At 44.1% G+C, this 57,671-nt stretch carries 46 protein-coding genes, 1 other RNA gene and 1 pseudogene (1 of these 48 running past the window's edge); 31 read left to right on the top strand and 17 right to left on the bottom strand.

Translation table 11 applies throughout. From position 1 onward, the window contains the following. Positions 1-495, bottom strand: the 5' portion of a protein-coding gene (locus tag QUA45_RS08740; protein ID WP_333220306.1) for a CHAT domain-containing protein. 1,035 nt of this gene lie to the left of the window's left edge; 495 of the gene's 1,530 nt are visible here — the first part of the coding sequence; it begins with the start codon at positions 493-495; its stop codon lies beyond the left edge, outside the window. 292 nt (positions 496-787) lie between these two features. On the opposite strand from QUA45_RS08740, the gene QUA45_RS08735 reads away from it, so the two are divergent. From QUA45_RS08735 to QUA45_RS08720, 4 genes are all read left to right on the top strand, one after another. After that, positions 788-970, top strand: coding sequence for a hypothetical protein (locus tag QUA45_RS08735; RefSeq protein WP_333099019.1), 183 nt, complete (start codon positions 788-790; stop codon positions 968-970). Positions 971-1,508: 538 nt separating this feature from the next. Next, positions 1,509-3,509: an FAD-dependent oxidoreductase gene (locus tag QUA45_RS08730; RefSeq protein WP_445305241.1), complete on the top strand. Its 2,001-nt coding sequence runs from the start codon at positions 1,509-1,511 to the stop codon at positions 3,507-3,509. Positions 3,510-3,801: 292 nt separating this feature from the next. Beyond that, on the top strand, positions 3,802-4,488 hold the full coding sequence (locus QUA45_RS08725; protein ID WP_333220304.1) for a methyltransferase domain-containing protein: 687 nt from the start codon (positions 3,802-3,804) through the stop codon (positions 4,486-4,488). Beyond that, positions 4,488-5,558, top strand: coding sequence for an aromatic ring-hydroxylating dioxygenase subunit alpha (locus QUA45_RS08720; protein WP_333099016.1), 1,071 nt, complete (start codon positions 4,488-4,490; stop codon positions 5,556-5,558). Before QUA45_RS08725 ends, QUA45_RS08720 begins: the two co-directional genes overlap by 1 nt. Positions 5,559-5,805: 247 nt before the next feature. Here QUA45_RS08720 and QUA45_RS08715 read toward each other — a convergent pair whose 3' ends face one another. After that, positions 5,806-6,279 (bottom strand): hypothetical protein, encoded by a 474-nt coding sequence (locus QUA45_RS08715; RefSeq protein WP_333099015.1) that lies wholly within the window; start codon positions 6,277-6,279, stop codon positions 5,806-5,808. A 151-nt stretch (positions 6,280-6,430) separates the two neighbouring features. Here QUA45_RS08715 and QUA45_RS08710 point away from each other — a divergent pair. Together QUA45_RS08710 and QUA45_RS08705 are read left to right on the top strand one after the other, a co-directional pair. Continuing rightward, a pseudogene (locus QUA45_RS08710) lies at positions 6,431-6,776 on the top strand (type II toxin-antitoxin system RelE/ParE family toxin). After that, the gene (locus tag QUA45_RS08705; RefSeq protein WP_333099013.1) at positions 6,763-7,143 is read left to right on the top strand and encodes a transcriptional regulator; all 381 of its coding nucleotides are present in this window, start codon (positions 6,763-6,765) and stop codon (positions 7,141-7,143) included. Before QUA45_RS08710 ends, QUA45_RS08705 begins: the two are co-directional and overlap by 14 nt. Positions 7,144-7,159: 16 nt before the next feature. On the opposite strand, the gene coaBC is transcribed toward QUA45_RS08705, so the two are convergent. The 5 genes from coaBC to QUA45_RS08680 all read right to left on the bottom strand — a co-directional run bounded on the left by coaBC (position 7,160) and on the right by QUA45_RS08680 (position 14,381). Further along, entirely contained in the window at positions 7,160-8,359 is a 1,200-nt protein-coding gene (coaBC, locus tag QUA45_RS08700; protein ID WP_333220303.1) for a bifunctional phosphopantothenoylcysteine decarboxylase/phosphopantothenate--cysteine ligase CoaBC, read from the bottom strand. A gap of 248 nt (positions 8,360-8,607) precedes the next feature. Next, on the bottom strand, positions 8,608-8,820 hold the full coding sequence (gene isiD, locus QUA45_RS08695) for a protein IsiD (RefSeq protein ID WP_006632739.1): 213 nt from the start codon (positions 8,818-8,820) through the stop codon (positions 8,608-8,610). A 45-nt stretch (positions 8,821-8,865) separates the two neighbouring features. Beyond that, positions 8,866-9,489 carry an alpha/beta hydrolase gene (locus QUA45_RS08690; protein ID WP_333075226.1) on the bottom strand — a complete coding sequence of 208 codons (624 nt, stop codon included), beginning with the start codon at positions 9,487-9,489 and terminating at the stop codon, positions 8,866-8,868. Positions 9,490-10,004: 515 nt separating this feature from the next. Then, entirely contained in the window at positions 10,005-12,095 is a 2,091-nt protein-coding gene (locus QUA45_RS08685; RefSeq protein WP_333099009.1) for a CHASE domain-containing protein, read from the bottom strand. Between the two features lie 375 nt (positions 12,096-12,470). Next, positions 12,471-14,381: an ATP-binding protein gene (locus QUA45_RS08680; RefSeq protein ID WP_333220301.1), complete on the bottom strand. Its 1,911-nt coding sequence runs from the start codon at positions 14,379-14,381 to the stop codon at positions 12,471-12,473. A 367-nt stretch (positions 14,382-14,748) separates the two neighbouring features. On the opposite strand from QUA45_RS08680, the gene QUA45_RS08675 reads away from it, so the two are divergent. Continuing rightward, positions 14,749-14,946, top strand: a complete 198-nt coding sequence (locus tag QUA45_RS08675) for a hypothetical protein (RefSeq protein WP_333070153.1) — start codon at positions 14,749-14,751, stop codon at positions 14,944-14,946. Positions 14,947-15,483: 537 nt separating this feature from the next. Further along, entirely contained in the window at positions 15,484-16,329 is an 846-nt protein-coding gene (locus tag QUA45_RS08670; protein WP_333099005.1) for a cyanophycinase, read from the top strand. A gap of 161 nt (positions 16,330-16,490) precedes the next feature. Here QUA45_RS08670 and QUA45_RS08665 read toward each other — a convergent pair whose 3' ends face one another. Further along, a complete protein-coding gene (locus tag QUA45_RS08665; RefSeq protein WP_333099002.1) occupies positions 16,491-16,739 on the bottom strand; it encodes a hypothetical protein in 249 nt (82 codons plus the stop codon). 809 nt (positions 16,740-17,548) lie between these two features. Here QUA45_RS08665 and QUA45_RS08660 point away from each other — a divergent pair. The 3 genes from QUA45_RS08660 to QUA45_RS08650 all read left to right on the top strand — a co-directional run bounded on the left by QUA45_RS08660 (position 17,549) and on the right by QUA45_RS08650 (position 20,399). Continuing rightward, positions 17,549-19,237: an alpha-amylase family glycosyl hydrolase gene (locus QUA45_RS08660; RefSeq protein WP_333220300.1), complete on the top strand. Its 1,689-nt coding sequence runs from the start codon at positions 17,549-17,551 to the stop codon at positions 19,235-19,237. Positions 19,238-19,514: 277 nt separating this feature from the next. After that, the gene (locus QUA45_RS08655; RefSeq protein ID WP_333098997.1) at positions 19,515-19,886 is read left to right on the top strand and encodes a BON domain-containing protein; all 372 of its coding nucleotides are present in this window, start codon (positions 19,515-19,517) and stop codon (positions 19,884-19,886) included. A gap of 96 nt (positions 19,887-19,982) precedes the next feature. After that, complete coding sequence (locus tag QUA45_RS08650) at positions 19,983-20,399, top strand: DUF2294 domain-containing protein (RefSeq protein WP_333098995.1); 417 nt, start codon at positions 19,983-19,985, stop codon at positions 20,397-20,399. Here QUA45_RS08650 and QUA45_RS08645 read toward each other — a convergent pair. Continuing rightward, on the bottom strand, positions 20,368-20,826 hold the full coding sequence (locus QUA45_RS08645; protein WP_333098993.1) for a response regulator: 459 nt from the start codon (positions 20,824-20,826) through the stop codon (positions 20,368-20,370). The genes QUA45_RS08650 and QUA45_RS08645 overlap by 32 nt on opposite strands. Positions 20,827-21,381: 555 nt before the next feature. On the opposite strand from QUA45_RS08645, the gene QUA45_RS08640 reads away from it, so the two are divergent. Together QUA45_RS08640 and QUA45_RS08635 are read left to right on the top strand one after the other, a co-directional pair. Beyond that, positions 21,382-22,185 carry a DUF2267 domain-containing protein gene (locus QUA45_RS08640; protein WP_333220298.1) on the top strand — a complete coding sequence of 268 codons (804 nt, stop codon included), beginning with the start codon at positions 21,382-21,384 and terminating at the stop codon, positions 22,183-22,185. Positions 22,186-22,546: 361 nt separating this feature from the next. After that, positions 22,547-25,180, top strand: a complete 2,634-nt coding sequence (locus QUA45_RS08635; RefSeq protein WP_333098991.1) for an EAL domain-containing protein — start codon at positions 22,547-22,549, stop codon at positions 25,178-25,180. Positions 25,181-25,283: 103 nt separating this feature from the next. Here the strand turns inward: QUA45_RS08635 and QUA45_RS08630 are convergent, their stop codons facing one another. Continuing rightward, on the bottom strand, positions 25,284-26,936 hold the full coding sequence (locus QUA45_RS08630) for an alpha-amylase family glycosyl hydrolase (RefSeq protein ID WP_333098990.1): 1,653 nt from the start codon (positions 26,934-26,936) through the stop codon (positions 25,284-25,286). A gap of 485 nt (positions 26,937-27,421) precedes the next feature. Continuing rightward, a complete protein-coding gene (locus tag QUA45_RS08625) occupies positions 27,422-28,141 on the bottom strand; it encodes a response regulator transcription factor (protein WP_333098987.1) in 720 nt (239 codons plus the stop codon). Between the two features lie 398 nt (positions 28,142-28,539). Here QUA45_RS08625 and QUA45_RS08620 point away from each other — a divergent pair, with 398 nt between their 5' ends. Next, on the top strand, positions 28,540-30,408 hold the full coding sequence (locus QUA45_RS08620; RefSeq protein ID WP_333220296.1) for a PAS domain-containing sensor histidine kinase: 1,869 nt from the start codon (positions 28,540-28,542) through the stop codon (positions 30,406-30,408). A gap of 252 nt (positions 30,409-30,660) precedes the next feature. On the opposite strand, the gene QUA45_RS08615 is transcribed toward QUA45_RS08620, so the two are convergent. Further along, positions 30,661-31,188, bottom strand: a complete 528-nt coding sequence (locus tag QUA45_RS08615) for an orange carotenoid protein N-terminal domain-containing protein (RefSeq protein WP_333098984.1) — start codon at positions 31,186-31,188, stop codon at positions 30,661-30,663. Between the two features lie 327 nt (positions 31,189-31,515). Here QUA45_RS08615 and QUA45_RS08610 point away from each other — a divergent pair, with 327 nt between their 5' ends. After that, positions 31,516-31,884, top strand: coding sequence for a hypothetical protein (locus QUA45_RS08610; RefSeq protein ID WP_333098983.1), 369 nt, complete (start codon positions 31,516-31,518; stop codon positions 31,882-31,884). Between the two features lie 208 nt (positions 31,885-32,092). Here the strand turns inward: QUA45_RS08610 and QUA45_RS08605 are convergent, their stop codons facing one another. Both QUA45_RS08605 and QUA45_RS08600 read right to left on the bottom strand, forming a co-directional pair. Further along, on the bottom strand, positions 32,093-33,253 hold the full coding sequence (locus QUA45_RS08605) for a glycerate kinase (protein WP_333220310.1): 1,161 nt from the start codon (positions 33,251-33,253) through the stop codon (positions 32,093-32,095). A gap of 96 nt (positions 33,254-33,349) precedes the next feature. Further along, complete coding sequence (locus QUA45_RS08600; protein ID WP_333098981.1) at positions 33,350-33,682, bottom strand: DUF565 domain-containing protein; 333 nt, start codon at positions 33,680-33,682, stop codon at positions 33,350-33,352. Between the two features lie 361 nt (positions 33,683-34,043). On the opposite strand from QUA45_RS08600, the gene QUA45_RS08595 reads away from it, so the two are divergent. The 13 genes from QUA45_RS08595 (at position 34,044) to nuoK (ending at position 44,692) form a co-directional block, all read left to right on the top strand. Then, positions 34,044-34,622 carry a hypothetical protein gene (locus tag QUA45_RS08595; RefSeq protein ID WP_333098979.1) on the top strand — a complete coding sequence of 193 codons (579 nt, stop codon included), beginning with the start codon at positions 34,044-34,046 and terminating at the stop codon, positions 34,620-34,622. Between the two features lie 281 nt (positions 34,623-34,903). Beyond that, positions 34,904-36,889 carry a glycosyltransferase family 39 protein gene (locus QUA45_RS08590; RefSeq protein WP_333220294.1) on the top strand — a complete coding sequence of 662 codons (1,986 nt, stop codon included), beginning with the start codon at positions 34,904-34,906 and terminating at the stop codon, positions 36,887-36,889. Between the two features lie 42 nt (positions 36,890-36,931). Further along, complete coding sequence (locus QUA45_RS08585; RefSeq protein WP_333098976.1) at positions 36,932-37,459, top strand: GNAT family N-acetyltransferase; 528 nt, start codon at positions 36,932-36,934, stop codon at positions 37,457-37,459. A 137-nt stretch (positions 37,460-37,596) separates the two neighbouring features. Beyond that, positions 37,597-38,040, top strand: a complete 444-nt coding sequence (locus QUA45_RS08580; RefSeq protein WP_333098974.1) for a hypothetical protein — start codon at positions 37,597-37,599, stop codon at positions 38,038-38,040. A 179-nt stretch (positions 38,041-38,219) separates the two neighbouring features. Beyond that, positions 38,220-38,438 (top strand): hypothetical protein, encoded by a 219-nt coding sequence (locus tag QUA45_RS08575; RefSeq protein ID WP_333220292.1) that lies wholly within the window; start codon positions 38,220-38,222, stop codon positions 38,436-38,438. After that, the gene (locus QUA45_RS08570) at positions 38,435-38,704 is read left to right on the top strand and encodes a ParE family toxin-like protein (protein WP_333098971.1); all 270 of its coding nucleotides are present in this window, start codon (positions 38,435-38,437) and stop codon (positions 38,702-38,704) included. The genes QUA45_RS08575 and QUA45_RS08570 overlap by 4 nt, the downstream gene beginning before the upstream one ends. 34 nt (positions 38,705-38,738) lie before the next feature. Beyond that, a complete protein-coding gene (locus tag QUA45_RS08565) occupies positions 38,739-39,002 on the top strand; it encodes a type II toxin-antitoxin system Phd/YefM family antitoxin (RefSeq protein ID WP_333220290.1) in 264 nt (87 codons plus the stop codon). Positions 39,003-39,063: 61 nt separating this feature from the next. After that, entirely contained in the window at positions 39,064-40,845 is a 1,782-nt protein-coding gene (locus tag QUA45_RS08560; RefSeq protein WP_333220288.1) for a serine/threonine-protein kinase, read from the top strand. A gap of 168 nt (positions 40,846-41,013) precedes the next feature. After that, positions 41,014-41,404, top strand: a transfer-messenger RNA (tmRNA) gene (gene ssrA / locus QUA45_RS08555). A 365-nt stretch (positions 41,405-41,769) separates the two neighbouring features. Further along, entirely contained in the window at positions 41,770-42,888 is a 1,119-nt protein-coding gene (gene nuoH / locus QUA45_RS08550) for an NADH-quinone oxidoreductase subunit NuoH (protein ID WP_333098966.1), read from the top strand. A gap of 103 nt (positions 42,889-42,991) precedes the next feature. Next, complete coding sequence (ndhI, locus tag QUA45_RS08545; protein WP_333098965.1) at positions 42,992-43,567, top strand: NAD(P)H-quinone oxidoreductase subunit I; 576 nt, start codon at positions 42,992-42,994, stop codon at positions 43,565-43,567. A gap of 116 nt (positions 43,568-43,683) precedes the next feature. Then, positions 43,684-44,307, top strand: a complete 624-nt coding sequence (locus tag QUA45_RS08540; RefSeq protein ID WP_333070831.1) for an NADH-quinone oxidoreductase subunit J — start codon at positions 43,684-43,686, stop codon at positions 44,305-44,307. Positions 44,308-44,386: 79 nt separating this feature from the next. Beyond that, positions 44,387-44,692, top strand: coding sequence for an NADH-quinone oxidoreductase subunit NuoK (gene nuoK / locus QUA45_RS08535; RefSeq protein ID WP_228042566.1), 306 nt, complete (start codon positions 44,387-44,389; stop codon positions 44,690-44,692). A gap of 105 nt (positions 44,693-44,797) precedes the next feature. On the opposite strand, the gene folB is transcribed toward nuoK, so the two are convergent. Further along, entirely contained in the window at positions 44,798-45,154 is a 357-nt protein-coding gene (gene folB / locus QUA45_RS08530) for a dihydroneopterin aldolase (protein WP_333098963.1), read from the bottom strand. A 153-nt stretch (positions 45,155-45,307) separates the two neighbouring features. Continuing rightward, the gene (locus QUA45_RS08525) at positions 45,308-46,675 is read right to left on the bottom strand and encodes a serine/threonine-protein kinase (protein WP_333220286.1); all 1,368 of its coding nucleotides are present in this window, start codon (positions 46,673-46,675) and stop codon (positions 45,308-45,310) included. Positions 46,676-47,657: 982 nt separating this feature from the next. Here QUA45_RS08525 and QUA45_RS08520 point away from each other — a divergent pair. Together QUA45_RS08520 and QUA45_RS08515 are read left to right on the top strand one after the other, a co-directional pair. Then, positions 47,658-50,552 (top strand): response regulator, encoded by a 2,895-nt coding sequence (locus QUA45_RS08520; protein ID WP_333098960.1) that lies wholly within the window; start codon positions 47,658-47,660, stop codon positions 50,550-50,552. Further along, positions 50,549-52,366 (top strand): EAL domain-containing protein, encoded by a 1,818-nt coding sequence (locus QUA45_RS08515; RefSeq protein ID WP_333220284.1) that lies wholly within the window; start codon positions 50,549-50,551, stop codon positions 52,364-52,366. The genes QUA45_RS08520 and QUA45_RS08515 overlap by 4 nt, the downstream gene beginning before the upstream one ends. A gap of 22 nt (positions 52,367-52,388) precedes the next feature. Here the strand turns inward: QUA45_RS08515 and QUA45_RS08510 are convergent, their stop codons facing one another. After that, positions 52,389-55,601: an ATP-binding protein gene (locus QUA45_RS08510; protein ID WP_333220282.1), complete on the bottom strand. Its 3,213-nt coding sequence runs from the start codon at positions 55,599-55,601 to the stop codon at positions 52,389-52,391. Positions 55,602-55,950: 349 nt separating this feature from the next. Here QUA45_RS08510 and QUA45_RS08505 point away from each other — a divergent pair, with 349 nt between their 5' ends. Continuing rightward, on the top strand, positions 55,951-57,336 hold the full coding sequence (locus QUA45_RS08505) for a response regulator (RefSeq protein ID WP_333220280.1): 1,386 nt from the start codon (positions 55,951-55,953) through the stop codon (positions 57,334-57,336). The last annotated feature ends 335 nt before the right edge of the window (positions 57,337-57,671 follow it).

Here is a 57,671-nt window from a genome sequence, read left to right as displayed (position 1 = left end):
TATTAAGATTAATTCTAGTTGGTCGGTGCGGGGGATAGCGTAAATTAAAGCAGGATTTTTCTTTGTTTGAACTGCTAGGCGAGAGAGAGTTTTTGATATTGCTTCGGCGGTTTTTGTACGGGTTCCAAAGTCTTGTTCAAAGTATGTTTGATAGTCTTCTTCCCAGCTTTCTTCGATTCTGGTTACGGCTTCGGTGAGGTTGCCCCGATCGAGTAAATTTCTCATTTCTTGCCCGTTAAGCCCGCCCTGACCTGTGTTTTGGGCAATTGTAGCGAGGTTCGCGGTACTCCAGAAGAAAAATATTGCTGTCAAACAGTAAAAAATAGCTTTTTTAATTTTTTTCTGAGTCGTGTGTTTTTGGCGTTGCTGCTGGGATTGGTAGTGCATGATTTTGGGGCGGTTAAGGGCGCCGTTGGCGGCAGCAGTTGGCAAAAGTTGGGATGTGGGTGGGAATTTTGACTGTGCTGGCGATCGCCGCACGATTATAGCATTCAAGACGAACCGCAAATATCTACCGTAGGGTGTGGACACCAGCACTAACTGAGTCCCCGCACCAAGAAATTCGCGATTTATGTAAAAGTTTGTAAATTATGCAGGGGTTTTGCATAAACAAGACTTACACAAAAACCCGGTTTCTTCAAATAAGTCCTGTTTTTTACCTAGCAGCCAGGTGCATTTAACTGAGATGTTACACCATTCTCAATAATTCTTTTACGAACAGACTTTCCGGCCTGTTCCACAAAAAATTGATCACTTGTGGAATGGGCCCCAGAGCCCGTTCTTAAGAATGGTGAAAGATGTGAGTTTAACCGACATTACCTCTACGGGCGTCTTTGACTTTTTGCGGCACATCCGCACTTCTCAAGTTGAATCGGGTTTGCTCTTGGTGTTGAATGAGGAATATCATGAACCGAGCGACCTTATATTGAGTGATTTCAGTAGATATATTCTCTGCATTTACTTGTTTTAAAATAGTTAAGTCTTTTCACGCCAACTTACTTAAACATCGACTGATTAATTGTTTACTCTCGGAGATATTTCCCGTTATTTCGTACAATTAGTCGAGACTGCCTTTTGCCTAAGATTTAGTCGGAAAATCTCCTAGTTTTTTAGCATCATTCGCGGCGGTTGCCAAGAGTTGAGCAACATAAATAAAAACACTTAATTATTTAGAGGATTTTACGCTCTGGGGTCGATCGCTTTTTCCTTTTTGATTATTGGTTCTCTGCTAGATAAATAAAGTCTGCCTCCTTCCACTATACATTGTGTGCGATCGCACTTGACCGAAAGCATCCAGGATACAAACCCCCGGATTCATCCGTCCATAAATAAAAACCTGTATCCGATGAAACTTGCCCCCCGAATTTATCCGTGAAGTCAAGACTTCAATTCTTTAATCTAAAATCTAAAATCTCAAATCTCAAATCGATTGACACGGTGCGATCGCGATCGGACTGAGGAATGTGTCTTAGTATTTCTTCACACATCCTGCTTTCAGTCTATGATATATGCCTTATGGCGTATTTGTGTTTAAAGCCCGTTACCGCGTACCGCTGATGAGTCAATCAACCAATTCACCGCTATCCCAACCAGTTTCTCGACGCACCGCCCTCAAATTCCTCGGAGTTGGTGCCGCTGGCGGGCTGCTGGGCTACTCTCGATTTTCCAAGCCAGAGCCCACCATTTTTGTGCAAGATTCTCTTGACTTGCCGCGAATGCTGAATAAGCGCAAAACCGTTGCAGTTGTGGGGGCAGGCTTGGCCGGGCTCGCCTGTGCTTACGAACTCTCCCAGCGAGGTTTCGCCGTAACATTGCTCGAAAAATCGCCCCAACTCGGTGGCAAAATTGCTAGTTGGCCTATTCAAGTCGGGAACGAAACTTTTATGATGGAACACGGTTTCCACGGTTTTTTTCCGCAATACTACAACCTCAAAAGTGTGGTTGAAGAACTAGAAATTACTGATAACTTTGTATCTTTAGAATCCTACGCCGTTCTGTTTCGAGACGGCAAATACAAACCCGAAATTTTTCGTCCCAACCATTCAGCTTTTCCCTGGAATATAGTTGACTTGGGGATATCTTCTCCCAATCGGCTTAAGTGGGGAATCAATCTGACAAAACCCGCTCACTGGCAAGTATTTCGGGAAATCGGCGGTTTTCAGACTCAAAAAAGTTTTGAGAGACTAGACAATATATCCGTTGCCGACTGGGTAAAAGGTGAATTCCCGCGCGGACTTTATGACTTGTATTTTCTGCCTTTTGCAAAATCCAGCCTCAACGCTCCCGACGAATTGAGCGCAGGAGAATTAATGCAATTTTTCCACTTTTACTTTTTCGGAAATCCAGAGGGTTTGGCTTTCAACGGCACGCGGCAAGATATGGGCACGAGTTTGGTGCAGCCTATTGCCAGAGCCATTGAAAGCAAAGGCGGCAAAGTATTGACAGATGTCGCAGTCAGTCAGATTCGCTGGGAAAAGGGTCAGATTGATTCTTTGACTTACCAATCGGGAGACGTGCAAAGTAAAATACCTTTTTGGGTAAAGCGAAATGCACTGTTAACTGACAGCAACTCTACCGAATATTTCGGCGCTGGGGACAGCGTATTTGCCGCCGCGCCGTCGGGAAAAGAGGCAATTTCTCTGAGCTGCACTCACCAAGGTTGCACTGTTCAGAAACAGAATGACGGTCAATTTCACTGTCCTTGTCACGGGGCTGTTTTTGATGCCGAAGGACGAGTTGTCAGCGGGCCTGCTCAGCGGGATTTGCCTCGATTTAAGGTAGTCGATGAAAAAGCAGATGAAATACAGTTAGCAGCAGCGGTTAACCAATCGCAGCCTCCAAATTTGGGAGAAACAGTGAAGGCTGATTACTATGTTTTTGCGGCTGATGTTCCGGGGATGCAGCATTTGTTTAGTTTGGCTAGCGGTGAAGTGAATCCGCAAGTGTACAGCCGGATCGAGAGCTTGAAAATAGCCGATCCGTTTGCGGTGGGCCGTTTTTGGTTCGATCGCGAATTTCCCTGGGAACACAGCAATTTCAGTTCGCTTTCCGGCTACAAACTGACTGACAGCATTACGCTTTACCACCGAATTCAGGATCAGTTCATCGAGTGGAATCAGAAAACTGGCGGTAGTGTAGTGGAACTGCACGCTTATTGTTACAAGGAGAAGGAGTTTCCGAACCAAGAAGTTTTACTGGCTACTTTTGAGCAAGAATTGTACGAAATTGTACCGGAATTAAAAGAGGCAAATATGCTGCACCGGGAATTGGTAAATCAAAAGAATTTCTCTGGATACCCGCCCGGTAGCTATGCAGAACGACCAGAAACTTGCTGCGCTGTTCCCAATCTTTTGTTTGCGGGAGATTGGGTAAAAATGCCGTTTCCTTGCGGTTTAATGGAAAGGGCAGTGAGCAGCGGTTTGTTGGCAGCTAATGCTATTTTATATCAGGAGGGTTTGCAGAGGCGATCGCTCTTGACGGTGAATCCCGAAGGCGTGTTAAAAATCTAAGGTTTGCAGCGGGGGCGGGTTTGATAAATCGTCAATTATCGGCTGCTCTTCTCGGTGAAAACCGCCCCCAACCATACGATTTTAGATTTTAGATTTTACGCAATGAGAATGAGTGATTTAATAAGGGCTTGGAGGTTTCCTACAGCTATATTCTTTTGTTAAAATGAGTTATGGTTTGTGGGTCTGGTTTACCTGAAGAGAAAAGGCAGAGCTTGCGAACAAAAAAATATCTGCGTTGAGGGGGGTGGATATACGGTTAAAATATTATTGAATGAGTATAAAGCAATAATAGATGCTGAAGAGTAACTGCAAAATTCGCAATAAATCTGTAATGTTTGATGCTTTTGCAACAGAATACGATTTCGTCGCCACCTTGCAAAGCCAGAACGATTTCTTTACTAAAAATCTATCGACAAGCAAAGGTGCAGTATTAGATATTGGCTGCGGTTCGGGAATTCTTGCTTTTGAATTAGCCCAGCATTACGATAATGTAGTGGCCGTCGATTTATCAGCAAAAATGCTGGACATCGCCCGTCAAAAACGCTCAGCACCCAATATCGAATACATCCAAATGGATGCCAGTCAATTAGCACTCGATCGCAAATTTGATTTAATAGTTAGTGCTACTACTTTTCACCACTTGCCAAACCTCCCTGCCTCCCTCGCTGCCATTAAAAAATTGTTAAATCCGCACGGAAAAATCGTTTTTTTAGATAATATATCGGAAGTCGAAACACCTGCGACACTAGGCTACATATTAGGTGCGGCGAGAGATTTTAGACCCGACTGTTCCACCTACGGATTTCGCAATGCTTTAAGATTATTAAGATTTAGACTGTCGCCAAGTTGGTTGAAACATTTAGCTAGCGACAGGTACTTGTCAGAACGGAGATTTAGAAAAATTTACGGTCGTTGCTTTCCGGGCTGTTATTTTGTAAAATTGGGTTGTTTTATGGGCGTAATTTGGGAACATTTGTAATGCAAAACAACGCGATAAAATCGGTATCTGCAAGGGGAGAAAAAACTCACATCCGCGAGTTGGGCATTAATCTCGACCGGTGGTATGCAATCGCGCGCAGCACCGAGGTGCACACACAGCCTGTCGCTGCGAAAATCTGGAATCGGGCGATCGTACTTTTCCGCGACAGTGCAGGTAAAATCAACGCTTTAGAAGATAGATGTCCGCACCGACAAGTTAAACTCAGCCACGGCAAAGTTAAAGGCGATTTGATCGAATGTGCTTACCACGGATGGCGGTTAAATGCAAGGGGAGAATGCGCCGAAGTCGATTATTTAGCAGAAAATCAAAAGCTACCTAACTGCCAAATTTGCTCTTACCCAATCCAGGAAAAAAACGGTTTTATCTGGCTGTTTCCCGGCGACGAAACCCAAGCAAAAAAAATAGACTTATTGGAGTTGCCAGAGTGGGAACATCTAAATTATATTGCCACAGTTTCAATCATTGACTGTCAGGCACACTATTCATTTTTAATTGAAAACTTGATGGATATGTACCACGGACACTTGCACAATGATTGGCAAGCTTGGGCAAATCCAGTGTTAGATAATTTAGAAGAAAACGAACATCAAGTAACTGCTCGCTATCAGGCACAAAGTTATTACAAAATAGATAAAATCTGGTCCATTTCTCAGTTGTTTTTTAAATCTCTGCGCCGACTGCACCCGGAACCGCTAGAGGTGAGTTATGTTTACCCGCACTGGGTTTCAACTTTGGGGAGCGACTTTAAGATTTACTGCTTGGTTTGTCCGGTGAGCGAGACAGCAACTCGGGCTTATTTAATTCACTTTACCTCATTAAATGCGTTTTGGCGGCTGCACAAATTGCCTGTATGGTTTCGCAAGTTTATCAAAGATAGCTGTTTCGGTGCTGCTCAAAAATTATTAGATGGTTTGGTGCGGCAGGATGTGTTAATGATTGAAGAAGAACAGCAGGCTTTTTTGCAGAATTCAGAAAGAAAGAATTATGAATTAAATCGGGCTTTAACCAGCGTGCAAAAGTTGATGAGAAGTCAGGCGGAAAATGGATAATTCAGGATCAGATTGAAACCTGCACAGGCTAATATGTATATTTCACAAAAATCAGGGAAGTAGAACCGAGGGGAATTCGGCTAGTCCTGAAAGCAGAAATTGTATTTGTTGGATGCGCTAGGATTTAGACTAAAAGTTAGTTTAAAAGAAGATGAATTGGCGATCGGATAATAAAAGCAATCGCAATTCATCTACGTTAATCTGCCCCTATCTGCGCTCAAAAAATCTAAATTCCCCAGCACAAACCTTACTTTTTAGGCCGCTGCTGCTGGTAAACGCTGATAACTTTATCGGCATAAGTAGCAGTTGCCCCACTTTTACAAGCTGCGGAATTCCCTGTCATCCACCAGCAAGCGGCGCGGCGTACAGCGGTTAATTCATTGTTGCTGCTAGCTTTGTATTCGTCGCGCAGCAAATCGCCCACGATACAGGTAACAATTGATTTGGCTTTTGTGGCGTCAGCCTCAAATTGTTGCGGTGTTAAATCTTGTTTGGTACAGAATTTTGCCCAGCGGGAAATATTGTTCGGTAAAACTTGCCACTGACTGTACATTCCGTCATTTGCTGCTTGTGGCGGGGCGGCTTGTCGCAGCGCTTCTACGAGGGCGGAAACTTGCGCGTCGGTGACTGCTTGCGCTGTGGCTGGAAGTGATTGCAATCCGAGGCTAATTATCAGGCTGCCGAATAGTAGATTGGTTTTTGCGATCGATTTAAAATTCATTCACAATCCCCTGTTTGATTTAAACTTTTGTTTCCTCAAACAAGGTTTACTATTTTGTGGCTAGAATACCTCTGTCTTAAGTATGATTTGCTTGTTGAATGGACTGTCGATCGCACTTACGATAGAAATTGTTAATCTGTACGATAAAATCATAGAAGTACAACCCAGGGAAATTCGACGTTACGCTACAGCAGAGGGTAGAGTACCATTCGGCGAGTGGCTTGATTCGCTCCGCGATCGGAATGTTAGAGTTAGAATCAAATCTAGGCTTGACCGAAGTTGAGCAAGGTAATCTCGGAGATTTCAAGTCAGTGGGACAAGGAGTTTTTGAACTCAGAATTAATTATGGCCCGGGCTACCGCCTCTACTTCGGACAAGTCGGCTTGACAATTGTGGTAATCCTCATAGCTGGGGATAAAAGCACCCAAGAACAGGACATTCGAGAAGCTATAGAATACTGGACAGATTATGAAAAACGTGAAAATGCCTACGAGTGACAGCTATCGCGAGTACCTAATTGAATCTCTCAGAGAGGCTGAAGAAGCTGCTGGTTTTATCGGGGCTATCTTGGAAGAAAAAGACCCTGAACCCGCACTTTTGAGAAATGCCATCAGAAAGGTAATTGAGGCTCGAATCAGGATGAATGCTCTTTCTGATTCAGCAAAAGAACATCACGAAAAACTCGATAAAATGCTGACTGAAAGCGGCGGTTCGGAAATTTACAGTTTGGTAGAATTGCTCGAAGCGTTAGGATTTAAACTAGAAATTGCTGTTGCAGATATTGATTTACCCCCTGACTCGAAATCAACGGATTTTGGGGAATCACAATTCTCGCCCGAACCAGTAGTAATTAATCCCAGTTAATGAGTAAATCGCGCCCTCACCCTTCCCTCACAAAATCAAACAATCTGTGAGCCATTTCTAGCTTGCTGCAAGATGCTATTCCTACTTGCTTGCCGGCGGCATTAATTAATATTGCTTGATTGGTATTGCTGCCGAAACCTGCACCTATTCGATCGATCGGGTTTGCGGCAATTACATCCAGTTTCTTCTCCCGCAATTTCTCCACAGCCGGCTTGACAATATCCCCAGTTTGTGCGGCAAAGCCGATTAATTTTTGGTGCGGCTGTTTCAAATTTCCCAACTCTGCCACAATATCCGCTACCGGTGCCAAAGGCAAACAATTCGGGAGCGATCGCTTCGGCAATTTCTCACTACTGTACTCAGCCGGCTTCACATCCGCTACCGCCGCCGCCATCACCGTCACATCCGCCTCGTGAAAGCATTGCAGCATCGCCTGCCGCATTTCTTCTGCACTCGCAACTGCGATCGCCTGCACACCTGAGAGCGGCAATTCGCCAGTTATACTGTGTACCAGCGTCACTGTCGCGCCGCGGTGCCTTGCAGCTTGCGCCAAAGCTATACCCATTTTGCCAGTGGAAGGATTGCCGATAAACCTCACCGGATCGAGGTGTTCCCGCGTTCCTCCCGCACTGATTAACACCCGAATGCCCGCTAAATCTCGATCGCCCTTCGCATACAACAGCGATTCAATATGAGGCAAAATCTCATAAGGTTCTGCCATGCGGCCGACACCGGCGCGATCGCACGCCAGCATTCCCGCCCCCGGATTCGCAGCATGATAGCGCCGATAACTCAACACTTCCCGCCAATTCCGCTGCACCGCCGGCTGTTCCCACATATCCGTATTCATCGCCGGTGCCAGCAAAATAGGGCAAGTAGAAGCTAAGACAGTATTAGTTAACAAATTATCAGCAAAACCCCCCGCCAACTTAGCCAAAGTATTAGCTGTCAGGGGAGCAATCACAAAAACTTCCGCCCATTCTCCCAATTGAATATGCAGGGGGCGGCCGTGACTTGGTTGCCAAAAATCTTTGTCCGTAAAAGCAGGATGGCGGCACAGAGTAGCAAAAGTCAAAGGCGTTACAAACTCCCCTGCCGCATTAGTAAGAATAACTTTAACTTCCGCTCCCGCTTTGGCTAAAGTGGAAACTACTTCGCAAACTTTGTAAGCCGCAATCCCGCCACTAACGCCGATTAAAATTCGTCTGCCTTTCATGTCATACCATTTTAGATTTTAGATTTTAGATTTTAAATGGGGAATGACTGATTAATACCAGGGTTGAGAGCTGGCCTACATTCACATTCTTTTTTGAAACGGGTGTCATTTTTTCATAAAAAAGAATCAAGAAAGAAATTAAGATAAAAACAGACTAAAATCCCTCACTCATCTGTTTAATCTGCAACAAAATATGCTGCTAACTTCTTTCTCAATTCCGTCGAAATTTTTGAGCTAGATTTTTAAGTCTATGCTTCGTCGTAGGCTTCCATATCCAGAAGGTGGAGATAAGGTTCAACCAGCTCCGGCCGCTGAAAAGCAAGCGATCGCAACAAATGCCAATCATTCAATCCCTCAAAAGGATCTGTATAATCGTCAACTTCCAAACGGACAGCCAATTCTGCCACGTCCTGAGAAGTAAGTACAGCAATATCGCGCGATGCTTTGGTTAAAGTTTTCATTTTTTTCCCCTGCCCGAGACTTCCGCCATACTATATACTAAACCTTTAATCAGATTTCGACACAGTTTCTACAACAAAACTTCGCATTACATCTATAACTTCCGGCAGAATCTCGTGTCCCATGTTAAATTCTTGATACTGCACCGCAGCTCCCCAAGCCGTCAAACTCTCGCGCGATCGCACAGCAGCACTAACGGGAACAATAGTATCTTGAGTACCGTGCACGATTAAAACAGGTGGCAAAGCACTCCCAGCAACTGGCGAAATCGGGTGTAAATAACCGCTCAGACAAATTAAACCGGCTACGGGCAAAGTCAATCCTACATCTAGAGTCATCGCTCCGCCTTGAGAAAAGCCACCTAAAATCGTGCGAGACAAAGGCACGCCCGTGCTGCTTTCCAAAGACAGCAAAAATTCCCTCAGCAATTGCCGGCTTTCTACCAATCCCTGAGCGTCTTTGCTTTGAAGGTTATACCACGCTTTGCCACTGCTTACTTGCGGATGGGGAAAGGGGGCATCGGGAAACACAAACTGATAATCCGGCAAATTGAAAGCCGGTGCTAAGGGAGTCAAATCCCGAGCATTAGCACCCCATCCATGCAAAGCGACAATTAAAGCGACAGGTTTGCGATCGGTTGTGGGCGGAATGCTAATAGATTGTAAAGACATCGTAGTTAATAATTGGTAATCTGGCCTTGCTACAATTATAAATTGTCACGACGGGTAAAACCCCAGATATTTGTTTTCGGCAATATTCCGCTGAAAATTAGCACGCGCTTGCCAATAACTATAACTGTTGACTGTTGACTGTTGACTGTTAACTGTTGAAAGGAGAGTGCGAAATCCGAAACCTTCCCAATTCTAGTGCGGATACTTCACCTTTTCTAAACAGGAATTAGGGAGCATCTCATATTTGTAAAAACACTTCTTCTGGCTCCTTCCGTCTTGCTATTTCCTATTTCCTCCTGCCTCGAAACTCTAATTTCTAGCTTGGCTGCAAAAGTGATATCGTTTCCGGTTGCATCGGAATAATAAAATCGAGTCAACAGTTAACACTCAACCATTGAGTTTTTCCACCCCTCCTTCTACAGTCAACAGTCAACAGTCAACAATCACGGACGGTGAAACCGGAATTGATATGAGATGCTCTCAGTAAGACTCAGCTAGAAGCGAGATTTCTCCCGCTAATTCCAAGTGGCACCTACCGCAGGCGAAACCTTAGAAACAGATTGCTTAGACTGTTGTCGCACAGGCACCTCAATCCAAAATTCAGTTCCCTCTCCCGGAGCCGATAGACACCTGAGCGAACCTTGATGTTTGTCCACTATTTGATAGCCGATCGACAATCCCAAGCCAGTACCTTTGCCTACAGGTTTGGTAGTAAAAAACGGATCGAACAAACATTTTTTTACATTGTCCGTCATGCCCGCTCCATTGTCAGCAATTCGCACGCATACACAATTAGAACTTAAAAGTTCAGTACGAATCCGAATCCTAGGTAAAAAAGCCGCATCATAGGAATTTTTACCATTTGGTAAAATGTGACTCCTTTCTTCATGTAAAACATCAATGGCATTGCTCAAAATATTCATAAATACCTGATTCAATTGTCCCGGCCAGCACTCCACTAAGGGCAAATTTCCGTATTCTGTGATGACTTGAATGCCCGGAAAACCAGGTTGGGGTTTCAGCCGACTATCCAAAATCATCAAGGTGCTGTCAATGCCTTGGTGAATGTCAACAGACTTCATTTCAGCTTCATCCAAGCGCGAAAAATTCCGCAGAGAAAGGACGATTTGGCGGATGCGTTCAGCTCCCATATTCATAGATTTTAGGATTTTAGGCAAGTCTTCACTGATAAACTCCAAATCGATCTCTTTTAGTTTGGCTTGCACTTCTGGTGTTGGGTTTGGATATTGCTGCTGGTATATTTCCACAAGTTCCAGCAAGCTTCGAGTATATTCGCCTGTATGGATCAGGTTGCCAGAGATGAAGTTGACAGGATTGTTAATTTCGTGGGCAACTCCAGCCACCAATTGCCCCAAGCTGGACATTTTTTCAGTTTGGATGAGTTGAAATTGAGTTTCCTGCAAATTTTTTAGTGCCGTTTCTAGTTCAGCGGTGCGCTGTTTTAGTTGAATTGTGCGATCGTACACTTGCTGTTCTACTTTTGCAGTACGTTCTAGAGACATCAACAGGTAAATCGTCAAGCTGCCAGTCATCAATAGCCCGATCGCGCCAATTGCCAGGGAACCCTGATGCGTCCTCAGACTGTTGTACCCCTTTCCGGGCAAAACTAGCAGCCTCCACTGGCGGTCTGCTACGTTAAATAAGCGAGTGCAAGCACTAGGATTTTGACAGATTTTTCCCCGCAAATTAGCTAACTCTGGCTTTTCGTATTTTGGGTTATCTATCAACTGCTTAGATTGTGAGTCGTAGCGCACCAGAAAGCGTTCTTTCTCTATAGCAGAGTTGTCATAGAGGTAAAAATTAATGTTGTCTAAATTTAGCGATTCTAAAGAAGAATCGACCATACTGGTGATCTGAAACAGACCCGCAATAACTCCCCTTATGTTTTGGCTGCCCTTGACCGAGTTATCGGGAGAATTTGTGGTCTGGGGTACTGGTAGAAATACTTGCAATCCCGGTTGATTGTTGCTGACTAATCTAATCCGCGCGGAAGCAGCTATTTTCCCGGTATTCACCGATTTCTCTAAAGCGGCTTTGCGATCTGGGCTGGAGGCAACATCAAAACCGATCACTTTGTTATCTTCTTCTAGTGCTTCTCTGTAAATAATTGGAAAGTATTCCGATCGCACTTTTACTTTAACCGGCTTTTTGTTAGGAGTTCGCTCGTAAATTTGAAATGCCGGAAAACCTTGGGCTCTAATTGTCCGTTCGTAAGCGGCTTTTTGAGCAGCCGGCACGCGCCGAATCCAGTTAACAGAATGTATAGCAGTATTTCGGGCAAGTGCAGGTTGAGCGAATTGCTTAAAATCTTCTCTGGTAACTTCAGTAGATGCCCTGTAGAATCCTTCAAGTGAGTACAGAACTTCTAAATTTTTATTGATGCTTTGCTGCAATGTCACATTCAGGCGATCGGCTTGCTGATGAAATTCCGCTTGCATTCGTTGGTTTTCCGAATGCCACACGACGGCTGCGGCTGCCAATGACAAACTCGTACCGGTGCAAATAGTCAAGGCTGCTGGAATGTAACGACGATGCGACAGTAAACTTTCGGTCAGCGAATTAAACCAATTGCTCGAAAAATTCATATTTCCACACCTTCTGCTACCGAAGTGCAATTTTTTAAAGACTTGTAAAATTCCTTGATAGCACGAAGGACAGCGCAGAAACGAGATTGTCTAAAAACTTATGATCGCAGGAATAGAATTTCGCCTGAGAAACCCACTTTCTACAAAAATTTTGGTGTGGTAACGAGAAACTGGGGAAGAAACCGGCTATTTATGAATAGTGCATCCACGACTGAGGAATGGAAACCAATTGTAACTAAGTGTAACGAAGCCAGTTCCCATCTGGGTGATCCCAAGTTCCTGCCCCGGAAGAACCTGGGAACGACAAAAAACCTTAATCTGGTGGGGCGGGTATTGAGTACCCGCCCCACAAAGCCAACTTAAATTTGGAACAGCTTACAAAACAGTCCCTATTTCCTTCAAATAAACCCGTGTAAACGGTTCATCATCCCCCAGAGTATACTGTTCGATCAATCCCTGGCGGCGAATAGAAATACTACTTCCTTCCCTCACCACCACAGTATCGTCATCAGTGCTTTCTCTGACCAACATCATCTCAGTTTCTCCCGGATTGTCCAGCACCACCATATTGCTGCCCCGATAAAACATTCCCTCAGCTTCCAAAATATCTTCTGGATATTCAGCAATTAACAAATCGAGCTTGGGATTCCGCAGCAAACTTTGCAAGTTCAGATGGTAATTCTTATTCAAAACTTTTTGAGAACGGTTAACAAAAAGTCCACCGCGACAAACAGCACCGATTGTCCAATCGGGATGCTGCAACAGAATATGGTCGATAGTTTCTTGTAGGTCGTGGATCGAGATTCTGTTGAAAGTAATAATCGGGATTCGGGCAGATTTTCCGGAGTCAAAGAAAGTTTCGATAATATGGGAAGGCACATCAACCCCTTCGCCGACAGCGGGGTTTAGGTGCATAAAAATTCCCGGCGCGGCATTGATCTCGATAATCCCAAAATTGCCGGTTTTCCAAGATTGGGCGAGAGTTTCTGTTATCACATCAATCCCCAAACAAGTTAACCGAAAATGTAGGGCGATATCTTGAGCCAAAACAATGTTATCCGGGTGAATAGTGCGGGTAGCGTCGATGCTGACGCCGCCTGCGGAAAGATTAGCGACTTTGCGTAGATACACAGTGCGATCGCGCTCTAGCACACTATCCAATGACAGCCCTTGTTCTTCCAGATACATTTCCATCGCTTCGTCGGACTGAATTTTGCTCATCGCCGAAGTTGGCGTATCCAAACGTTCTGGTTTGCGGTTTTCACGGCGGATCAATTCGCGAATTGTTGAGTCGCCATCACCTGTTACCCAAGCCGGCCGGCGTTCAGTTGCAGACACAAACTTGCCGTCAACGCACAGCAGCCTAAAATCCGATCCTTTGATGCTGTTTTCCACAATTACTCGCACCGGGTCGGTTTCGGGAATTGCCTTAACTGCTCTTTTAAAAGCTGCCTGCAATTCCTCACCATCTCGGACATCTGCTGTTACGCCAATTCCTTTATGACCGACTACTGGTTTGATAGCAACAGGGTAGCCAATTTCTCTAGCAACTGCCAGAGCTCCGTTTTCTGTGGAGACGATATCGCCTTTGGGAACAGGGAATCCTAATGTAGCGAGAAAAGCTTTACAATCGTCTTTGCGCGTGGTAAAATCTGAGTCTAAGTGGCTGTCAGAATCAAAAGTAGTTGCAGAGCCGCGAACAAGTTTTTTGCCGTACCCATATTGCATTAGTCCCTCATCCCACAAATAAAATGCGGGAATGCCTTTTTGGGATGCCGCTCGCATTAACGAATAAACTGTCGGGCCTCCGTAGACTGACTGCCGGAACATATTTTGCAGCGCGCCCATTTGTGCTTCCAAGGGAAAGTCTTGATTTTGATTGATGGCTTCAAACCAATCCCAAACTGCGTAAACTACGGCTCTGGCGGTGCGGGCGTGAAGTGCTTCTATGCTGATTCTGTTAAAGTGAGAAAATGGCTTGACGTTCCAGTGTTGGAAGTGCAAACCCATGTCGAGTTTTGCTACTTCTGAGGCGGTACGGCCGAACAGTTGGGCATGGTTCGAGAAAGTTTCGTGCAGCAGTTGCGGGTAGCGATCGCTAATAATTTCCTGGTAATGTGCGATCGGCAAAGGTTCGCTCGCGCCCGTCACTGCGAAATCAAAAACTAAAGCCGCAGTGTCTAAATAAGGGTTTGGCCCCATATAGTGTTTGAAGTTGAAAACATCAAAAATATCGGTTTTTCGAGCATTGACGCGGGCTATTTCGGTACTTTTTTCTTGCAGCATTTTCTAACCTCCTTTGAGCTAATTTTTTACGGTAACTTTATAGTCGGTGCATGGGGTACTACCTGCGGGCATAGATATTCCAGCACTCAGACAAATACTCCGACCACTTCTGCCTTCAGTATTGCCAGAGAGGGGGAGTGGGAGAGTAGGGGAGATGGGGAAGAGGGGGAGAGGGTGAGAGTGGGAAAATATTCCTTCTTCCTTCAATATCTGACTAAGTATTGATGAGTAAGTATTGATAACTAAGCACTTATGACTAATGACTACTTCCTTCCCCCCTCCCCAAAAAAGCTATAACTTTTGAGAGGTACACTCTGTACTTATAATTGTTTATGACAGTGAAAGAAAATTTAAGAGGCAGCAAATTATGAAGATCGCACAAACTGCTCTCAGGGACAAAGTTCACCAATTAGCTGAGGAAGCATTTCACCGGAAGCTAATTTCTGGCTACGGCGATGGTCAAAACAGCAACGAATATCAGATTGTCTGGAACGGCAAACCCAGACACCTACCTTTAGAACGGGCGAGTACCATATTGAGCAATCTGATCGAGCGATCGCACTAAGGGGCGATCGGACCAATTGAAGACTTACGCTCATCAACCCGATTTCTACGAGCAATCAGAGGAGGATTAGCGAAGAATCGGAGCGGAAACCGGATTGATCACCGCGCGCGCGTCAACCCTGTACTTTAAGCTCATTTCTTGACCCCTCCTATCTCCTGTTAGGGGGGGTAAGTTTGTTTTGTCGATCGTCGAGGATGAGCTAAATAGATAGTCCTAGACGCAGAAACCGGTTTTTTTTACCAGTCCCGGACGCAAAAGCTTTCTCAAAAACCGGGGTTTCTCAGTTCAGGTTTTCCGTTCACACGCAGAATTTTCGTTTCTATTTCGGGTTTCTTTAGCCTAATACCTCTAGGACTATTGAACAAAAACATCGTTACAGCCACGAGCAAGAGTAAACACCCATATCACCCTTGCTGTGTGCGTCCTGGAGGGGTAGCAGTCTGAGATTTTTTTGTATTTATATATACCTTTTGGCAGTTTTCGGAAAAAGGAATTTTGTGTTTTAGTGAAATTTAATAAATTAAAAGTGGAGATAATATGGCGAGCAACGAAGTTCAGGGGAAGTTGCTAATTATTGGTGGCGCGGAAGACAAAGAGGGGGACTGCAAAATTCTGCGGGAATTCTTGCGGTGCGCCGGAGGCACTAAAGCTCATATTGTTGTCATGACGGCTGCCACAAGCCTGCCGGGAGAAGTAGGAGATAATTATATCCGAGTGTTTGAGCGACTCGGCGCTGAAGATGTGCGAGTTGTTGACACCCAGAGAGCCGAAGATGCCGACAATCCAGATTATTTAGAAGCGATCGAACAAGCCACGGGCATATTCTTTACCGGCGGAGATCAAGCGCGGATTATTAGCTGCTTGAAAGACACAAAACTCGACGCAGCTATGCACAAACGCTACTCTGAAGGGATTATCATTGGCGGCACCAGTGCCGGCGCGGCAATGATGCCAGACATGATGATTATTGAAGGAGACTCAGAGACAAATCCCCGCGTTGATGTGGTAGCAATGGGTCCGGGAATGGGTTTCCTTCCGGGAGTTGTCATCGACCAGCATTTCGCCCAGCGAGGTCGTCTGGGACGCTTAGTTTCGGCACTTTTGCTGCAACCTGCCGTTTTGGGATTTGGTATTGACGAAAATACAGCTATTTTAGTCAGCGGTGACGAGTTGGAAGTCATTGGGGAAAGCGCTGTAACTGTCATCGACGAGTCAGAAAAACTCCACGACAATCTAGAGGGATTGTTGAAGGATGAGGCTTTGGCGATTTGCGGGGCCAAGTTGCACATCCTCCCCCACGGATACCGGTTTAACTTGAAAACTCGCCAGCCGGTGCTCCATAACGTAGCCACTACAGCCGAGAGAGAAACGGCGATCGCCTAATTTACTTGCAACTGGCAAACCTCTTAAAATTATGTAGGGTGAGCAATGTACACCTTACCCCTTCTACCAACGAGGATGGTTGAAAGCCCAGTTGCTGTCTCCAGAACTAATAAAAAGAAGAGGATTTTACCTCTTCTTTTATTGCTGCGGTTTCTGATTTTTTAAGCACTTTTCTGTTCGCCAAAACTCGACTGCTGCCCTTCTTCAGTCGATATTAAATTCCACCCTTGAACTCTCAGCTTCTGAAATGTTGCCCATCCCTTAGAACCGCCCGGTTCCCGGTAGTCGGATACAGCAAACTGCGGAAAAGCTGTATAAGGCCGCCACGGCTGACGGGCATCGGTACGCAAGTGCAATATCTTTTCTCCATTGCCTCCGAGTCTGGGCAACCAACACATTTGTTTTAGCATTTTTAACACTCCAGAGTTTTACAGTAACGGTAATTCGCTAACATCCCACATTAAACTTTTAGAGCCTTAGAGCCACTGCTCGGAATATCTAACGGGTAACAGGGACGAATGAGATTTTCACCAATTACCAATTACTGAGGTAGCAGCAGTCATTAAAGCTGATGAAAGGTTCTACAAAGTTTGCAGGTCAAAAACTATAAAACAAGTGCTGCCAAGACATAAGCAAAAATAATCATTGCTATTCTCGGCTCAAACTTGGCTTAAAGTCGCAGGAAAACCCAGTTGAATAAAGGATTCATTTTTATGGTTTCCCTTGCCTTATAATTACACGCCGATCATCGCTCTTTCCGCATAAAATGACATCTTTCTACGGTATTACCCCTGTCGGCTAAAAAATGTTTCTTTAGTTACAAATGTTAAATATTGACCACGATTTATCTAGTTATCAAAAGTTAAATTACTTTTCATACAATACTTCGGACAGTTTTTGATAGCCCACCTTAGAATAAGGGTTTCAAGGCTCCAAGGCAAGTTCGCTACCAACGGAAAATCTAGGGTTTCAGACTACTAACTAAAAACAGTCCTGACTATTTTTCATAAACAGCGCTTAATAATTTTTAGTTACTTTAACTACATTTTTGATTAAAATCAGGTTTCCGCGTACCTAGGGGGGCACCTTACTCGATCGCTAGGGTTGGCACTACTAAATCCTCCGGGTGCGCCCCCAAGCAGGTTACAACATAAGAGTTACAGGTTTAGCTCTTAAGAACGATGGCGACAGATTTGCAAAATTGTAAAAATCAATACTAATGACACTTATAAGTTCTGCAAGCAAGGTATTCATGGCCGCTGCAATTGAATTCAAACTCTTCGCTCCCAACAACAAAGCAGCTACACTGCTCGGCTCCTTTTCCCAATGGGCAGAAATTCCCTTAGAAAAAGATGACAAAGGTTATTTCCGCACTAACATTAAGTTACAAGACGGTATTTATCAATACAAATTCCGAGTTCAGTCGCAAAGTCCATGTTTTGAACCGGATGAATGGGTAGAAGTCAATGACCCCTACGCGACTGAAATTGACCGCACTACTGATACAAGTACAGTTCGCATCAAAGCCGGCGCGCGAATTATTGATACCTATGTTTGGCAGCACGACGACAAAGAACTCCCCAATAATGAAGAATTAGTCGTTTACGAAATGCACGTTGCTGATTTTTCCGAGTCCGATGGTTCCGATAGTTGCAGTAAATTCCAGCAGGTGAAGGAGAAATTAGATTATCTCTGCGATTTGGGGATAAATGCGATCGAACTAATGCCAGTTAATGAATATCCGGGCGATTATAGCTGGGGCTACAAAGTCCGCGATTTCTTTGCCGTAGAGTCCAGTTACGGCACAACCGCAGATTTGAAGCAATTGATTGACGAGTGCCACGGACGGGGCATTCGGGTGATTCTGGACGGGATTTACAACCACTGCGATGAAGAATGTCCCTTATTGCTAATCGATCGCAATTATTGGTACTACGGTGACAAACACTATCCCGAAGATCCGGCTAACTACTGGGGCCCGGAGTTTAACTACGAAAATTTCGACCCCAAACTTGGCATTCGTCCTGCTTGGAAATTCATCGGCGATGTCGTTAATTTCTGGATTCAAGAATATCATCTCGACGGCATTCGCTACGATGCTGTGCGGCAGTTGGACAATCGAGATTTCCTACACTGGATAACTCGCGAAGCGAAAAAAAGCGCCGGCGACAAGCCATTTTACAACATAGCAGAACACATTCCCGAACTTCCCGAACTCGTCGCTGCAGACGGGCCGATGGACGGGTGCTGGCACGAAAGTTTTCGCATTTTTGCCATAGAAAATCTCGCGGGGAATACTTTTGATATCGAAAAGCTCAAGCAAGTTCTCGAACCCAAACAACAAGGCTATCAAAACACAACTAATGCGATCAATTATTTAGCCAGTCACGACCGCGACCACTTGCTGGCCGAAGCCAGCTTTCGCGATATCGACCCAGAAGCGGCTTTTAAACGCGCTAAATTGGGAGCGGTTTTGTTAGTCACAGCAGTAGGAATACCGATGCTGTGGATGGGCGAAGAGTTTGGACAATCTACTCGGCAAACTCCCAACCAGCCGAATAAACTGCAATGGTCTTTGTTGAAAAATCAGCCAAATCATGAGTTGTGGGAATACTACAAACAGGTGATTCGGCTGCGGGAAAAAGTTCCGGCACTTTATACCGAAAATATTGAATTCATCCACGAAAATCCCGAAGCCAAAGTGCTGGCTTACTATCGCTGGAGTGATGAGGGAACGCGAGCAGTAGTTGTCGCTAATTTTTCGGATACTTATCTATCTGGTTACTGCATTCCTAAGTTTCCGGCGGCAGGAACTTGGCACGAGTGGATGTACAACAAAATTGTAGAAGTTGGGGAAGAAGGGTTTAAGTTTGATTTGCCGGAATGGTCAGCGCAAGTATTTGTTTGAGAGCGGGAGAATTATGTCTCCAGGCAGATGAATGGCCCAGTTGTACAACAGTAAATTGTATTTAAGACGGGCGCACCAAACTCAACAAACTGGGTTTTTCTACCTAGGTGGATGGCTGTAACGATACTTTTTTGTAAAAAAAATCGGTTTCTGCATCCAAGAGTGCGATCGTAATTCCTGGTATTGAGAATAACAATTACAGGGCGACTTGCCAAACGTGAATTAACACGTCAATTAACACGTCAATTAACACAAACTTTGTCGGAGGACAAATTCTATGGGTTGGTTAAAAAGATTGTTTGGTTTAGAAAAACTAGAAAATCAAGAAACTGTTGACGCTCCTGCTTACCAAGCACCTGTAGCTGAAGCTCAAGCTCAAGCGGCAGCGAGCGCTCAGACAATCCCGCCGGAACGCATGGGCTTGAACGGAGAATACGATCAAAGCGGCTTAGCTAAACGGGTGGCTCAGGCTTTCGATGCAAATCCAGATGTTGCGGATATTGAGACTGTTTATGTGGCTCAACATGGCACTACGGTGGTTCTCAAAGGTACAGTTCCCAGTCAGGAAATTGTCAGCAGGTTGGTGACAATTGCTAAAGGTGTTAAGGGTGCAACTGGGGTGGAAACCGATCAAGTTTCTGTCGGCTAACGCGACGGTTATTTCTAATAGTTAGCAGTTAGCAGTTAACTGTTAACTGTTAACTGCTAACAGTTTTTTTTATCTCTTATGGCTTAACTAAAAAATATGACAGGGGAAACCTTAGAACCTACTCGGGGGAAATTAGAACGGACTCTTTCGCAGGGAATTCAAGCTTTGTACCGCTCTCAACTCGGACACTCCACGAGTCAGGCGCTCTGCAATCTTTTGGATAACAAATTGATAATAGTTGTTGAAAATGGGCTTACTCAACCCGAAAAACTGCTGGCTCAGAACGGTCACCAAGATTTGGCGTTGCAAGTGCGGACACAATTAGAATCACTTCTGGAATTGCAACTGAAAGAATTAATCCAAAAGGTTTTGGGCGTGGGAGTCACTGATTTGCTCCGCGATGCGACCTTGGAGACCGGCCGCACTGGAACGATCGCAATTTTGGACTCTGCACCTCAAGTTCGTGATTCTAATTATAAATCTAAAACTCAACCAAAACCAGTTGACAGTTGAGGTGCTGGCGGATAACTGTTTCTAAATCTTTGATGTTAAAAGGTTTGGAAAGGTATTCCACGCAGCCTGCTTCGAGAATTCGAGCGCGGTCTTCTGGTTTTGCTAGTGCTGTGACCGCAACAATCGGAATATGTCTGATCTGTGGGTTTTGTTGGACGCGCTTTACTACTTCCATACCGTCTATATCCGGCAGGCAAATGTCGAGTACGATTAGGTCTGGATGTCGATCGACTGCTGCTGAAAGAGCTGCGTACCCGTCAACTGCTCCCACGCACTCACAGCCCAATAAATCGAGTATTTGTGTCAGCAGCTCTAAGTTGTCATGATTGTCGTCTACCGCCAACACTAAAGGACGCTGCTCAACCGGGGGTTGACCGTTCGTGAAAGACGAGGATTCCAATTTATTGTTCCAATGAGGGTAGTTCATAAATGCCGAGCGAAACGATCAAAAAAGTTGTCTCCGAGGCATTCTTCAAGTGGCGCTGCGGCACTTGAAACAGATTGGCTCGTATTTGTAGTTCTCCAATGACCAGTTTTTGGTCTAACCCGATACAATATTGCTACAAGCTGCAGGCAAAACGACTGCAGTTGATTAACCGCATAGCATCTGCTTAATTCTACCTCTCCCAGCACCAATTACCCACTGAGGTACTCTTCGTGCGTCAGCCTTGGTAAAAATACGTAATAAATACGCAATAAATACGAAAAATGTTACCAATAAAGCATCCTCGCTTAATAACATTCAATAGCGGCGACAGCTTTTTAGGATATTAACCACATTAGACATGGGTTCCCCTACATGGATCTACCTAAAGGAAGATTCTAAACGATACTTAATTTTAATAACTTCCACCTGCTGAGAGATACTTAATTACTCTACTTTAGACTTCAATATTTTTAAGTAGTAATCATCACAATTTAAGCCAGTAAAAAAAATCAGTTTTTACATGAGCTTGACCGGATATTAACCTAGGAGGTTTTAATGACAATTCCACTCAGAGACGACCTAACTTACATTTTGCTCAAAAAGATTGGCACTGACAACGGCAGGGGAGAGTCGGAAATTAGGAACGCAGCGGAAGAATATGTCGGTCACAAGGTGGCAGAAGCGGAATTGCTCGGTCATTTGGACTACCTCAACCAAAGGGAATTTATCAAAGCTCAGTTTAGTGGCGAGCCTTATGGAGGAGCTGAGTTATTGCCGCCTTTAGTGGCATTTCAAGAAGCCGAGTTAACAGAAAAAGGCCGCAAACTGTTACACAAAATGGAGACGAATCCTCCTACGTCGCTCCACCAGGAAGGATCTGCAGTTCCTATCGCTTCAAAGGATATGCCGTTTTTGGAAAAAGTGATGGTAAACGGTCACTTGGAGGATATTTTTGATGCCCGCGACATTACCGAAGTAGTGTACCGGATCATGCGCGATGTGATGACAACAGAAGCAATCGATCACGTGGAAGCTGAATTGCACAAAGAAGTTTTGCCTACGGATGACAAAACCCTGCAACAAGAAATAGCAGACCTCTGGAAAGATACAAATCCGCTGGTGGGATTGCTCAGCCGGATACGTCAGCCTTTGACCGGCGAGCCTGCACCTTTGGGGATCGATGGCAATTTGTTTGCACGGAGGGTGGAACTAGAAGGCGCACTTCCTTCAGGAGTAAAACCGGAAACTGCGATCGCGGCTGTATTTTCTGCCACGAAGGATGAGCTGTCCGAGGAGCGAATTCAGGAAATAGCTGGCTTTTTGCCGGACAGAATTCGGGGAATTTGGGAGTCAGCTTAATGAGACATTTTAAGGTATAAATACTTACCAGCCGGCTTGACCAAGCTGGTTTCTCTATACCTTTTGTCTTTTAACTCTGGAATTGCTTTGTAATGAGGACGAAAGTCCCGATTAAACTGGATCGGGCTTTCGTCCTCACTAATTTTCTGATGGCTCTTTTCTTGCTTTGTAAGTGCTGTAAAAAACCCGGTATATCACCGAAATTTGTCGAAAAAGCCGAAATATTCGCATAAACCGAGTTTCTCGCTCTGGGTTTGGGTCAAGCCCCTAGACGCCGCGAAAGTGTTGTAATGTATAATACAAGGCAAGTTAAGACTGTGGATCGCAAAAATGCTGTCAACAGCCCGGGAGATCAAAAGGCATGACCCGCACCAAAGTTAGACAAATGTCACGATCGACTTTACAACAAGAGATTTTACTCAATCGAATTACCAATCGCATCCGCAACTCTTTAGAACTGCAGGAGATTTTGACGACAACTGCCCGAGAAATCCGCAGCTTTTTAGAGAGCGATCGAGTAAAAGTTTATCGCTTTGAGGCCGACGGTAGCGGTGAGGTCATTGCTGAGTCGATCAACGGCAACAATTTGTCCTCTATGCTGGGTTTGCGGTTTCCAGCAGGCGACATTCCCCAGAGTGCTCGGGAAATGTTTCTCAAAGCGCGGCAGCGAGTGATTGTAGATGTGGAATTGAAGCATCAAACAATTAATCGGTTAGATTGTCCCGAAACCGGCAAAACTTTAGCAGTTGAAGACATTACCTATCGTCCTGTAGACCCCTGTCACGCTGAATATCTGAAGGCTATGGGGGCACGTTCTTCTCTGACGGTGCCGATTGTGCATCAAAATCACCTTTGGGGGCTGTTGGTGTCTCACCATAGCCAACCGAAACGGTTTAGCGATCGAGAATTGAAAATGGTGCAGTTGCTTGTCGATCAACTTTCAATTGCGATCGCCCAATCTTTTCTGCTGAGTCAAGCTAGACAGCAAGCGCGTGACGAAGCCGTTATCAACCAAATTACGAGTTTGCTGCATTCTCCTCTGGAACTCAACGAAATTCGGAAATCAGTTCTGGAACAAACTGTCAAGCATTTGCGTGGTTCGGGAGGGCGACTCTACCTTGCAGCCGAGTTTGGCGATCGACCGGCTTTGCTTTATACCTGTGGCCAGCAGCCCGCGGATCTCGACCTTGAACTCAGCCCGTTTTGGCAGCAGATCATGGGGTTGGACAACCAAGGCGATCGAACACAAACTGCTAATCATACAAGCCAATTAGATATTTTTGAAAATCTATATTCCCAGCATTACAGTTCAATTGACAGCAATGTTTCCAGTTTTATCGTACCGCATTTGTATGCAATTGCCGATATTTCTAAAGAACCTCAACTCAAATCTGTATCTGCCAATTTAGTCGCAGCTTCCATTCGTTCATTTTTGGCAGTACCGCTGCAATACCGCCAACAGTGCATCGGCTGTCTCACCGTTTTTCGCAGCCCTATAGAAACAGAAATTTTGTGGGCGGGGCGTTGCAGTTCGGACGCCCGGAACGATCGTCCCCGACAATCTTTTGCAGCTTGGAAAGAAATCAAAACAGGCGAAGCTCAAAAGTGGACTAGCGAGGAACAGAAGCTAGCACAATCTTTAGGAACTCACCTGTACATGGCTGCAATGCAGAGACGGGTCGAGGCGATGATTCGACATCAAGCTTCTCACGACCCATTAACCGGTTTACCTAATAGATTGCTGTTTAATGAAAGGCTGTCTTTAGCTTTAGCTAGTGCTCACCAAAACGCAGAAATGCTGGCGGTTATCTTTCTTGATTTGGATAGATTTAAAAATGTTAACGATACCCTAGGTCACCAAGTGGGTGATTTGTTGCTGCAAAGTGTATCTCGGCGTTTGGCTAACTGTTTGCGCGTGGGGGATTCGATGGCTCGTTGGGGCGGAGATGAATTTACTGTGCTGCTGTACAATCTCAATAGCCCTGAGGAAGCAACTAAAATTTGCCAGCTAATTATCCAGAGTTTAAGCAGTCCTTTTGATTTTGACGGTCTAGAACTTTATATTAAGGCTAGCTTGGGAATTGCTTTGGCTCCTTATGACGGAGAAGATGCAGAAACTTTGCTGAAAAATGCTGATGCTGCAATGTACAAAGCTAAACAGAAAGGTCGCAATAATTATCAGTTTTACACGCGGGCGATCGGCAGTAAAGTCTCCGAGGATCTTAACTTAGAAAATCATCTTTACAAAGCTCTAAAAAAATCCGAGTTTGTCCTGCACTATCAACCGCAAATAAATTTAAAGACTGGTAAAATAGTCGGCATGGAAGCTCTGATTCGCTGGGAACATCCCGAACGCGGTTTGATTTCTCCCGATCGATTTATTCCCTTAGCTGAGGAAACAGGATTAATCTGCCAAATAGACGAATGGGTGATGCGGACTGCTTGCTTGCAAAATCGAGCGTGGCAGTTACTGGGATTGCCGCCGATGCGGATAGCGGTGAATTTATCAGCCCGGCAGTTTCTGCAACCTCACACGGTACAAACCATCGCTGAAATTTTATCAGAAACAAAGTTAAATCCCGAGTATTTAGAAATAGAAATTACCGAGAGCATTGCCATGACAGATGTGAGCTTTACGGTGTCGGTATTGCAGCAGTTGCAGGACATGGGAATTCACATTGCTTTGGATGATTTTGGTACCGGTTATTCTTCGCTGTGGTCTTTGAAAAACTTTCCCCTCAATAATTTAAAAATAGACAAATCTTTCGTTGCCGACTTGGTGACTGGCAGCAGCGGTGCTACTATTGTGAAACTGGCGATCGCCTTGGGACAGGGTCTGAATTTACAGGTGATTGCTGAGGGAGTGGAAACAGCAGAACAGTTGGCATTTTTGCACTCGCATCAGTGCGATATGGGTCAGGGTTACTTTTTTAGCAAACCAATACCGGCGGCGGCTATAACCCAATTGTGCTTAGAAAATCAATCGGGGAAATAATATCAATTCCGGTTGCACCGTCCGTGATTGTTGAGTGTTGACTCACAGTTAACAGTCAACACTCAACAATTATAAGGAGTGCAACCGGAATCGATAGGACAACTTACTGCCAAACAAACACTTTCGCTTCGTATTCCGGCAAGTCAATCATAATATTGTCATCGCCCGATTCAATATCATAATTACCTGTCCATTCGTGCCAAGTTCCGTTTGCCGGGAAGTGGGGAACGCTGTAACCTGCTAGATAATTTTCCGACATATTCGCCACTACTACCACTCTCGAACCTTCATCGTTCCAGCGAGTGTAAGCAAAAACTTTTGAGTCGGGGTCTTCGTGGAAAAAGTCGATGTTTTCTGTGTAAAGTGCTTGGTTATTTTTACGCAGGTGAATTAAGCCTTTGTAGTATTCCCACAAACCTTTATTCAGGTCATTTCCTAGCAGCGTCCAGTCAATTTTAGATTGCTCAATTGTTTTGGCTTTGTATTCGCCAAATTCTTCGCCCATCCAAATCAGCGGCACGCCAACTGCTGTCATTAACAGCACGGTTCCCAACTTCGCCCGTTTGAATGCTGCTTCATCCAAAATTCCGCGATCGCCCAATTCGGCAAAAACGCGATCGTGGTCGTGATTGCTCAAATAATTGACTACATTCGTAGCACCCAAGAAACCTTGCCGCTTGCAGTCGATTACCTCTTTGAGCCGTTCTAAATCAAAATTGTCCCCGCAGAGTTGTGGAATTATGGAGTGATAGAAACTGTCGTGCCAGCAGCCGTCCATCGGCCCATCTACATTCGTGATGCTGGGATTTTCGGGAATGTATTCGGCAACGGTATAAAACGGTTTGGGGCCGGCAACATTTTTGGCTTCTTGAACTATCCAGTGCATGAAATCGTAGTTAGCAATTTGTCGCGCCGCGTCGAAACGAATGCCGTCGAGATGATATTCTTGAATCCAGAAGCGGACTGTATCGCCAATAAATTTGCGCGCCGGGAAAGTTCCTAAGTTTTCGTCGTAAAATTCGTAGTTAAATTCCGGGCCCCAATTGTTGTCAGGATCGCGCGGGGCGTGGTGGTACCAATAATCGTGATCGATTTGAGTGAGGGGGCTCGATGATTCCGAGTGGTTGTAAATCCCGTCCATGATGATGCGAATACCGCGCCCGTGACACTCGTCTATCAGGTTTTTGAGTTCTTCTGTGGTTCCGTAGCTGGACTCGGCAGCGAAGAAGTAGCGGGGGTTGTAGCCCCAACTGTAGTCGCCTGGGTATTCTTTGAGGGGCATGAGTTCGATCGCGTTGACGCCGAGTTCGACTAGGTAATCGAGTTTTTCGACGACGTGCTTGTACTGGCCGCGGGCGAAGGGATCGGCTTCGCCGCCGGAAAAGTCGGCAACGTGCATTTCGTAAATCACTAATTCCCGATCGGCCGGTAGCGGTTTATCGTCGTGTTTCCAGACGTAGGTATCGACAATGCGATCGCCATCTTTGATCCGAACAATGCCGTTTTGAGTAGGATCGTCGATATCAGTCGCGTAGGGATCGACTATATCTACCCACTGATCCGCTTCCAGAAACCAGCTTTTCGACTGAACGCGAAATTTGTATTGATAAACGCCATCCTCCAACTCAACTCGCGTGCGGAAATAACCCTCTTCGTCCTTTTCCATCGGAATTTCTTCCCAATTAGAAAAAGAGCCAATCAAGGCAGCTCCTTTGTTATAGGGAGCAAATAACTTGAATTCAATTGGGGCGGTCATAATACCTCTTTCTAAAACATTTCAGTAGCAGTTGATACTTTTAATTTCGCTAACTTAAGCGAACTCAGCATCGCTCTGCGGATATAATTTCTTTAAGGCTTAACTATTCCTAAAAGTATCGTAATCTGGCTTCTGCCTGCGCCTTTTATGAAGTGAGATCGCGCAATATTGGCAGTGGGAGCGAAATTAATCTAACTGGGCATCGCTCAACAATAAGTATTAGTAATATGATAGTTTTTTAGCATCTATCTTAAGGTATATTTACTTTTTTTAAAAATGAAAAAAATATCTGTACTAGGATAGATGCGCCTTTAAAACTTATTACTGTTTTAACAACAAACAATTGCTTAGCTGGTGCACGCTGCTACCCCTAATTTTTGGGTAACAATTAGTGAGTCGGTGTGCAGCGCACACCCTTAATCAGTGACCGTAAGGTGCGCCCAGCGCACCCTACTTTTAACTTGATTTTGCCTGATGATAAGGCTTCATCCAACCAAGCCAGAACGCAGGGCAAGAACGGCTGCCTGAGTGCGGTCATCCGCGCACAACTTGTTCAAAATATTGCGGACGTGAGTCTTGACTGTACCGACAGTAATGTACAGCTTTTCGGCGATTGCAGCATTGCTGTAACCCTGCACGATCAGTTCCAAAACTTCTAATTCCCGCTCGGTTAAAGGGTAAGTCTCAATGATGTGACTAAACTCGGGTTCGGCAGCCTTAATTGTGACTCTTTTGCCCTCAGCCTTCGGTTCTTCCGGCGCGGTTTCCTGAGTGCGAGCTTGTTTCAGGACGATACGGGCGATCGCCGGATCGATCCAAGAATTACCTTCGTGAGTTACTTTTACTACATCTAATAACTGATCGAAGCTAATATCTTTCATGCAGTAAGAGTCAGCTCCGGCGGCAAAAGCTGCCAGAACTTCTTCTTCATTGTCCTGAAAAGTCAGAATCAAAATTTTTGTATCTGGATCGGACTCCGCTACGGATTTTTTGAACTTTTGTGTAAGTTCAATGCCATCAAAATCCGGCAATCCAATATCTACAATTGCCACGTCAGGTTTTGAAGACTGAAGCAGTTTCAATCCATCTGTAGCGTTAGCTGCATCGCCGACAACTTCTATCGTGTCACGCTGTTGTAAAGCTGTGCGGATGCCGACTCTTGTCAGGTCATGGTCTTCTATCAAAGCAACGCGAATTTTACTCATCTTTCTTCCAATAGTCCGCTAAACTTTTAAAATATCGTCAACTGACTCAGATAAACTGAGTAAATTTGAGAATGTGTCCTGATTTAGGGTTTTACAGGCTGCACATCATTTTTAAGCATACTCATGCAGCCGCCAAGAATGCAAGTTAATTTTTAAGTTATTTTGCGGCGATGCCTGCACGAGCCTTCCTCTGGACAGGTAAGCTCTCAATGTTTTAACAGTTTAACTGAATTATCTCATTGTCCGCCCGTTGATAGAGGTAAAGATATCACTACCGAGATAATTTTAAAGTATAAAAAATTTTGATGCACTTGGCACGTCAAAATCCATAAAGCTAGCAGCACGAGTCTTTAGCCGGTGTTAGGGCTCAAGTCCAATGCTTATTTATATAACCTGTTATGACTCAGCATGACCGCAATAAGTCTTTTCCGTCGGAGTTTTCCGACTCTGAAATCTTACACAAAGTATCTGAAATAACATCCCCCCAACCGCAAGTTGGCGACTGCGAAACTCAGGACGATCGCCTGCTGTCGGCAATTCCTCACATAGGTTGGGAAACAAAGGCCGACGGCTGGGCGACTTATTTCTGTCAGCGCTGGGAGGACTACACGGGCGTACCAGCAGCAGCAGCTTTGGGTTTCGGCTATCTGGCGCAGGTTCACCCAGAAGACCGCCCTCGTCTGTTGGCGAGATCGCACACTTCTAAGTTCCCGCCGTCAAGTTACGAAATTATATTTCGTCTGCGGACGCGAGAGGGCATTTACCGCTGGAACCTGGCCACAGGAACGCCCGCTAATCTAGACAGTCAGGAAGTTTGGAAGTGGGTGGGAACCTACACCGAAATCGACGCCATCCAAAAAACTCCAGCCGAACCCCAAGCAGAACCAGAATTCTTGCCCGATCGAGTACCCTCAAAAAACAATTTTACAGCAAAAAATTTGTGTGGAGCCCGGACGGTATGGGACGCGGCACACGAGTTGCACGCGCTCGATCGATTTACAAATCTGTTGAGCCAGCGCGCGGGTAGCTTGTGCCAGTTGTTGCAAGGCATTGCGGATGCGACTGTAGAGGCGATCGCAGGAGCGGAATTTTGCCTAGTTGCTCTCCTGGAGTACGATTGCAGCGGCCTCAAAGTCAGCGCTGTCGGGGGCACGGAAAACTTTGGTGAGGGTACAACCCCGCACGTGCAAAACAAGCTGCTGTGGAAAGCATTTGCGACAGGAGAGTCTGTACTGTTGCGGTCGGAGTCTGGCGACGGCGGGCTGCCGGCGGCGGCCTGTGCTGCAGCGATCGAGTCGGCGCCAAGCGGGCGTTTGGGTGTGTTGGCCATCGGCAACGGGAAAGACAGCAGGGCGATTAACGCTCATACTCAGCAACTGCTGGCGGTGATGGGAAAACAAGCGGCGATCGCGATTAACAACGCGCTGGCGATCGAAAAATTAAAAAAGCAGGAACAGCTTTTAGACTTGCAAAACGAGCTGCTAATTCGCCAGCAGGAAGAACTGGAAAATCAGGGGCAACGCATTCAACAGCAAAAATTGGAACTGCTAGAAGCAGCCAAGTTAAAATCGCAATTTTTGGGCATCATGTCCCACGAATTGCGAACTCCCATGAATTCGATTATCGGCTTTTCCCAATTGCTGCTGCGCCAGCACAAACAACTGCTGACCGCCCAGCAAACAGAAATGGTGGGGCGCATTTTACATAACGGCAAAAATCTGCTTCTGCTGATTAACGATATCCTCGACCTCTCCAAAATCGAGAGTGGCCGCACAGAATTAAAAATTGAAAAATTTAATTTAGCGCATTTAGTAATGGATGTCGCCCTGGAATTCGGAAATCAAGCCACCGATAAGAACGTGGCAATGTCCGTCAGCATCTGCTTGCAGGATCAGTTGATAGTTAATGACAAGTTGCGCCTGCGGCAAATTTTGGTCAATCTCGTTTCCAACGCGGTTAAATTCACACATGAGGGCAGCATTTACATTGAGGTGCGGGCATTAAATAGCGATCGGCTAATTATCACGGTTCGGGATACAGGAATCGGCATCTGTGAAAAGGATCTTCCCCACATTTTCGACAAGTTCCACCAAGGCGACCAAAGTACAACTCGCCAATATCCCGGCACTGGTTTAGGACTAGCTATTTGTGCTTCTTTAGTCAAGATGATCGACGGTAAAATTACCGCCGAAAGTCAACCCAACAAAGGTTCGATATTTCGGATCGAGTTCCCGCGAAAAATTTACCCTAAAAAACTCAATTGCTGACTGAAAACCTTTTTATATTTATCACAATGGCCGATTTTAACCGATCGTACAAAAATTTTCGTCCCTCTCTAAGACACGAAAAAATAAATATGACTAAGAGCAAAAAAAGGTTTTACCTAGTAATTATAGCGGTAGGGTGCACCTCGGCGCACCCTACATATAGAGGTTTTGGGTAATCCCTTTATTCTTGAGTCCCTCTATGCTAGGAGGAGAGTTTGTGTAGGATAGGTTGCAACAGCAGACTTTTATGTCTTAAAGACTAGAAGTTTTCCCTACTTCCGCCTGAGTAGCAATTGGTTTAACATCGGTGTAGCCCATATTATTAGCTACGTCGCGCAGCACTGTAATTTGCTGTTCAAAATCAAGACCTTCAATTTGACCCAACACGCCATTGACAGCCTCAGTTGCCTCATATCCTTCGGGGATATCGACAATTGTTTCCCCCATACCAATAGCCCAAGCATACCAAACTACCAACTGATTGTTAGCAGTTAAAGCTCCGTAAGCGTGAGAATACGGCGTGTCGTCGCCGTTGACAATACCGCGCATTATATTCAGTTGTTGGTCATGGGAAAGCTTGTAAAAATCATCCAGCAGCATGGGAGCTAATTCTGGTTCGGCGGCGGCGGGAGCTGCTGGTGTAATTGAATCTCCCATTTTTTCATAAACAAAGTAGAGCAGCGCCAGTTTTTCATCTGTACCCAACCCGTTGATTGTCTGAACGATGTTTTTAGTGTCGTTGGAGAGAGAGTGAGGATTGGTCGCGGCGGGTGAGTTCATAAACAAAATTCCTTAAAAATGCTTCCAGAATATACAAATATCAAGATTTGTAAGTGCAAGTCACCATCCCCGAGAGGTAATACGATTTTAGATTTTAGATTTTAGATTTTAGATTAAACAATAGGGAATGGCTTAGTATGTATGGGTTGGGAGCTGGGCTAAAGCTGCATTCTTTTCGGAAAGTGATGTAATGTTAAGGCACTAACCTAGAATAAATCATCCTTAAGATAGAAGCCAACGATACATCTGCGGGTAGATGAAAAAGCCTGGGAGTAAAGTAATAATTGATACAGTGAATTGTTAAATAAAACTAGCAAGGAGTCGGCTATGTCTCAAATCAATACAGAAGTCAATAACACTGAAAACTTTGACGCTCAGCAGATCACTGAAAGCGCGGAAGCTGGAGAACAAAAGTTGCCGACCGTTGATGTATCAGCAGACTACGAAGCTTCAAAAGAATTCAGCGTTAGTGACATCGACCGCACAGGTGCCGGCGCTCAAGCTGCCGCCGCTGCAACTGCACCTAAATTTCCTATTCCCGCTGCTCAAGATAATATTGCAAAGCCGGCAGATACAAGCGGCAATCCCAATGATTTTCGTTCGATGGCTCAGGAAATTAAGCCTGCTGGTACACCGGGCGAAGTTACCGACGATTTGATGCAGAAAGCGATCGATCTTGGTACTCCCGGCAGTTAATTTAGAAATTCTCCATCCTCGATGCAAAGCCTCTGTATTGTAGGGTGCTGATGTCCCGCCTTACCCCTATAATTCCCGCGTCAAATCACGTTTTGCATAAGTCATGAATTGTCGAGTGAGTGTACGATAAGCTGCTATACAGTAGGGACACAACAAAGTTGTGTCCTTAAAGACTGCAATAGGGTAGCGACACAACTTTGTTGTATCCTTAAATGTTTAATTTTAAGTCGATCGCCCGACAAATTTTGCCGACAGTGCGATCGCCCAAAATTTCAATTACTAAATCCACACCATCCCCCTCAACCATCGACTTAATAAATAACTCGGGATGCAGCGCTTTCCAGAAATATTCAACAAACCGATTAATCTCAGCTTCTGACATTCCCGACTTCCCCGCCGCCATCATTTCCCGTTCCGCCTGATTGCGCCACACTTGAGAAATGCGATAATCTTGGGGATACAAAACAATCAACCGATCTAATCGGTTCCACAGCGGCAGATAGTCGTGCAGCTTCTCATTCATATCGCGCGCAAACTGACAGTCGCTTTCTGTGGAAATCGGAAACGGTGCAGTCGCCAAAAACTCGTTTAATTTGGCATCAACTACCGGATTCACACCGACAAACCAACCTTCAAAAAGTACAATATCCGCACCGGAAATAATTTCGGGTTGACTTCTATCTCCTGCACCTCCATAGGCAGATTTGTCAAACCTGGGAATTTCTATATTTTTATTAATTAAATCGGGTTTGAAGGCATCAGATTTGGGATTGTCAAGTCCTGCTAAATTGTGAGTTTGAGAACGGCGCAACTTGTCTAAAACTGCGATTCCCAAGTCAATATCGTGAGTGCCGGGGGGGCCGCGCCAAATTAAACGCGGGTCGGCTTTTTGGAGTTGTTGGCGATCGGCATAAGTCTTGTAAAGATCGTCTAAAGAAATGCTGACAGTAGAATATCCCAATTTTCCCAGAATCAGCCTCAAAACTTGGCATAAAGTAGTTTTTCCCGTTCCTTGCACTCCTAAAATTCCTTGAATTAGAGGACGATTTAAACTTTGTTTGGCAGCCGATAATTGCATTGCCAGCGGCAGCCAAAGATTCCACAAAGTTTCGAGGAAAACTGTTGACTTTAGCGGGAAAGTATGCAGTACGTCAAGAATAGAAAAGAATAAATCGGTTTTGCAGCGGACAACATCGGCTACACTGTCGGGAGTAATGCCAAAAGCGCGCGCTCGCAAATCATCTGCAAGTTCCCAAAAAGCCAGGTGCTCGAAGTCGGGCGCGATCCTCTTCGAGGGCTTCGCTAACGGGCGATCGCCGGCTTGCCATCGATGTAAAATTTCAACAGGGGTTACAGTCGATCGAGCCATCTTCTCAAAACTCTTGATGCCAGAGGGGGTTTTGTACAAATCCTATCTGCAATTGACAAATATTTCATCCTAAATCCGCGCCGATTGAAAAAGTTTTTAAGAACCTAGTTTGAAAGCCTCCACAAATAAATTGTAAGTGATACCAATTTTCAGAGCATTGAGCATATGCACCGAAAAAGAACCTACTACAGACCGCAGGCGGGCGTAAACCAGCCAGTTGGCGAACTCCGTCAACAACACCAACAGCCCGGCCGCGATAATATCCCACTCAGCGGATTGTCCCGCGATCGTCGAAATAGCTGTTCCCAAAAAAGTGCCGAACAGCAGGCTAATTAGCAGGAGCGAAATCCGCCGCCAAGGATTGTTCAGCCAGCCTCCGAAGCGATCGCCCAGAACATCAATCAATCTGTTAATTCGGGTATTCTGCATAAAAATTATACGGTTTGAGATTGGAGATTTGAAATTTGAGATGCGGAATGACTGATGAATATTGGGGTTTGGAGTACAGGCCTATAGTGGTACTCTTTTTTTTAACTGCTATTAAAAGCTAAACCGATGAGCAAACAAATGCCCCTCCCGATCAACTCCAAATTCTTACCGGGGGGAGTATGTCGCAATCTAAAATCTAAAATTTAACATCTAAAATGGTATTGAGCGATCGCGGACTTATAGCCGAGAACGCTCAAGTAATTAAGTGTAACTGTATCTTGTGGCACAGCAGACCCTGGTTTTACATTAAAAATAGTTAAGACTAATTTCGGGTGCAGTCTATCCTTTAAGCCTAAAATTTATGAATCTTAAAATTTACCAGATCGTAATTGGAGTGTCGATCGTCCTAATTACAGGAATGTTTCTAGGACGTTTTGAAATCACTATCTCCAACGGTTCAAATCAGTCCAGCGACTGGCCCTCACAAGCCACCGCACTCCCCCCAATACCCCCCGTTTCCCCAGTCGCGACAGCTTCTGCCGACACCGCCACCGATCCCAAACCCGACTCAACACCAACCCCCCCAGATCCAGAGGAGGAATTGCTTTCCTCAGTCCCTGTAAATGCTAAAGCCTCCGGCCTTTTGCGCGTCAGCAACCGCAGCGAACACCCAGTGCGAGTAGCCCTGCTGTCGAAACGGCAAGCCGAGAAATCCTATGGAAAACCCGCGCACTGGGATTTTGCGCCGGGGGAAGGCGGCGGCAAGGGACTGATGCTATCGCTGCCGGAGGGCAAGTTACAAGTCAAACGAGGAGACATTCTGGTGGTTTTTGCTCAGGATGGTTCTCGCCGCTACTGGGGGCCTTTCGTCGCCGGGGAGACATCCTCGCCCGCTTGGAACAGCACAGCCGGAGAATGGCAATTAATTTTGCAGCCGTGAACCCTTAGCTGCAGGTGCCGAGATTTTAATCGAGAAACACGGTTGATACGGTCTTATTGAGAATGATTCGGCTGTGTGAGGTTAACCTCACATAGCCGAATCATTATAAATACCAGGCATCTTGCCTGTTCTACAAAGCGTGAATTTTGTTGTGGGGAGTAGGAGCGGGGTTGCTCTAGCCCGCCCATAAAAGCCTTATTGAGAATGGTGTAACATCTCAGTTGAACCGCATTCGATCGAATTGGGAGTTTCGAGAATGCGAATCTTTCGGTAGACTCTCTATGCGAGCTAAAATTTTAAATCTAAAATCGCAGGAAGTTTCCGTGAAGGAAGTTATTAAAAATTTGTCAGAGTTTAGAAATCGCCCGTTAGCGAAGCCATCGAAGAGGCTCGCACCTTTGCTGCTATCAATTTTATGGCTGTGCGCGATCGCCTCTGTGGCTTTTTTGTGGAACCTCGGCAACATAGGCTTAGTTGACGAAACCGAACCGTTGTTTGCCGAAGCCGCGCGTCAAATGACCGTGACAGGGGATTTCATCACTCCTTATTTCAACGGCGAAACCAGGTTTGACAAGCCGCCGCTGATTTACTGGCTGATGGCCGTGGCTTACCGCACTCTGGGCGTTAACGAATGGGCCGTGCGTCTTCCCTCGGCATTGTGCGCGATCGGTCTGACTTGCCTGGGATTCTATACCCTATCGAAATCGAAGGAAGAAGGAAGTTCGGCAACGGATTCTGTAACGGATTTAACGGATGTCAGGAAGAAGGAAGAAGTCCGATGGAAGCCGGAAGAAGAAACAGAGAATAACAACTCTAAACTCAAAACTCCCCGTCTTCCCCTCTTTTTTTCTACTCCTTGGATTGGTGCGGCCCTAATAGCTTTAAATCCCCAAACTATTGCCTGGGGACGGACTGGCGTTTCAGATATGCTATTAGTCGGCTGTATGTGTTCGGCACTTCTGGCATTTTTTCTCGGTTACACTCTAGAAGAACAGAGAGAACAAGCAGAATTTTCCACTGTTTCCGCTTCGCGATTTCCGAATAAGTGGTATCTGACTTTTTACGTACTAATTGCCTTAGCAATTCTGGCTAAGGGGCCTGTGGGAATTGTCGTCCCAGGACTGATTGTTGGCAGCTTCGGGCTTTATTTGGGAAATTTTCGGCAACTTTGGCGCGAAATGCGTCCGGTGTCGGGAATCTTGATTATTTTGGCGATCGCCCTGCCTTGGTACATTTTGGTTATTTTAGCCAACGGTCAAACTTATATTGACAGCTTTTTTGGCTATCACAATTTCCAGCGTTTTACTGGAGTAGTCAACAAGCACTCGGCGCCTTGGTATTTTTACTTTTTTGTAGTGCTAGTTGGTTTTGCACCTTGGTCGATTTATTTGCCGGTGGCGATCGCCCGCACCCGTTTTTGGCAGCGCAGTTACTGGCGTCGTCAACCGCGATCGGCTCAGTTGAGTTTATTTGCCCTATTTTGGTTCGGCTGCATCTTTGGCTTTTTCACGATCGCCGTGACAAAATTGCCGAGTTATGTATTGCCTTTAATCCCCGCCGCTGCGATTTTGGTAACGCTGCTGTGGAGGGATATTATTGCAGGCAACGAATCCGATAACAGGCGGATAAAGTTAGAAAAAAAATCGAATTCTTTACCGCGAGGGCTGTTAGCTACATACATTTTCAATGTGGTATTTTTATTAATTATAGCCGGAGCCACTTTCTACTGCTACAACTGGCTGGGAGACGACCCCGCAATGCCCAATTTTCCCCAAGCAATTCAGCAGTCAGGATTGCTGATTGTCGGCGGTACGATTTGGATAACTACAGCAGTGGCGATCGCACTTTTACTTTGGAAGCGGCAACAGCGCTGGATTTTGGTTGCTAACCTCATCGGGTTAGTAGCATTTATCATCTTTGGTCTTACTCCGGCCTACAAAGTGGTTGATATCAACCGCCAGTTACCTCTGAGACAGTTAGCACAGGTTGCCGTTCAACAAAAACTGCCAGGGGAAGAGTTTATTATGGTTGGTTTCTGGAAACCAAGTCTGGTTTTTTATACCCAAGAGCCAGTGACTTACTACCGAGCTGTTACAAAGGCGATCGACTACATTAAGGAATCTAAAAACCCAACTTCTCCCTCTATTTTGTTGCTGGGATATCCAGAGAAATTTGTGCAATTAGGATTGCAGCCAAATCAATATCAATTGTTGGAAAGTCGGGGCGCTTACCAACTCGCCAGGGTTCCGAGACAAGCATTTCGATAGTGCCTGTAGTGTGAGTTCATACTTGTTAAACAAGGTAGAAAAATGATTACAACTAAGAATCTTCAACTACTTCCCGTCGAAAGGATTCACATAGAAGCTTTCTTACGAAGTAAAAGCGAGCTTGCAGCAATTTTAAATGTCATAGTGCCTAATAGTTGGCCTCTTTTCCCGGAAGCATTTTCCCTCCCGGCTGACGAAGCTTGCGAATCCAATCCGCCTCCAACTGACTGGCACAGCTACTTCTTTATTCATCCAAAAAATCAAGTGCTTGTCGGTAACGGAGGTTTCAAAGGCTCACCTGATGAGTCGGGAACTATAGAGATAGGTTATGAAATTGCTTCCGAATATTGGAATCGCGGCTTTGCAACTGAGGTAGCACAGGGAATGATCGATTATGCTTTCGCTCACGAGGAGGTTAAAGCAGTCATCGCCCACACTTTAGCTGAAAAAAATGCCTCGAATAGGGTGTTGCAAAAAGTAGGAATGAAGTTCATTGCAGAGGTGGACGATCCTGAAGAAGGCAAGATATGGCGATGGCAAATAAGCAGGGATGAATATCATCCGACTTGAACCGTAACGCCGTTTGGCTGTTTAAGTCACTGGTTTTGGCGGTAATTTGAAGGCTCTCGGTTGGAGCATTAAATCTGCCAGATTGAATAAAAGCTATAATCTAGTCACTACCTAAAACCCGAATATGGGAGCCTACAATGGTTTCAATTCTCAACAAACTCTCCTCGTTAGTCTTGGAAGGATTAGTCAAAGTAATGAGGGAAAAGCAGCAACTCAGCTTTAAACAGGCAGTTGTGAGACAAACTATATACTACGTCTCTAAACAGTTACCACCCGAAGAGAAAGATAATGGAGAACGCTACTTCATCTCCTTAGCCAATCAATGGCTTAAGCAGCCGACAGAGGAAAATGCCAAAAATGCTTCAATGGGGGTTGCCTGCGATTATATAGATGGAGGTATGAGATATTTCGATTATCCATCATATTTTCTTACACCTGCTGAGGCAGCAGGCAGTAGTGCATATGGTGCAACACAATGCGCTTTAACAGCATCTGGAAACGATTCACGAGCCGCCTATCAATGGCAAATTACTGCTTCATGGGCTATTTTGAATAACAAAGAACCACCGCTGGTGAAATAGAAATGCTTAATCAATATTTCGACGTACTAACATCCGCTTAAAGCTAGTATAAAACATAGAAGCTGCTCTCCTGTACTTAGGATGATCATTAGCCTTCCATCTGTTCGACCTACCCTCAACTTGCGTGAAACAATGGATAATGGATAGGATGCCATTTTCATTGTAAAAGTGTGGTAGCCATGACTGAGTTACTCGAACGTGCGATCGCCAAGTTGAAAACATTGTCTGCCAGCGAGCAAGATGCCCTCGCTTCAATGATTCTGGAAGAACTTGAAGACGATATTCGTTGGGATCAAGCATTCTCCCGTTCCCCAAATACTCTTGCTAAACTCGCAGCGACCGCAATGGCTGAGTATCATGCAGGTCAAACCCAAGAACTCGATCCAGAAATATTGTGAATTCACGCACTACAACCGAGTTCCGTAGATTATTTGCTGATTTACCCGAACAAGTTCAACAGCAGACGCGCGCGGCTTATCGCCAGTTCAAGGAAGACCCAAGTCATCCAAGCCTGCGTTTCAAGAAGGTGCATCCAGAGTTACCAATCTATTCGGCCAGAATTAGCAAAAACTATCGAGCCCTTGGTCAGTTGGATGCAGACACTGTAATCTGGTTTTGGGTTGGTTCACACGCAGACTACGATAGATTTCTGGGGCAGTTGTAGCAGTATCTACAGCCAGCCAATATCAATTAGAAAAGTGTATTTAGACAAGTGGAAAATTATAATCCAAATTAATGAAGCTCAACAGCAGTTGCAGCAGTCTATCGATTCGGTGAATCAGTCGCACCAACTGATCGCGATCGCAGGACAAACTAGCAATGCAGTGTTATTATCTGAATCAGACTCCGCATCGGTTGCCCGTGAAACATTGTATCTTCTCTCAGTAGCGGGGATGCGGGAATCGATTCGGGAAGGAATGGCAACGCCGATCGAGGATTGCGATCGCTCTTTGGAGTGGTGAGGAGATCCCACTATACGTGCAATAATCAGCCATATTATCTGGTACGCGATCGCCTGAACCTATGGATGCGCTAATCGGCAAAACTTTACAGGGTGGAAAGTATACCCTCGAACAAGAATTGGGAAGAGGCGGCTTTGGAATAACCTTCAGGGCAAATCACCGCTATTTAGGACAGCCTGTAGTCATTAAAACCCTCAACGAATCTCTGCGGCAGCAACCCAATTTTGCTGAGTTCGATCGCAAGTTTCAAGACGAAGCGAGGCGGTTGGCTTCCTGCGTTCATCCGAATATTGTCCGCGTCAGCGATTTCTTTGTCGAAGACGGGCAGCCTTACATGGTGATGGACTACATTGCCGGTCAGAATTTGGGCGATGTCGTACTGCCAAATCGGCCGCTGCCAGAAGAACTCGCTATTCTCTACATAACTCAAATTGGCGCTGCTTTAAAAGTTGTTCATCAAAAGGGTTTGCTGCACCGAGATATCAAGCTGCAAAACATTCTGCTGCGCCAAAACACCCAAGAAGTTGTGCTGATAGATTTTGGCATTGCCCGCGAGTTTACTGCCGGTGCAACTCAATCTCACACTAATATGGTGTCCGACGGCTACGCGCCCCCAGAACAGTATTTCGCCCAAGGAAAATATACGCCCGCAACAGATGTTTACGGTCTGGCGGCGACGCTTTACACTTTACTGACAGCACAAGTGCCAGTGGCTGCAATTTTGCGTACCAGTCAGCCGATGCCTTCGCCCCGCGATTTGCAGCCTCAGCTAAGTGCGGCTGTCAGTTCTGCGGTGATGCGGGGGATGACGGTAGAAGCTCAAAATCGCCCTGCTACCGTGGATGAGTGGCTGTCGCTGCTGCACGGGCAGCCTCATGGTGCAGCGTCGCCGAGCACCGGGCCGACGGTGGCGGTGATTCCGGGACACGGGCCTCAGTCGCCTGCGGGTTCCAGAACAGCGCCTGCTGTGGTGTCTTCTGGGGACAGCAACCGCAAGGTTTGGTGGATTTTGGGGTTCGTGGCGATCGCACTTATTGTTGCAGGTTTTGTCGGTATTGCTAGGGTTTTCTTCAACCGGCCGTCTTCGGAACCCGCACCTGTGGCCCAGGACGATCGCACTTCGGCCCCTGCAGATCCAGACGCGCGCTCAAGCCCCGCACCAATTCCCGCGCCGACACCAACGCCAGCCCCGACTCGCAGAGAAACTCCGCGGCCGGCTGCTGAAACTCCGCCGCCGGCTGCTGAAACACCAGCGCCGGCTGTTGAAACTCCAGCGCCGGCTGCTGAAACTCCAACACCAGCCCCAGCGCCAACACCAGCGCCTTCTCCGGAGGCTGCCGAACCCACACCAACGGAAAAACTTGTTGACAAAGAGTTGCCGCCAGATCGATCGCCCGCACCCAGCGAACAACCGGGAACCAATTATCAAAAGACTCCCACAATCCCTGGGTATGCCGTTGGTACGGCGGAAAGTCAGATTTTATCCGAATTGGGAGAACCGACTGACTCTCAAGCGCGGGGCTATTGGCCGAATACTCGCACCGCACTTTACGAAATATTGCCCAACCGGATTACTCTCGGCTACATTTACGATCGCGATTCGGGCCAGCTAGTACAAACAGAGGGTTCTTTTGCCCAGTCGGTGGACGATTTGGTAGTGCGAACCGCGTTAAACGGGATGGTGGGCGGCGCCAGCCGAGAGATTTTGCAAGGCTTGGGCGACGTGCAGCAGCGCCGGAGTAATCGGTTTACGTTTAGGAAGGGTTCGCTCGAAGGGATGATCGAACGCAACGAGCGCGATCGGATTTACATCGGCGTCTGGGACGACAACTTGCATAATTAGGAATTACGCACGGGTGGTCAGAAACCGGGTTTTTGCTCCAAGACTTCGTTAAAGCCGACAAAAACCGCAAAAAACCCGGTTTCTTTAATCCCCAATCGAAAATCCAAAATCTAAAATCGCTTGACTTGACGCCACACGAAATATTGTCTATGATAAAAGAACACACGAGGGGCTGTAATGGTTTCGACAGGGTGGCGAAAGCTGCTCCGTGATGCAGGTCGAGAGGGAGTCTACTCTCGTTAATATCGGCTCAAAAAAAATAGTAAATGCGAACAACATCGTTCCTTTCGCTCGCAAAGCCGTCGCTGTAGCCTAAAAACTTCTTAAGCCCGGTTTAGAGTGTATGCCACCTAACTCCGTTAACGGTAGCATAACAACCCCCAACGGATGCCCTAGCTAAACGTTTCTAGTCGGCTAGCTAGGAAAGCAATCACTAGAAAATCCCCCCATTTGGGATAAAGATGGTTCCCGCCCTGAGGATTAGAAGGGATAAACCTGTGAACGATCGGAAGGTAAATACCCGCTTTGGACGGCAGTTCGATTCTGCCCAGTTCCATAAAAAAAGTAGCGTAAAATCAATGGTTTAAGCCATTTGAAAGCCACTTTACAGCATTAAAAGGGCCCAGAGTTAACTCTGGGCCCTTTTGTTTGGGATTCAATCTAAAACCTAAAACCTAAAATCTAAAATCTAAAATCGCTCGGATCGAGCCACTAAGTAAAAATACATAAATTACCCACCCATTAGCTACGCTGCGGACTCATATAATTAGAACTTCACCCTGTCTGTGCGTTCTTGGAGCCTGTCGGGCGATATACTATTAGGCGGTAAAGCATTAAAAATCTTTACAAAGACCCCGATTTTTAAGCCTACTCCTACGAAGGACGGGTGAAAAATTATATGCTGATCGCTCAAAAGCTGGACAAATGAACCCAGGAATTGACTTACAAGGAAGTTTCGTAGAAGCCCTGATGAATTTGGGCTTACCGGCGGACATCGCCCAAGTGCTTTGGCTACCGCTGCCAATGTTGCTGATGATTGTCGCTGCCGTTTTCGGGGTACTAACTAGCGTCTGGCTGGAACGGAAAATTTCCGCCGCCGCTCAACAGCGGGTAGGCCCGGAATTCATCGGCCCTCTGGGAGTTTTAGCGCCCGTTGCTGACGGTCTGAAGTTGGTATTCAAAGAAGACATTGTACCGGCAAAAGCTGACGCGCTACTATTTACCCTAGGCCCGGTAATTGTGGTGATTCCAGTTTTTCTCTCCTACTTAATCGTGCCCTTCGGAGAGCATATGCTGATCGCCGATATGGGGACAGCGATATTTCTGTGGATTGCCCTGTCTAGCATTCAGCCGATCGGCTTGCTGATGTCCGGCTATGCTTCAAACAACAAATACGCCCTCCTCGGAGGACTCAGAGCCGCGGCTCAATCCCTCAGCTACGAAATTCCCCTAGCTTTGGCAGTATTGGCAGTCGTGATGATGTCCAATAGCCTCAGTACGATCGACATCGTACACCAGCAAGCCGGCTACGGCATTCTCGGCTGGAATATCTGGCGCCAACCCGCAGGTTTCCTGATTTTCTGGATCGCAGCACTAGCAGAATGCGAACGCTTGCCCTTTGACCTCCCGGAAGCAGAAGAAGAATTGGTAGCAGGATATCAGACTGAGTACACAGGCATGAAATTTGCTTTGTACTATATCGCTTCCTACGTTAACCTCGTCCTTTCTTGCCTGCTAGTAGCAGTTTTGTACCTAGGCGGCTGGGAATGCCCGATTCCTGTCGAAGTGCTGACAAATGCCCTGGGATTGAGCGAAACGACTCCTTGGTTGCAGGTAATTACCGGCTTGCTGGGCATTACAATGACCATGCTGAAAGCGTACTTTTTCCTGTTTCTGGCAGTTCTGCTCCGGTGGACTCTGCCGCGAGTGCGGATCGACCAATTGCTAAATTTGGGATGGAAGTTTTTACTTCCCGTTGCTCTAGTTAATTTGCTATTGACCGCAGCTTTGAAACTTGCCTTTCCCTTTGCTTTTGGCGGTTAATTAATAATAGGTAAAGGGCAACAGCTAAACAAAAATAGCTGTTAACCAATTACCTATTATCAATTAGCAATTACCAAAAACTCAAGTACAGAGAGAGAACACCATGCTAAAATTCCTCAATCAAGTAGGCGAATACGCCAAAGAGACTCTTCAAGCTGCTAAGTATATCGGTCAAGGGCTAGCTGTTACTTTTGACCACATGAGACGCCGGCCGATTACGGTGCAGTATCCTTACGAGAAACTAATTCCTTCGGAACGTTTCCGGGGTCGAATTCACTTTGAATTTGACAAGTGCATCTCCTGCGAAGTATGTGTTCGGGTGTGTCCGATCAACTTACCTGTAGTGGATTGGGAATTTAACAAAGAAACTAAGAAGAAGCAACTCAAGCACTACAGTATCGATTTCGGAGTGTGTATCTTCTGCGGCAACTGCGTAGAATATTGTCCGACTAATTGTTTGTCGATGACAGAAGAGTATGAGTTGGCCACCTACGAACGTCACGAATTGAATTTTGACAACGTGGCCCTCGGACGTTTACCCTACAAGGTTACAGACGATCCGATGGTGACACCGATGCGGGAATTCGCTTATTTGCCGAAAGGTGCGATCGACCCTCATGAAGTTTCCTACACCGATCGCCGCGCCGGTCTGCGTCCAGAGGAAATTATCGAAAAGTAAGTAATTAGTCATTAGTCAGCAGTCATCAGTCATTAGTGAAATAACCAATTATTAATGACTGCTAACTAATGAGTAAAAACGAACAATAGAAAACTAATAATTGAGGATAAAAAATTGTGAATCTAGCTGAAGGGGTTCAAATTGTTTCATTTGGCATACTGTCGGTAATGATGATTGCAGGAGCACTAGGAGTAGTGCTGTTCTCAAATATCGTTTACTCAGCATTTTTGCTGTGCGGCGTATTTACCAGCATCGCCGGCTTGTACCTGTTGCTGAATGCCGACTTTGTAGCAGCAGCGCAGGTATTGATTTATGTTGGTGCTGTTAACGTCTTGATTTTGTTTGCGATTATGTTGGTGAACAAGCGAGAAGATTTCCGCACAATTCCCAACGCTTGGGTGCGTCAAGTAGCAACAGCAGTAGTTTGCGTAGGCTTGTTTGCGCTTTTGGGTACGATGGTGGTCTCTACTCCTTGGGCTATTGTCGCGACGACAGGAGCACCTGCCGAAAGTTCGATCGTCACGATCGCCAAACATTTCTTCACCGACTTTTTGCTGCCTTTCGAGTTAGCATCAGTGTTTTTGTTGATGGCAATGGTGGGAGCAATTGTGTTGGCGCGTCGCGATTTTTTCCCGGATGAACTGTCAAAGAAGCTATCCGAAACACCTGCTTTGAGTTTGCCGGAAAGACCTCGCGAATTAGTTTCTGCCGGAGATGTGTCTTCGCCAGAATCTAAGTAATATTATGGTGCGCTTAGCGCACCATATTGTTAGTTTTTTAGTAACTTTAGATTGAGACAAAATCGCCAAATTTATGCAACTGCAACTCCAGTATTTCCTGTTATTAGCTGCCGCTCTTTTCTGTATTGGTATTTACGGTTTGATTACCAGCAGAAATGCAGTGCGCGTGTTGATGTCGATCGAGTTGATGCTGAATGCTGTCAATCTCAATTTGATGGGTTTCTCCAATTATCTTGACCCTGTACAAATTAAGGGCCAAGTATTTACCGTGTTTGTAGTTACGGTAGCGGCGGCTGAAGCTGCCGTAGGTTTGGCAATTGTTTTGGCGATTTATCGCAACCGCAATACCGTAGACATGGAAGAATTTAACTTGCTGAAGTGGTAATTAATCAATAGTCATCAGTCATCAGTCATCAGTCATTAGCCACAAACTAATGCAGATTAAAGACTGATGACTAAGGACTAAGAACTAAGAACTAAGAACTAATGACTAATGGCTTCTAGTAATTTCTAGAGTAATTCTACCCCCGAAATCAGGGATGGGGGCAGCAGGTTTCGAGAGTTGTATTTTAACTTTTTCGACTAACGGTAGTTCTAAAAGCGCTTGAGCAATAGTATCTGCTAGGCGTTCGATTAATAAAAACTTCGAGTCTTTGACTAGCTTTTGAATCAGAGTAATGGCGCTGCGGTAATCAAGAGTATGTTGAATATCATCACTTTTTCCAGCTTGCGATAAATCCAGCCATAAAGTAACATCCACTTCAAACCACTGCCCCAAAACTTGCTCTTCCGGCAGATAGCCCGTATATCCGTAACAGCGAATTCCTGTAAGTTGAATAGAATCCATTTTGCAATAAACTAAAAGTGCGTTGTCTATACCACTTTGTATTAAACCAGATAAAGTTCTCTTTCTCTTCCCTCTCTTTTTTTGCCCTTTTCCTTCTTCCTCTGCGTTCTTTGCGCCCTCTGCGGTTCAATCACTCTTATTCTATCTTAGATTTTATAACTCTCCTCCTTTCTCCAACTTGTCGAGTAAATCCTCAGCAACTTCATACCATTTCCGCCTAATTTCAGCATCTTCTGGCTTTTCTGTCAAGCTGCGCCCTTGTAATTCTGGATATTTATTGTAATATAATTCATCCACTTTTTGATAGAATATATCTTGATTGATGTTGAGATTTTTGCGTCGTTTACCAATCTTTTCTTGACGAATTATTTCGGCTTCCTCTAAGGACGTATCGGGAGGTTGCTGGCGCGAAGAAAATTTAGGTAACTCCGGCAGCTTGGGCAACGTGAAACCAGATTTGACTACACTAAAAGCTAACATTCCCGGCAATAAAACCACGCTTAAACTCCCTAGGGTTTTCCAAGGTATTAACTGGAAAATGTTGTTGTTTTTAACAATTTGAGGGTTTGGGTTAACAGGAGTATGATTGCTGGTAGCAGTTTGAGTGGTGTTTTTGAAAGGGCGGCCGACAAAGTTCATTGTCACCATTTGGGAAATTATACTGCCAATGTGAGATAGTTTTGGATCTTTGAGTGCTTCGCGGACTTCTTTTGCGGATTGGTAGCGATCGCCCGGTTGTTCTGCTAACATCCGATCCAATACCGTGGCTAAATTTGAGCTGACACTGACGTGCGATCGCCAATCCCAAGCTTTATTATTGATATCGTACAATTTTTGAGGCTTTTTGCCGCTTAACAGTACCAAAGCCGTGACGGCTAAAGCGTACAAATCGCTAGCAGCAGACACTTTCCCCAGTCGCATTTGTTCGGCCGGCGAATAACCCTGTTTGCCGATCGCCGTATCCGATTGTCCGTTAAACTGAAGTACGGCATTGGCTGCGATTTGTTTGACTGAACCGAAATCAATTAAAAAGGGTAGTTTGTCAGCGTCATGCTGAATAATATTATCCGGGGAAATATCGCGGTGAATTAAATTTTTTGAGTGGATGTATTCTAAAACTGGTAAAAGCTGAAATAGTAGTTGAGTAACTTCAGCTTCGCTAAAATTTTTACCTTGTTGCTGGCGCGATATCAATATTTCTTCGTAGGTTTGACCCTTGATATAATCTTGCACTAAAAATAAAGATGGATTCCCGCCCAAATCAGTTCGCAGGAGTTCTCGAAACCTTGGAATTTGCGGGTGTTGGAGGTGGTAAAGCATACTCGCTTCGCGATCGAACAATTCGGCCGCTTTCGGGCTGTGAACTACCGGAGAAAACTCTTTGAGCACGCAGTGTTCGTTGTAGCGGTTGATATCTTCTGCGAGGTAAGTGCGCCCGAAGCCACCGCGGCCTAATTCGCGGAGGATGCGGTAGCGTTTTTCGAGAGTCGAACCAGGGGTGAGGAGGGAGGAGTTAGACATAAACCACGGCAAATTGTTCGATTTGGGGAGTCGCCGAGCACAGTATAGCTCATTGTAGCTAAGTTTGTTTGAATGCGAGGGAAGGAACGGCGATCGCCCCAGCAATATCAATCCTCTACTCAATAGCTTTAGCGATCGTTTGATGATGTAGACTCTCCCTTATCATTATCAAAAAAACGACTAAACTAAGCGCTATTTCTGGACTATTTTTTAACTAGAATTGCTTCTCATCCTGATACTGTCGTCAAATCGAGGTGAAGTCAACTGGCAGTGCATATTCTGCACAATTGTGTCCCATTAGGTGATTCAGCTTTTGGGGAGATGTCTAATGTTTCTGCTCCCAATGACAACTTGAGTAATTTTACTTAATTGTGTCCGATCTGGAAATAGCGATTGCCTCTAGGGGTAGTTATACAAAATATAAACATTTTGTCAATGCGTAAGTCATAGAAGTAAGATACTGGAGAGCGGTCTTTTCTGAGAGTTAGCAACAATTCTATACATAAATTTTTGTCAAAAAATGTACTACTCTATGGTCTCGAGCAATAGAATATTTACCAAAGGTAAAAGTCTTCCGTAGAGAAGAGGAGAGAATAGTTATAGGACTAGAGTCTATTACATTAATTTTAATGTAATGTAATAAAGATGACATTAATTAGCATCTTCGTTCAACTAGAATAGATATTCGTCAAAAGACAGCGTAATATTAATATAAATCAAGTAACGGCTGGGCAAATTCTAAAAAAGTCTCAATCAGTTAGTGAATGACTGCAACTCCCAAAGTTCCGTTAGGTCTGCTCTGGTTTTCACATTTTATCCTAAATATTGTTGTGAGTATAGAAATAACGGGGTATGTCTCTCTACAGAATGGGCAAATAGCTACACAATAAATTGTCAAACTCCGCCATGAGGCTAGAATACAGATTGACAATTATCCTCATAGCTCTTTGAAAATAAATCATTATCAATTACTTATTAGATTATGAAAAAAAACCTAAACCAGCGCCTCACAGAACCCATAAATTTAATGGCGTTGTTGTTGATTTTTATATTTCCTTTTGCTCTAGTAGTTTATCAATTAATTGCTGAAATTGATATTAAAATTGAGTTTGCTCAAAAAGAAAAACTCGGCTTGGCTTATAACTATCCATTGAAAAATTTGCTTGTCGCTGTTATTGAACACCGCACGCAAGTCAATCAATATTTAAATGGGGACAAGTCTTTAGCCCCTGCGATCGCCAGGGCAACAGAAAAGATCGAGACGGCAATCCAAAACCTCAATGCCGTGGAAAAACAGCTATCGCCCCAATTTAAAGCTAGCCCGCAATGGCTAGCGCTCAAAACTTCCATTAATGGCAACTTGCAGCAATTAAAAAAGCAAAAATTAAACTTATCTCCTACCCAAAGCTGGCAAGCACATACAACAGTTGTTAACGATATCCTCGATTTAATTGCACACATCGGAGATGTTTCTAATCTCATTCTCGACCCATCTTTAGACAGTTATTATTTAATGGATACCGTTGTCACGCAGCTACCATTAACGATAGAGAATACGGCTCAAGCTAAAGATATCGGTGCAAAGATCGCCACTCAACAAGCTAAACAAAAAATTGCAGACAGCGATCGAGCCAAACTTTTGATTATTCGGAGTTTAATTGCACCGCCTATCCAAGCAGTGCAAAGAGGCTTGCAAATTTCGGCGAATGCTAATCCGCAAATTCAGCGGCAGCTATCCACTAGCGTACGCGAAAATTTCAAGGATATCAAAAGATTTATTGACTTACTCGACAAAGATATCATTAATGCCAATACCATCAACTTACAGCCATTCGTATATACAGCTACAGCCACAACTGCCCTAGAGTCCCAATTAAAACTTTACAATACAGCTTTTCCACTTTTAGATCGTTTATTGGAACAGCGACTCAATCAGTTAGTTGGTAGAAAATATCAAATCATCGGGTTTGCACTGCTAGTATTAGCGGTAGTGACTTACACTTTTATGGCTTTTCTCAGCAACCGCAAAAAGCGCCTGCAATTTGAAAAAGAATTACAAGCTGCTGAAGCCAAATATCGCAGCATTTTCAACAATTCAATTAATGGAATTTTCCAAGTTACACCAGCAGGGGAATATCTTAGCGCTAATCCAGCCTTGGCTGAAATTTATGGTTACAATTCTTCTGACCAATTAATTGGCAAATTAACCAATATTAAACAACAACTTTATGTAGATCCCAACCACCGAGAAGAATTCATGAAAATTATAAGCGATCGCGGCAGTGTTGCCGACTTTGAATCTCAAGTTTATCGCCGCGACGGTAGTATTATTTGGATTTCAGAAAATGCTCGCGCTATGTGTGATGAAAATGATAATATTCTCTACTACGAAGGTACAGTAGAAGATATTACCGAATACAAACGTGCCGAACAAGAAATTTATGCCGCTAAAGAAGCCGCAGAAAATGCCAACCGCGCCAAAAGCGAGTTTCTGGCTAACATGAGTCACGAACTGCGAACCCCACTCAACGGGATCTTAGGCTATGCCCAAATCCTCAAACGTTCTGTAAAACTAGGAGAACACGAACAAAATAGCATTGAAATTATCTACCAGTGCGGTTCTCACCTGCTAACTTTGATTAACGATATTCTCGATTTGTCTAAAATAGAAGCTCAGAAAATGGAACTTTACCCTACAGAATTTCATTTTCCCGCTTTTCTACAGGCCGTTGCCGAAATTTGTCGCATTCGCGCCGAACAAAAAAGTCTCAAATTTAGCTACCAACCCGATCCCGATTTACCCATTGCCATTCACGCCGACGAAAAACGCTTGCGACAAGCATTAATTAACCTTATTGGTAACGCCATCAAATTTACCAAAATAGGAGAAATAAGTTTTAGTGTCAGTTTAATTGAAAAAAATATTAATTTTTCCCATCAAACTTGCTGTAAAATTCGCTTCAGTGTCAAAGATACAGGAGTAGGAATTAAACCCGAAGAAATTGCCAAAATATTTTTACCTTTTGAACAAGTTGGATCTCGCAAAAATCAAGCTGAAGGAACGGGATTAGGACTGGCAATCACTCAAAAAATTATTCAATTAATGGGTAGTACTATTCAAGTCACCAGTCAATTACAAATGGGCAGTATTTTTGGGTTTGATTTAGAGCTATTAGAAGCCACAGAATGGGTTAATACAAGTTCTCAAACTGACAAAGGTAAAATTATTGGATTTAAAGGAAATTCCCAAAAAATTCTCGTGATTGACGATCGTTGGGAAAATCGATCGGTCATTGTTAATTTACTGACTCCTCTAGGATTTGAAGTAATAGAAGCGACTAACGGAAAACAAGGATTGAACATAGCAACTCAGGCTAAACCAGATTTAGTGATTACAGATTTAGTTATGCCAGAAATGGATGGATTTCAATTGATGGAATACTGGAAAACAAGCTTAGAATTAAAAGATATTAAAATAATTGTTTCTTCGGCAAGTGTTTTTGAAACAGACCAAAATCAAAGCTTACAAGCTGGAGCTGTTGATTTTTTAGCCAAACCAGTTCAAGCTGAAGAACTTTTAGAAAAGTTAGAACTTCATTTACAAATAGAGTGGATTTATGAAGCTGCATCATTGATGCCTTCAGGAAGGAAACCCAATTACGATAAAATTGTTCCTCCTCCTCCAGAAGCATTAGATAAACTGTTTAATTTGGCTTTGCGAGGTAATTTGAAAGAGATTATAAAACAGACAAAAACTCTTGAAGAAACCGATCCAAAATATATGTCATTTGCGTCAAAATTGCGGCAGTTAGCTAAAGAGTTTCAAGAGAAAAAAATCTTGGAAATGCTCACTCAATACAAGGAAATAAATTTATGAACAATTTAAATTCTTACTCAAATACAATTTTGGTAGTGGATGATGTCCCTGCTAATTTAGGAATCTTAGCGGATTTCCTCACTGAAGCTAGTTTTGAGGTTTTGGTCGCTCAAGATGGAGAAAGTGCTATTCAAAAAATCAATTATGTGATTCCAGACCTAATTTTATTAGATATAATGATGCCCGGAATAGACGGCTTTGAAACTTATGAACTTTTGAAAGTAAACCCCTTATGGAGTCAAATTCCTGTAATTTTTATTACGGCTCTTTCGGAAACCGATAATGTTGTCAAAGGTTTATCTTTAGGAGCAGTAGATTATATTATTAAACCTTTTCAAAAAGAAGAGGTTTTAGCGAGAATTAAAACTCATTTAGATCTGCGACATTTAACTCAAACTATTGAATTTAAAAATCAGCATTTATTGCAAGAAATTACTGAACATACGAAGGCTCGTGCCGACTTAAAACAGCTAAATCAAGAATTAGAAATCCGAGTACAAGAACGAACAGCAAAACTTTCTCAAACGCTGCAAGAATTGTACAGAAGTCAAGCTCAATTGGAGCATAATGCTTTTCACGACTCCTTAACAGGTTTGCCAAATCGAGACTGGTTGATTAAGCAATTGCAGGAGTTAATTGCAGCGAATACAAGTTATTCTGTTTTGTTTATTGACTTAGATCGTTTTAAAATTATCAATGATAGCCTAGGACATTTAGCAGGAGACGAGCTACTAAAGTGCGTAGCCAAGCGGATGCAAGGGTGTTTAAAACCTTGCCAAATAGCAACGCGAATGGGTGGGGATGAATTTGTTGTTTTAGTAGAAAAAGAAACCGGAACTTCAGTCGCTCAAAAATTATTAGAACAGTTTAAGTTACCCTTTAAGTTTAATGACTGTGAAGCGATCGTAGAAGCGAGTATTGGTATAACTTCTAGTGCAATGAATTATCAACAACCGATGGATATCCTTAGAGATGTGGATATTGCAATGTATCGAGCTAAAAAGCAGGGAAGTGGTAACTATCAGGTTTTCGATCCGCAGATGCAAGCGGATGCGATCGCACGCCTCGAACTGGAGCAAGACTTGCGAAAAGCGATCTCTCAACAAGAATTTTGCTTGTACTATCAACCTATTGTTTCCCTCATTACTGAAGAAATTAAAGGTTTTGAAGCTTTAATCCGCTGGAATCATCCCAAAGGCATAATTTCACCCGATACATTTATCCCTATTGCTGAAGAAACAGGATTAATTAATCCTTTAGGTTGGTGGATTTTAGGGGAAGCTTGCAACCAGTTACGACGGTGGCAAGAGCAATTGCCCGATCTGCCTTTAAAACTGAACGTTAACTTTTCTCCCATTCAATTCCAGCAAGTTAATTTCTTTGAACAAATTGCAGAAATTTTACAACAAACTGGGATAAAGAAAAACACTTTAAATATAGAAATTACTGAAAGTTGTCTATTAAAAACAACAAATTTAAACTTTGAATTTTTAAAAGGTATTGGTGTTGGTATATGTATCGATGATTTTTGTACTGGCTACTCTTCATTAAGTTTACTCAAAAATCTGCCAATTGATACTTTAAAAATCGATCGTTCCTTTTTGCAAAACCTGGCTCGAAATCCCAAGGATACCATTTTAATTCAAACAATTATATTATTAGGTAAAAATTTAAATATGGAAATTGTTGCGGAAGGATTGGAAACTCAAGAACAAATAGAAATTCTTCGAGAACTAGGGTGTATTTTCGGACAAGGTTACTTTTTTTCTCGCCCCTTAGATAGTCATAATGCTACGCGGCTTATAGGCTTATAATTAAAATATTACCACCTGATTTTTAACCATCAATTTGATTTGTGTTATCGGCTTTGTAATCGTTGATAAATAACCGTAATTGTTTTTCCTGAAAGCTGGCAGCCAATTCACCTACCCGTTCGGCAAAGGGAATATATTTTGCATCCAATTTTTTTAACTGTTCAACTTGTTGAGTCACAGCTTTTAAATTACCTCTCATAACCAAATCGTATAAAATTACCAGTTCTTCATCTGGTGGTGGTACTAACAAAGAATCTGAATCCGATCGCACGGATTGATTGACATTTTGAGTGAGGTGAGAGGACTCTTGATATACCCAAGATATCCCTAAATGCTTTTGTAGCAATACAAATAACTCAGCCGCCTGTAAGGGTTTGGGTAAAAAAGCATTTGCCCCCATATCTAAACTCTTATGCTGCTCAGCTTCAAAAACGCTAGCTGAAGAAACGATAATGACTAAATCTTTAAATTTAGGTTGAGAGCGGAGACGGCTTACTAACTCGAAACCATCCATTTCTGGCATTACTAAATCAGTAATAATGGCATTAAATTGGTCACGCTCGACTTCTTTTAAAGCTTCTTTGGCATTAGCAGCTTCTAGCACTTCAAAGCCAAGGGGTGCTAACAAATTAACCAGCACAGATCGATTTTCCCACTTATCGTCAACTGCGAGAATTTTCAGTTTTGTTCCCTGATAGCCAGCGATCGCAGCTTGTAGCTGAATTGCCGATTCCCATTTACTAGCAGAAGGTAAATCTAAATCAAACCAAAATTGGCTGCCAGCATTTAACTGACTGTTAACTTGAATACTACCACCCATCATTTCGATAATTTTTAAGCTAATTGCCAATCCTAAACCCGTTCCTTCTGACATCTTATCGGTATTGCCTACCTGTTCAAAAGGTTGAAAAATTTTCTGCATTTTCTCTTCGCCGATCCCAACTCCCGTATCTTCAATTTGAAAGCGGATAGTGTTGAGGGCGTTTAATTCCTTCGAGTTAGGTTCTAAGGCTACTGATTTTATGAGTTGAACTTTGAAAGTAACGCCCCCTCGATCGGTAAATTTTACCGCATTACCTAAGAGATTAATTAAAATCTGCCTTAAGCGTTTTTCATCCCCTTGCACGTTGGTGGGTAAGGAAGAGTCAAATTGACCAATAAAGCTGATAGCTTTTTGTTCGGCTCTGAGGCGAAAGATTTGGCTGACATCCTCTAAAAATGCCCAAAAATGAAATTGCGTCGGGTAAAGTTCTATTTTGCTGGCTTCGATTTTAGAAAAGTCGAGGATGTCGTTAATTAAAGTGAGCAAATGAGAGCCACATTGATAAATAATTTTTAGACTACTCACCTCTTGATGGTCTAAGTTTTTTGAACGCATGAGGATTTGAGCGTAGCCTAAAATCCCGTTGAGTGGTGTGCGAAGTTCGTGGCTCATGTTTGCCAAAAATTCGCTTTTGGCTTTGTTAGCAGCATCGGCAGCTTCCTTGGCTATTTGCAATTCTATTTCTGCTTGTTTGCGATCGGTAAGATCGGTATGAGAGCCGACTAAACGTAGGGGTTGGCCTTCCGCATCCCGCTCGACAACCCGACCTCGCGATAGTATCCACCTGTAGCTACCGTTTTTGTGCCGCATCTGAAATTCCCAACTATAAGGTTCGTTAGTTCCACTTTTTAAATAGTCTTCTAAAGAGTCTAATATCGGTTGTAAATTATCGGGGTTAACCAGTGTTTTCCAAGAGCTAAATAGGTTAATAATTTCGTTGTCTTGATAGCCTAACATGGCTTTCCATTGGGGTGAAAAATAGATGGTGTTTGTTTGGATTCGCCAGTCCCAGATGCCTTCATTAACGCTTTCTAGAGTTAATTGATACCTTTCTTCGCTTTGCCGGAGTGTCTCTTGTATCTGTTGGCGATCGCCCATTTCTTGCTCTAATGCTTGAGTTCTTTCTGCGACTTTTTGTTCTAAGGAGTGCGAATAATCTTCTAATTGTGCGTAGGACTGCTTGAGTTGCTGGCTCATTAAATTGAAAGAAGTCGCTAAAGCGCTGATTTCTTTAACGGAGGAAGCAGTTACTTTTTGCTCAAAGTCGCCGCCAGCGATCGCGCTTGTGGCTTTACCCAAACGCCGAATCGGTCGGGCTATCCATTCAGAAGTCACAATTCCCAAAACAGTTGCCAAAAATAGTGCCAAAACACATAATAAAATCGTCGTATGTCTACTCCTGTTAATTTGTTCCATAAAATCCTTTTCTGGAACCGCCATTACAATTAACCAATCAATCCCTTTACCATCTTGAAAAGGAAGAACTTGTACGAATTGTTTTTGTCCGTTTAGTAAGAAATCTAACGGCTGAGAATTTTTAATATAATTGAAATTGTTAAATCGCTCTGTTAGATATTTTGCAGTCGCTTGGGTTAAAATATCTTTGCTGTCAGTGGCTGGAAATCTTTGCCTATTTCGGTATGGTTTTTCTGATGTGGAAGTTGCCACTAGCATTCCGCTTCGCTCGATAATAAAAGTTTGTCCTGTTTTTCCAACTTTTAGAGTTTGCAAAAAATTCCCAATTAGGGATAAACGTAGAGTAGTTAACAAGACACCAGTAGCTTTTCCATTTTTATCAAAAACTGGTTGCCCTGCTGTCATTATAGGGGTGATAATAAGTTCACCAAAATGTATCTTAGTCCAGGTGGGTTTACTAGCTTCCATGCTTTCTTTGTAAGCTGTAATTCTTCGGGGATCGAAATCTTTAACCACTTTGATTAATTTTCTTCTTTCTCCTTGACTGCCAGCCAAATACATGAATACTTGGTTCGGCTTGGTTGGACTTGTTGCTTGAAGGACTAGCTTTCTTTGATCGTTACTAATAATAGATACACCTTGGCCTTTTTCATTGATAATTGTTAGACCATCTACGCTATTAAAGCAATTTTTTTGTTGCCAAAAATGACGCTCCCATACTGTCAGGTTGTCTAGGCTAAATTGACCAAGACTAATAGCATCTGCATTAATTTGATTAACTAAATGGGGAACCGCTAGATAGGTATGCAAATTCTGCTCAATTCTCGTGGCAATTTCACGGCGCAACTGTGCCGCTACATTATTCACAGCTTTCTGTCCATTTTGTAACGAAAAATATCCGGTTAACCCTACGGCTGTAAAGATTTGTAAAACAAAGGGAAGAATTAAGACACGGCGTAGCGGCATTTTCTGGAACCTAGCAACATTTGTACCCATAACTTTTTAGGAAAAATGTATTTGTCTATACTCTAGAGCAACAGACTATTCACCAGACGTAGGACTCTTCTGTAGAGAAAGGGATAGGAAAGCCATAAGACTAGAGTGCGTTACAAAAACTTTACTTTCAAACAAAAAATGTTACATTTGTTAGCATCCTCGTTGAACTATAATATGATGATACACCAAGGAAACAAAGTTACTTTTTTCCCGCCCCTGAGATAGTCAGACCGCTACGCAGCTTATAATTGAAAAATCCTGCCGCAGATTGGCTCTGCAAACTGGCAGATTAGATAGTCAGGACGCTACGCGGCTTATAATTAAAAACCAAGGAGAAGGCTAAAGCTTTATGAATAATTTATCTTTCTCAAAAAACACCCTCTTAATTGTAGATGATAATCCTACAAACTTAGGTGTTATATTTAACGTTTTAGATGAGGCTGGACTAGAAGTTTTAGTAGCTCAAGATGGAGAAAGTGCGCTGCAAAAAATAGAATATGTCACCCCAGATTTAATTTTATTAGATATAATGATGCCGGGAATTGACGGATTTGAAACGTGTTCTCGACTGAAAAGTAACCCGTCAACTTCAGGAATCCCGATAATTTTTATGACGGCTCTTGGCAACACCGATCAAAAAGTCAAAGGTTTGAGCCTTGGGGCTGTAGATTATATCACTAAACCCTTTCAAAAAGAAGAAGTATTAGCTAGAATTCAAGTTCATTTAGAGTTGCGAAACTTGAGCAAAGATCTGGCAAGCAAAAATCAATTGCTCGAAGAAAAAATTGAAGAAAAAACGACTTTAGAAAAAACTTTACAACAGTTGAATCAAGAATTAGAAAAACGAGTTGAAGACCGAACCTCTGAACTAAAACAAGCTCTACAGACCATACAACAAGCTCAACTCCAATTAATCCAAAGCGAAAAAATGTCTACCCTCGGTCAATTAGTGGCTGGAGTGGCTCATGAAATTAATAATCCAGTAGGCTTTATCAAGGGAAACCTGACTCATGCTGAAACTTATATTCAAGATTTATTAGAAATTGTTCATCTTTATCAGCAACAGTTTCCCTCTCCAGGTGCAGCGATCGCTACTCGTGCCGAAGAAGTGGACTTAGAGTATCTAATAGAAGACTTACCCCAGCTTATTTCATCCATGAAAATGGGCGTAGAACGTATTCGTCAAATTAGTGTATCTTTAAGAACTTTTTCCCGCCCTGATAGTACATCAAAAGTAGAAGCTAACCTGCATGAAGGGATTGACAGTGCATTACTAATTCTACAACATCGATTAAAAGCAAATGATACACGTCCGAAAATAGAAGTCGTTAAAGGATATGGAAATTTACCTCTAGTACCGTGCTACCCCGGACAGATAAATCAGGTATTTATTAACATTATTGCTAATGCCATTGATGCTTTAGAAGATTCTCTTCTGAAGCAAAATTTGGAACAAATTCAAGCAAATCCCAGACAAATTATGATTTGCACTGAAGTTGACCCCCAGCGAAATATTGCCATGATTCACATTAAAGATAACGGTTTGGGAATGCCCGAAGAGGTACGCACTAAAATATTTGATTATCTATTTACAACCAAGCCAGCAGAAAAAGGTACGGGATTGGGTTTATCAATTAGTCGTCAGATTGTTGTAGAAAAACATTGTGGTCAACTGAGTTGCTTTTCAGAACAGGGTGTTGGGACAGAGTTCATTATTGAAATTCCTTTAGCCTAAAGAGAGAGCGTAGGAATTAACGAATTTATTGGAGACTAAACCGACGTAGCAGGCAACGTCTCTACTCGGTCAATGAGACCCTTCATTTATACGCGCTATATAGCGGTTCAAAGCAGGATTTATCAACGCCCTTGGAGAAATGATGATTTTCATCCCCGCAGTTCCCCCAGCCAATCAATAAAAATTAAGAGAAGCCGCTAGGACTTACGCATTGACAAAATGTTTATATTTTGTATAACTGCCCCTAGAGGCGATCGCTACAGCACTTCCGGATGTTATGAGGTACAGTAGCAGCAATTAGTAAACCAGTTTTTGAGATGTTTCGGATTAATTAA

It is taken from the genome of Microcoleus sp. Pol12A5, from assembly GCF_036701435.1.
Taxonomy (GTDB): Bacteria; Cyanobacteriota; Cyanobacteriia; order Cyanobacteriales; family Microcoleaceae; genus Microcoleus.
The sequence above is the reverse complement of the archived record's forward strand: the minus strand, read 5'-3'. Positions and strand labels throughout refer to the sequence as shown.

What these genes read in the sequence shown, in the direction of transcription:
- QUA45_RS08560 (WP_333220288.1), top strand. Translation starts at nt 39,064, where the DNA reads ATGGATGCGCTAATCGGCAAAACTTTACAGGGTGGAAAGTATACCCTC.
- QUA45_RS08655 (WP_333098997.1), top strand. Translation starts at nt 19,515, where the DNA reads ATGGGTTGGTTAAAAAGATTGTTTGGTTTAGAAAAACTAGAAAATCAA.
- QUA45_RS08660 (WP_333220300.1), top strand. Translation starts at nt 17,549, where the DNA reads ATGACACTTATAAGTTCTGCAAGCAAGGTATTCATGGCCGCTGCAATT.
- QUA45_RS08680 (WP_333220301.1), bottom strand. Translation starts at nt 14,381, where the DNA reads ATGCTGCAAGAAAAAAGTACCGAAATAGCCCGCGTCAATGCTCGAAAA.
- QUA45_RS08735 (WP_333099019.1), top strand. Translation starts at nt 788, where the DNA reads ATGGTGAAAGATGTGAGTTTAACCGACATTACCTCTACGGGCGTCTTT.
- nuoH (WP_333098966.1), top strand. Translation starts at nt 41,770, where the DNA reads ATGAACCCAGGAATTGACTTACAAGGAAGTTTCGTAGAAGCCCTGATG.
- QUA45_RS08625 (WP_333098987.1), bottom strand. Translation starts at nt 28,141, where the DNA reads ATGAGTAAAATTCGCGTTGCTTTGATAGAAGACCATGACCTGACAAGA.
- QUA45_RS08520 (WP_333098960.1), top strand. Translation starts at nt 47,658, where the DNA reads ATGAAAAAAAACCTAAACCAGCGCCTCACAGAACCCATAAATTTAATG.
- QUA45_RS08690 (WP_333075226.1), bottom strand. Translation starts at nt 9,489, where the DNA reads ATGTCTTTACAATCTATTAGCATTCCGCCCACAACCGATCGCAAACCT.
- QUA45_RS08670 (WP_333099005.1), top strand. Translation starts at nt 15,484, where the DNA reads ATGGCGAGCAACGAAGTTCAGGGGAAGTTGCTAATTATTGGTGGCGCG.
- QUA45_RS08640 (WP_333220298.1), top strand. Translation starts at nt 21,382, where the DNA reads ATGACAATTCCACTCAGAGACGACCTAACTTACATTTTGCTCAAAAAG.
- QUA45_RS08505 (WP_333220280.1), top strand. Translation starts at nt 55,951, where the DNA reads ATGAATAATTTATCTTTCTCAAAAAACACCCTCTTAATTGTAGATGAT.
- QUA45_RS08525 (WP_333220286.1), bottom strand. Translation starts at nt 46,675, where the DNA reads ATGTCTAACTCCTCCCTCCTCACCCCTGGTTCGACTCTCGAAAAACGC.
- QUA45_RS08685 (WP_333099009.1), bottom strand. Translation starts at nt 12,095, where the DNA reads ATGAATTTTTCGAGCAATTGGTTTAATTCGCTGACCGAAAGTTTACTG.
- QUA45_RS08720 (WP_333099016.1), top strand. Translation starts at nt 4,488, where the DNA reads ATGCAAAACAACGCGATAAAATCGGTATCTGCAAGGGGAGAAAAAACT.
- QUA45_RS08730 (WP_445305241.1), top strand. Translation starts at nt 1,509, where the DNA reads ATGCCTTATGGCGTATTTGTGTTTAAAGCCCGTTACCGCGTACCGCTG.
- QUA45_RS08510 (WP_333220282.1), bottom strand. Translation starts at nt 55,601, where the DNA reads ATGGGTACAAATGTTGCTAGGTTCCAGAAAATGCCGCTACGCCGTGTC.
- QUA45_RS08715 (WP_333099015.1), bottom strand. Translation starts at nt 6,279, where the DNA reads ATGAATTTTAAATCGATCGCAAAAACCAATCTACTATTCGGCAGCCTG.
- QUA45_RS08725 (WP_333220304.1), top strand. Translation starts at nt 3,802, where the DNA reads ATGCTGAAGAGTAACTGCAAAATTCGCAATAAATCTGTAATGTTTGAT.
- QUA45_RS08610 (WP_333098983.1), top strand. Translation starts at nt 31,516, where the DNA reads ATGTCTCAAATCAATACAGAAGTCAATAACACTGAAAACTTTGACGCT.
- QUA45_RS08600 (WP_333098981.1), bottom strand. Translation starts at nt 33,682, where the DNA reads ATGCAGAATACCCGAATTAACAGATTGATTGATGTTCTGGGCGATCGC.
- QUA45_RS08595 (WP_333098979.1), top strand. Translation starts at nt 34,044, where the DNA reads ATGAATCTTAAAATTTACCAGATCGTAATTGGAGTGTCGATCGTCCTA.
- QUA45_RS08675 (WP_333070153.1), top strand. Translation starts at nt 14,749, where the DNA reads ATGAAGATCGCACAAACTGCTCTCAGGGACAAAGTTCACCAATTAGCT.
- QUA45_RS08585 (WP_333098976.1), top strand. Translation starts at nt 36,932, where the DNA reads ATGATTACAACTAAGAATCTTCAACTACTTCCCGTCGAAAGGATTCAC.
- QUA45_RS08635 (WP_333098991.1), top strand. Translation starts at nt 22,547, where the DNA reads ATGACCCGCACCAAAGTTAGACAAATGTCACGATCGACTTTACAACAA.
- QUA45_RS08590 (WP_333220294.1), top strand. Translation starts at nt 34,904, where the DNA reads ATGCGAGCTAAAATTTTAAATCTAAAATCGCAGGAAGTTTCCGTGAAG.
- isiD (WP_006632739.1), bottom strand. Translation starts at nt 8,820, where the DNA reads ATGAAAACTTTAACCAAAGCATCGCGCGATATTGCTGTACTTACTTCT.
- QUA45_RS08605 (WP_333220310.1), bottom strand. Translation starts at nt 33,253, where the DNA reads ATGGCTCGATCGACTGTAACCCCTGTTGAAATTTTACATCGATGGCAA.
- QUA45_RS08615 (WP_333098984.1), bottom strand. Translation starts at nt 31,188, where the DNA reads ATGAACTCACCCGCCGCGACCAATCCTCACTCTCTCTCCAACGACACT.
- QUA45_RS08705 (WP_333099013.1), top strand. Translation starts at nt 6,763, where the DNA reads ATGCCTACGAGTGACAGCTATCGCGAGTACCTAATTGAATCTCTCAGA.
- QUA45_RS08580 (WP_333098974.1), top strand. Translation starts at nt 37,597, where the DNA reads ATGGTTTCAATTCTCAACAAACTCTCCTCGTTAGTCTTGGAAGGATTA.
- QUA45_RS08650 (WP_333098995.1), top strand. Translation starts at nt 19,983, where the DNA reads ATGACAGGGGAAACCTTAGAACCTACTCGGGGGAAATTAGAACGGACT.
- QUA45_RS08645 (WP_333098993.1), bottom strand. Translation starts at nt 20,826, where the DNA reads ATGAACTACCCTCATTGGAACAATAAATTGGAATCCTCGTCTTTCACG.
- QUA45_RS08665 (WP_333099002.1), bottom strand. Translation starts at nt 16,739, where the DNA reads ATGCTAAAACAAATGTGTTGGTTGCCCAGACTCGGAGGCAATGGAGAA.
- QUA45_RS08620 (WP_333220296.1), top strand. Translation starts at nt 28,540, where the DNA reads ATGACTCAGCATGACCGCAATAAGTCTTTTCCGTCGGAGTTTTCCGAC.
- QUA45_RS08575 (WP_333220292.1), top strand. Translation starts at nt 38,220, where the DNA reads ATGACTGAGTTACTCGAACGTGCGATCGCCAAGTTGAAAACATTGTCT.
- coaBC (WP_333220303.1), bottom strand. Translation starts at nt 8,359, where the DNA reads ATGAAAGGCAGACGAATTTTAATCGGCGTTAGTGGCGGGATTGCGGCT.
- folB (WP_333098963.1), bottom strand. Translation starts at nt 45,154, where the DNA reads ATGGATTCTATTCAACTTACAGGAATTCGCTGTTACGGATATACGGGC.
- QUA45_RS08515 (WP_333220284.1), top strand. Translation starts at nt 50,549, where the DNA reads ATGAACAATTTAAATTCTTACTCAAATACAATTTTGGTAGTGGATGAT.
- QUA45_RS08630 (WP_333098990.1), bottom strand. Translation starts at nt 26,936, where the DNA reads ATGACCGCCCCAATTGAATTCAAGTTATTTGCTCCCTATAACAAAGGA.
- ndhI (WP_333098965.1), top strand. Translation starts at nt 42,992, where the DNA reads ATGCTAAAATTCCTCAATCAAGTAGGCGAATACGCCAAAGAGACTCTT.